Below are 57,671 nucleotides of genomic sequence, written 5' to 3' on the forward strand. Positions count from 1 at the left end.
TTCATCGCCGCCGCACTGCTCGTGACGGGGCTGGCGCTGCTGATGGCCGCGATGCTCCTGGCACTGGCCGACTACGAGGGCGCCGGAGGCGCCCTGCTGATCCTCATGGGATTCCTGCTCACGATCCTGGGCCTGCTCGCCGCCGCGTTCCTGTGGGTGCGCCTGTCGCTCGCCAGCGCAGCACTGATTCTTGAGAATGTCGGAGTCTGGGAGGGCATCCGCCGTTCCTGGCAGCTGACCCGCACCGGCTTCTGGCGGATCCTGGGCACTTTGCTGCTGGTCGAGCTGCTGGTCACTGCGGTAACCATGGTCATAGCAGTACCGCTCGGCTTCATCTCCGGCGCCGGCTCCGTCCTGGTCACCAGCGCGGCCACCTCCGCGCTGCTGTCGGCTTTCGCCACTTTCGCCTCATCGCTGCTCAGCGCCGTGATCCTGCCGTTCTCCGCGGCCTCCCGCGCCCTGATCTACATCGACCTGCGCATGCGCCAGGAGGGCCTGGACGTTGAGCTGCGCCGCTCGGCGGGAGTCTGAGAGCACCCGCGCCGCCACACCGTCATGATCTCGATGCCACCCGTCACCGCAGCCGCTCGCGCCCTCGGCGCCGGCGGACTGCACGTGCTCGTCCCCCGGGACGTGCCGGCCACCCCCGACGCCGACGCCGCCCGCCGCGCCGCCGAGGAGGAGCTCGCCAAACCCGTATACCGCGAGACCGAGAGCCTGCGGATGCGCATCTGGCAGTGGCTGGCCGAGCACCTGGACCCCCGCGGGGCCGTGCCCGGGGTGCCGGCGTGGCTGTCGGTCCTGATCGTGGTGCTGCTGGTGACCGCACTGGTAGTCGTGCTGGTGGTGCTGTTCACCCGTATCACCTGGGCGCGCCGCGTCACCCGCCCCGGCGACCCGCTGTTCGACGACGATCGCGACGCCGCCGCACTGGCCCGTGCCGCCGACACCGCCGCCGGGCGGGGCGACTGGACCACCGCCGTCGTCGAGCGGTTCCGTGCGATCGTCCGCACGCTCGATGAACGCGGCGCCCTTGAGGACTATCCGGGAATGACCGCGCATGAGGCGGCGGTGCTGGCGTCCCGGCCGCTGGGCGGGATGGCCCCCCAGATGCACGAGGCCGCCCGCCTGTTCGACGCCGTCCGCTACGGCCGGGTCGTGTCCACCTCAGAGCAGGACGCATGGATGCGGGCCTTCGCCGAGCAGGTTGCCCGCACTCCCCTAGTCCCGGCAATGCCGGCCGGGCAGGTGACGCCATGAGCGCATCCGCTACCACGTCCCCCAAAGGCGACGGCACAGCACCCGCGGGCTCCGCCGACCAGGTGGTCGGAGCCCGCCCGGGCGAGCGCCTGCAGCGGTGGCGTCCCTTCCTGGCCGCCGGGGCGCTGCTGCTGCTTGTCGCCCTGGCGACCTTCTGGACGAGCCCGCAGTCCTCCAAGGTCCCCTACGCGATCAACAACCCCCACCCAGAAGGCACCCAGGCGCTGGCGGAGCTGCTGCGCGACCAGGGCGTGGACGTCTCCGCCGTCACCTCGGCCGACGCCGCCGTCACCTCGGCCGCGGACGGCGCCACCGTGGTCGTGCTCAACGTCGGGGACCTCAGCAGCTTCGACCGCCACCAGCTCGCCCAAACGGGCCAGGAAGTCGTGGTCCTCGGCTCCCTGTACGAGGACCTTGCGCAACTCACCGACATGACTCCGACCGGGGTCTCCGCGAGCACCAACACCACGCTGGAGCCCGAGTGCACCGACCCCGACGCGGTGGCCGCCGCCGCACTCGCAGGCTCGACCGGCTCCGTCGACCTGGGGGACGTGGAGGGCGCCGTCGGCTGCTTCCCCGTGGGCGACGGCACCTACGCCTACGCCACCGCTCCCCTTGCGGGCGGCGGGACCCTGCGAGTGATCGCCGACCCGCGCATCGCCACCAATGAGAACCTCACCACCCAAGGCAACGCGGCGCTGGCGATCCGTGCCATGGGCCGCAGTGACCGCCTGGTCTGGTTCGACGCCTCCCAGACGCTCGCGCTCAACGTGTGGGACACGCCCCTGCTGCCGCCGTGGCTGCCGGCGCTGATGCTCCTGGGCGGGGTCGCCGTCACTGCGCTGGCGCTGGTGCGCGGGCGCCGCTTCGGACGGCTCGTTTCGGAGGACCTGCCGGTGGTTGTGCACGCCACCGAGACCGCCGTCGGCAGGGGCAGGCTGTACCGCCGGGCCGGGGACCGCGATCGCGCCGCCCAGGCACTGCGCGCCGGAACGGCCCTGCGGCTCGGCCGCTCACTAGGCCTGCCGGCGTCGGCCGGCCGCGGCGAGCTGCTCCAGGCCGCCGCCCGCGCCAGCGGCTGGCCCGCTGCCGCCATCGACCATGCCCTGTACGGGCCCACCCCCGCGGACGACCATGCCCTGGCGGACCTGGCCGTACGCCTGGAACAACTCGAGAGCGAGGTCCATCCAAGATGACCACACCCCCCGCCCCCCGCAACGAACCGCCGCACCGCACCGGATGGGCAGACGGCCAGGCCGTCGACCAGGCCGACGTGCCGACCACGGCGCTGCCCACCAACGCAGCACGGCCGGCCACGCCGGGCGGTGATGATCCGCGCGCCCGGCTGCGGGCGGTGCGCGCAGAGGTGGCCAAGGCGGTCGTCGGCCAGGACCCGGCCGTCACGGGACTGGTGATCGCCATGCTCGCCGGCGGCCACGTACTGCTGGAGGGGGTGCCCGGGGTGGCCAAGACGCTGCTGGTGCGCTCTCTGGCCACATCCCTTGACGTGCGCACCAAGCGGCTGCAGTTCACCCCCGACCTGATGCCCGGAGACGTGACCGGCTCCCTGATCTACGACGCGCGCACAGCGGAGTTCTCCTTCCGCGAGGGCCCGGTGTTCACCAACCTGCTGCTGGCCGACGAGATCAACCGCACCCCGCCCAAGACGCAGGCCGCCCTGCTGGAGGCCATGGAGGAGCACCAGGTCACGGTCGACGGCTCCCCCCGGCCCCTGCCGGATCCGTTCATGGTGGTGGCGACCCAGAACCCGGTTGAGTACGAGGGCACGTACCCGCTGCCCGAGGCCCAGTTGGACCGCTTCCTGCTCAAGCTCATACTGCCGCTGCCCGAGCGCGGCGAGGAGATCGAGGTCCTGTCCCGCCACGCCACCGGCTTCAACCCCCGTGACCTGCCGGCGGCGGGCCTGCACGCCGTCGCCTCCCCGGACGATCTGCGGGCCGCCCGCGAGCAGGTGCGCACGGTGGACGCCTCACCCGAGGTGCTCGCCTACGTGGTCGACCTGGTGCGGGCCACCCGCACCTCCCCGTCGGTGTCACTGGGCGTGTCCCCGCGTGGTGCCACGGCGCTGCTGACGACGGCGAAGGCGTGGGCGTGGCTGTCCGGCCGCGGCTTCGTAACCCCCGACGACGTCAAGGCGCTCGCGCTGCCGACGCTGCGCCATCGCATCCAGCTGCGGGCCGAGGCCGAGCTGGAGGGCGTGTCCACCGAGTCCGTGATCAGCGGCGCCCTGCGCTCGGTGCCGGTGCCGCGGTAGTCGGCTGCTGAGAGGAGGCGCCCGTGTACCTGACCATGCGTACCGTCTGGCTGCTCGTCGTCGGGGCGGTGCCCGTGTTCCTCGTGCCCCGTCCGGCCACGGTCCTGGCCTGGACGGCGCTGGTGACCGCGCTGGTGGTGGTCGACGTGGCAGCGGCGCCCTCGCCCCGGGGCCTGCGCGCAACCAGGTCGGTGCCCCGGTCGGTGCGCCTGGGCGAGACGGTCACGGAGACGCTGACCCTGTTCAACACCACTGGGCGCAGCATGTCCGCGGTGGTACGCGATGCCTGGCCGCCCTCGGCCGGCGCCCCGCAACAGCGGCGGGCGCTTGTGGTCCCGGCCGGGCGGCAGCGGCGGATGCGCACCACGCTGACCCCCACGCGCCGCGGTGACCGAGTGGCCGACCTGGTCACGGTGCGGTTGCGCGGCCCGCTCGGCCTGGCCGGACGCCAGGCGTCGCTGGCCGTGCCCGCGCGACTGCGCGTACTCCCGCGGTTCGCCTCGCGCCGCCACCTGCCGAGCCGGCTGGCCCGCCTGCGGGAGATGGACGGGCGCAGCGCCGTGATGGTGCACGGAGCGGGCACCGAGTTCGACTCCCTGCGCGAGTACGTCGTCGGCGATGACGTGCGTTCAATCGACTGGCGCTCCACGGCACGGCGCGGAGAGGTCGTGGTCCGTACCTGGCGGCCGGAGCGGGACCGGCGCGTACTCATTGTGGTGGACACCGGCCGGATGGCGGCGGCACGGCTCGACGACGCGCCTCGGCTCGACGCCCAGATCGAGGCGATGCTGCTGCTGGCGGCGCTGGCCTCCCGTGCGGGCGATCGGGTGGATGCGGTCGCCATGGATGTGGAGACGCGTGCGCAGGTGCGGGGCGTGTCCGGCTCCGCGCTGCTGGGGGCGCTGGCGGACGCCTTCGCACCGCTCAGACCCGCTCTCGCGGCCACGGACTGGGCGCTGGTGGCGGCCACGGTGGAGGCCGCCCTCTCCCAGCACGCGCTGGTGGTCGTGCTCACCGGCCTGGACGGTTCGGGGGCGGATGCCGCCATGCTGCGCGCCCTGGCAACCATTGCCCGCAAGCACACGGTGGTCGTGGGCTCAGCGACCGACCCGGGCCTGGAGCGGCTGCGCTCTCGGCGCGACGACGCCGAGAGCGCCTACACGGCCGCGGCGGCCGAACGCGACCTGGTGGAGCTTGACGCCGTGCGCACCCGGCTGCGGCGCGCCGGCGTGGAAGTGGTGGAGGCCCAGCCGGGGGCGCTGGCACCGGAACTGGCCGACACCTACCTGGCGCTCAAGGCCGCGGGGAGGCTGTGATGCGGAGGCTCGCCGTCGTGCCCGCGCAGGAGTCAGCCGACCTCGGCCTGGACGGCGCCGGCCTCGTCGGCCTCAAGGTCGCCGGTGTGCCCGGCCAGCACGGCCCGGCGGCCCGGCAGCAGCGTGTAGACCCAGAACACCACCAGTGCCAGCAGGCCGATCAGCCCCTTGACCGGCCACGGCAGCGGCGCCGGGGTCACGAATGCCTCAATGAATCCGCTGACTGCCAGTGCCGCCGTCAGCCCGGCCGCCACGGTGACCAGGGAGCGCCCCTCGGCAGCGAGCGCCACGCCTCGCGACCGGCCGCCGGGGGCGAGCATGGTCCAGAACAGCTTCAGACCAGCGGCGCCGGCTACGAACACGCAGGTGAGCTCCAGCAGCCCGTGCGGGGTGATGAGCGCGAAGAACTGCCCGAGCAGGCCGTGATCGGCCATGATTGCTCCCGCCTGCCCGACGTTGACGGCGTTGGCGTACAGCATGTAGGCGGGCAGCAGCCCGGTGATGCCGCCGGCCACGCACAGCGCGGCGATGCGCGCGTTGTTCGTCCACACCAGGCCGGCGAACTCGGGGGCGGCGTAAGCGGAGTAGTAGGCCTCGAAGGACTCCTGGGCGTAGGTGTCGAGTGTGCTGGGAGAGCCGAGCGCCGCCATGGCATCGGGACTGCGCAGTGTCCACACGCCCACGACCACGGCGATCACCACCTCCACCGCGGTCACCACCACCGTCCACCAGCGCAGGCGATACAGTGCCGCCGGCACGCTGGCGAGCCAGAAGCGCCTCACATCGCTCATGCGCGCCTCCCGCGTGCCGGTGATGCGGCCGCGTGCCGCAGCCACACGAGTGGACAGCTGGGCCAGCAGCGTCGGGTCCGGGGCTCCGGTGCGGATGCGCGAGAGGTGGCCGGCCGCAGCCCGGTAGAGGGTTACCAGCTCGTCCGCCTCGGCGCCGGTGAGTCGGCGCCGGGACGTGAGCTCATCCAGCCGGTCCCACTGGTCGCGGTGGGCGGCGGCGTAGGCGTCAATATCCACGAGGGGAGTCTGTCATGGTGAATGAGGTTGCCGCCTCGTCCGAGCGGATGATGACGCCGGAGTTGATGGTCACCGGGGAGGCCGTGGCCCTGGAGGTGCTGCCCGCATCCCCCGGGGCCCGCATCCTGTCGGGGCTGATCGACTACGCGCTGTACGGCGCGGGCCTGGTGGTCACGGTGCTGACGGGTGTCCCCATAGGCGGCCGCATCTTCCCGAACGCCTCCGACGCCCTGGTGGTGGCAATGCTGTCCCTGGTGTTCCTGGGGTGGCTGGTGGGGATGCCACTGGCGGTGGAGGTGCTGTCCCGCGGACGCTCCGCCGGCCGCCTGGTGACCGGTTCCCGCATTGTTCGCGACGACGGCGGCGCGGTGCGACTGCGCCACAGCCTGGTTCGGGCCCTGGTGGGGGTTGTCGAGGTCTGGCTGCTCGGCGGGATCCCGGCGATCGCCACCAGTGTGGTGACCCGCCGCGGTAAGCGCCTGGGAGACCTCTTGGCGGGAACCTACGCGGTGCGGATCCGCAACGGGGGTGTTGATGCTCCGCCGATCCTCATGCCGCCGGAGCTGTCCGCATGGGCCCGGGACGCCGACCTGCGCTCCCTGCCAGGCCACTTGGCGCTCGTCGTGCGGACCTTCTTGCAGCGGGCCTCCTCCATGCAGCCGCAGGCGCGCATGCGGCTGGCTACGCAGCTGGCCGCGCAGGCGGAGCCCTACGTGGCGCCGCCGCCACCGCCGCACACTCACCCCGAGCGCTTCCTGGCGGCGCTGCTGGCGGCCCGCCGCGACCGCGAGTTCATGCTGGAGCTGCGGGATCGGCGCCTGGAGGACAACGCGCTCACCACCATGCAGAACCCGCCGCATGAGGTGGCCGCGCCCGCCGCACAGGCGTAACCGGGCGGCACCGGGCAGCCCGGAGACTACGGGCGCCGCGCCGGGGTGTAGAGCCCCGGGGTTTGTGGGGGTGCACCCCGGGGGCGAGCAAAAAAACCCGGGGGCGTGCAGCAACACCGCCCCCGCACGCCGCCGGGCAAAAGTGCACTGAGCACCGAGGACCCCGGAGCGGTGGCACCGCCCCCGCACGCCGCCGGGCAAATGCGGCTGTTCCGGTTGGGGTGTGCTCATGGGCGGTTCGGCTGCGTGCTCGGTGAGGATTGTTTGGTGCAGTCAGGCGCCCACGACGTTCCCGTGGTGTTGGGCGCCTGGTTGCCGACAGTCGAGGGGCGGGTGGGTCCTACGCCGCCCTGGTTGGACCGCTCACGCCCCGATGGACCGCTCACGCCCCGATGGACCGCTGTAACCAGCGGCTACGGCGGTCCAACGGGGGCACAGCGGTCCAACGGGGGAACAGGGGTCCAACGGGCAGGCTCAACGGCCACGCGCATCGCCCCCAACCGCGCACCGCCACCCAAGCACTCTCGCAACCGGGCCAAGTGGCGCTTTAGTGGGTGACCTGTAGGTCGATCAGTCCTCGGTCTTCTCCCCGCGCAGCACGCGCAAGTGACCGCGGCGGGTGATCTCGCCGTCGCCCAGACCGGTCAGGTGGTCCGGCAGCGGGGCGGTCAGCGATGCGGGCAGCAGGCCGGTGGGCCGCCCCGCGTGCTCGGCCGGCTGGGGCTTGGGGCGCGGGGCCCTGGAGGCCTCCCGGACGGCGTCGGCCAGGGCGGTCAGGTCGTCCTCCGACGGCGGGGCGGGCTGAAAGTCGGTGGCGAGTCGGATCACTTGCCAGCCGCGCGGCGCGGTGAATGACTCCACGTGCTTGGCGCACAGGTCGTAGGCCTCGGGCTGCGCCTGCGTGGCCAGCGGGCCGAGCACGATCGTGGAGTCGGCGTACACGCTCGTCAAAGTGGCTACGGCCGGGTTCTCGCATCCGGGCCTGCGGCAGTGTCGGACTCTTCTCACACCCGCAGGCTACCGCGGGCCGGCCGACAGGTGCGGGAGCCACGGGCCCGCGGCGCCGTGATAAGAGCGAAGCGCGTGGGGCTCACAGTCCCGGGTCGATCTCCTCAGGCCGACGGCCCAGCATGAGGGCCACCTGCTCCAGCACGACGCGCCGCACCAGCTCCGCCAGTTCGGCGTCATCGGCGGCACGGGAGGTGATGGGGCGCCGGTACAGGACGATCCGGGCGGGGAGCCCGGCCCGCGGCTCGGCGGCGAATCCGCGGCCGAGCACGACGCCGTGCTCCCACGGGGCCGGATCCGACGGCGGCACCTCCTCCACGGCGAACTGCATCACGGAGACCTGCGGGTTCCGTCGGGTCAGCGCCGCGGCGGCCTCAATGACCATCGCGTCGAAGCGCTCGGCGCGGGTGCGCCAGGCGGGCAGTCCGGGCGGCAGCAGCGGTCCACGCAGCCCGCGCCCGTGACGGTCACGGCGGCGCGGGGATGCGGGAATACGCACCGGATACCGACGAGATGACCTGGGCACGTGTCCCACCCTAGAGGATTGCCGACGCCGCGTCCCATCCATCAGTACAGCAGGAGGCTGCGGGACCCCTGGGCGGCGGCGTCGGGCACCGTGGGCACCACCGCGATGAGGGTTCCCGGCACGTCCCCCTCGACCTCGGTGGTGACCACCGCCGCGGCGAGGACCGTCCCCCCGCCCGTCCCCGCGATCACCAGGGCGGACACGTCCTGCGGAACCTCGGGGGTGAGCGTGGTGGCGGCGGGGACCTCGACATCCTGAGTCCACTGCCCGTCGGCGGAGGCCAAGGTGAGGGACGCCGCGGTCTGCGCGGTGTTGGTCAGCACCAGGGACGTCTCCAGCCCCGCGCCCCGGGGCAGGGCCAGGGCGGCGCCCTCCGCTGCGTCGACGGCGGCCTGCACCCAGGCGATGTCATGGGCCAGGGCGCCGGAGCGGTCGGGATACTCCCCCGCGCTGCGCACAAGCCTGACGGCGGCACCGACGGGTGCGTCGGCGGACACGCGCACGGCGTAGGCGCCCGGACTCACCCCCGCCAGGGAGAAGTCGAAGACCGCTCCCGGGTCGACGGTCGCAGCGGTGGCGCCCGGCAGCTCCTCCTCGTCGTCGGCGCCGATCAGTGAGATGGACACGGTAGCGGGCGCCGCCCCGGGGTTGACCACGCGCACGGCGGGCCCCTCCGAGGAGACCGCCCCGGACTCGGCCTCGGTCTCCCCCTGTGCGGCGGCGTCGACGAGCACCACGCCCGGGATCGCCTGCTCGGTGGCGGGGGCGGCGCCGGCGGTGAGCGTGTCGACCCCGGCGGGCGTCTCACCGTCCAAGGACTCGGTGACCAGCACCGGAATCAGTGAGCCGCCTTCCGCCTCCACGCTGAGCGCCAGCCGGTCGTCGAGGGCGCTCGCGGTCTCGAGCAGCACGCCGACCGTCTCACCGGCACCCACCGACACCTGCCCGGAGGCGGGCAGGGTGAGTTCGCCGGTGGAGCCGTACAGGTGGATCGTTGCGGTGACCGTGGTGATTCCGGGGTTCGTCAGCCGCAGCTCGGAGGAGGAGCCGATGGCTGCGGAGCCGCCTACGATCCAGGCGACCGAGGTGGGGGCGGCACAGGGTGCCACAGTCAGGCCCCGCAGGTCGCCGCCCGCCGTCACGGTGGTAACCACGCCGACGGCGCCGGTCGGCGTGCCGCCGGACGCCTGGACGGTGAGGATGCCGCCTGTGGCCGAGTCCATTGTGGTGGAGCCGCCAAGTTCAGCGGACACGGCCGTCGGACCCGCTGCGGCCCCGGCAGAAGCCTCAGCCGTTGCGCCCGCCGTGGCCCCTGCAGACGCCCCAGCAGACGCACCCGCCGTGGCCTCAGCCGTTGCGCCCGCCGTAGCCCCCGGCGTCGCCTCCGCCGTGGCCCCTGCAGACGCACCCGCCGTGGCCTCAGCGGTGGCCTCCGGCGTCGCCTCCGCCGTGGTCCCGGTTGCTGCGGCGTAGCTGAGCGTGGAGTCTGGATCGAGCGCGGTTATGACGGTGCTCCCACTGGTCTCATCGATGTCGACGCCCCCGATGGTGTTGTTCGGCGCGGCGGGGCAGGCATAGACGATTCCGGCGGCGGGCGCGGGCACGGCGGTCGGGGCGACGTCCCGGCTCACGGCGCGGGGCGTGCCGGTCCCCCACCAGGTCAGCGCAAGCACCGCCGCCAGGATCAGGAGTGCGGCGGCAACGCGGCCGACCAGGGCTACTGCTCTGCTGCGGGACGGGCTCATGTCAGGCTCCTCCGGCGACGCAGGGGCAGGGCGAACAGGGCCGTCACCACCCAGGTGACCTGGATCGCCAGAGCGGCGGCGGTACCCGCAGCGGTTCCGTGGGTGACGACGAGCTCACCGCCGTCGGCGGGCACGATGAAGGCGGTGCGCCAGCGGCCGGCGGTTCCGGCGACGGCGGTGGTCTGGAGGGCCTCACCGTTCAAAGTGGCCCTCCAGGTGCCGTCATCACGCTCGGAGAGCATCAGGACGCGGGGGCCGGATGCTGCTGCCAGGGTGGTGCGGATGACGGTTCGACCGTTGGCTGCGGCCGCGACCGTGGTGCCGGTTCCGGCGGCGTCCACCAGCACCGCGCGGGCGGACTCGGAGGCGGCGTCCGGCGATACCCGCCAGGAGGTGCCCGAGTCGGTGCGGGCGAGCTGCTCTAGTCCCGGGGTCGCGTCCAGTCCGGCTCGTGTGGATGCGGTCAGGTCATCGCCGGCGGCGTCGGTCAGCAGGACGACGGCGATGCCGTGGGCGGCCAGGCCGTCGGCGACGTCCTCGTCCTGGCCGGCGGCCGCACGTACCACCAGGTCGGCGAGTTCGGCGTCGGCCGCGTCATTGAGGGAGGTGGCGAGCGTGGCGGCCGGGTCGGGGGCACCCGGCAGGCTCTGGGCGGTGGCGCCGGGTACACGCGCGGCCAGCTGCGCACCCAGGACGTCGGGGGTGACGTCGGTCAGCTGGGTGCCGTCTCCGCGCCAGAGGCGCACGCGCAGCCCGGAGTCCGTGGCCGACAGGACCAGCACGCGTCCGGCGGCGTCGGAGGACTGCAGCTCGGCGGCGATCACGGGGATCTGCCCCCCGGCGGGCCGCAGCGCCATGACGGCGGCGTCGGGGCCGGTGGCCGTGGAGCTGCGGGCTGTCAGCACCCAGGCTCCACCGATTCCCAGTGGGGCGGCGACGGCGATCACGTTGAGGCCGATCACGCAGCCGCGTGCCCAGCGCCTCCAGCCGGTGCCGCCGACGGGCAGGGCCGCATAGGCGGCGTCGCCGGCGGCGATGGCCGCGGCCAGCAGTCCCGCCAGCGCCAGGCAGACGCCGGTGCCGGCCCAGGCGGTCACGGTCAGGGAGCCGGTGCCGTCGGCCTGGGTGCCGACGGCGGTGATGGTGCGCGTGCCTGCGGCGGCGAGTGCGAGCCCACCCAGGGCCATGAGCACGCCTGCACGGGCCCGGCTGCCGCGGCGCCCGCCGACGAGCAGGCCGCAGGCCGCCGCCGCGGGGATGACGGCGAGCACGGCCTTCGTCGCCAGCGCGAGCCGCGGGTCGGTGATCAGGGACTCCACATCCACGGGCATGCCCAGGACGGTCTCGATGGCGGAGGGCGGCGCGACGGCAACAGGCAGGCCGGTGTCGGTGAGCAGGTAGCGCCAGGCGTCCGCCGTGCCACCCGCCTGCGCCAGCCGCAGGGCACGCCACCAGGCGGGCGTGGCGGTGACCGCCACCGGCAGGAGCGTGAGCAGCAGGCGCAGGGCGCTGCGGCGCACGCAGGCGCCCAGCACGATCAGTCCGACGACGATGAGCACGGCCGTGGCGGGGGCGGCGGCAACGATGAGGCTGAGCAGCAGTCCGGCCACTGCGGCGGCGGTGGGCGATCCGGGACCATAGCGCTCCGGCGGGGGCGGCGGCGCGTCCTCGCTATCGTCCGCATCCGCCGCGTCCCCACCATCCGCGTCGGCACCGTCCGCATCCGCGTCCGGCGCAGCGGCCTCGTCCGCACAGGCACCATCCTCGCCTGCGCCGGTGCGGGTGGCGGCGTGCGCCGTCGACCGCGGCTCGTCGGCGGCGGCGTGCGCAGGCGCGGCCGCCGCACCACCGTCTGCAGCATCCTCGGCTACGCCGTCTGCCAGGTCCTCTGGGGCATCCTCTGTCACCTCGTCCGCCAGCTCTGCCAGGTCCTCCATGCGGGCCTGGGCGAGGCGGTCGATCTCGGCACGCTCCTGCGCGGTGGTGTGGTGCACGCCGACCATCCCGGACACGACCACGTCGCGCCTGTCCGCCCCCACTGCCCGGGCGAGCGCGGTCAGCGCCCACGGCAGGGCCAGGTGCACGATTACGGCAGTCAGCCGCCCCTGGCCCACAGCGAGCAGGAGTGACGGGGCGAGCCCCCAGGCGCAGGCCGCCCAGGCGCGCAGGGGATTGCGGCGCGTGACCGTGCCGGCCGCATACCAGGCGCCGAGGGCGCCCAGCGGGATCGCCAGGATCAGCAGCAGGTGGGCGAGCGCGCCGCCGTCCAGCCCGAACCAGGACCCGACCGCGACGGGCAGGGCCAGCGCGGCCAGCAGCGGGCTCAGCGCGGCGGGATACCCGTCCCCGGAGGGTGCCCAGGTGGACCAGGCGGTCTGCCACAGCTCCCGCCAGCTCGCCCCCAGCCCCGGCAGGGCCCCGCCGGTCACGGCACGGGCGACCAGCACCTGCGACAGCCCCACCACGCCGACGGCGGCCACAACCATCAGCGTGCAGGCCAGGGTGATGCGGCGCCGCCGGGTCAGCGCGGCGAGCTCGCGCAGCTCCAGCTCGCTGCGGGCCGCCTCCCGGGCGGCGCGCTCGCGCTCCTGCCGGCGCCGGTCGCGCCGGGCGGCACGGATATCCGCGGCGCTCACGTACAGCTCCGCCAGCACGGAGCGGCGCACGCCCTGGTGCGCGGCCAGACGCCGACGCCCCTGACGGATGACGGCGCCGCTATGGGCGACGACGGAGGCGGCGGCCAGCTCATCCCGGGCCAGGCCGGGCGCCTTGGTCAGCAGCCGCCAGGCGCCACGGGCCGCGCCCAGCACAACGATCCAGGCCAGCAGCAACGGCACCGGCCGCGCCGAGAACGTGGCCCATGCGGTCAGCTGGGCGATGCGCCGCGCACGGAAGGAGCGGTCCGGGTCCGGATCCGCAAGCGCTGCCGCGGGGGCGTCTACCACCCCTTCGGCGCCCCGCCCGGCGGCGTCCTTGCGCGCAACCCGGTCCTGCTGGGCGGGCCGCAGGCCGAGGAGGCTTGCGCGACGGTGCCGCACCACGGCGTCGGGGACGACAACCACCCGGTGCCCCGCCAGGCGCACCGCCCGGGAGAGCTCGAGGCCGTCGTCGAAGACCGGGAACGCCGGCGACATGCCGCCGACCTCGTCCCAGACGGAACGATCGATCAGCGCGCCGGCGGTCCCGACGGCCAGCACGTCGGAGCGATCGTCATGCTGGCCCTGGTCCACCTCGCCCTCGACGACGTCATTGGCGCGCCGGGCGGACGCGGTGGTGCGCAGGCCCACCTCCAGCAATTCGTGGGCGTGGTCCCAGTCGACCTGCTTGGGACCGGCCAGGGCGACGGAGCGGGCCGACCGAACCGCCACCAGCAGCGTCTCCAGGCAGTCAGGCTCGGGCGCGGAGTCGTCGTGCAGCAGCCACAGCCAGGCCCCCGCCGCGGCCTGCGCACCGGCATCCGCGGGCGGAACTGCGCGGCGGGTCTCGGACTCGGAGATGGGCGACATCGCCCCGGTGGGGCCGGTGAGCTGTCCGTCGGCCGACGACGTGGACACGTGCCCGGCCGGGCCGGAGCCGGTGCAGCCCTCCGAGCCGCGGCGGCGCCTCCGGTTGCCCCGGGCCACCAGCTCGGCGTACTTCTCCAGGCCGCGGCCCACGGCGTCACCGAAGCCGGTCGCGTCGGGAACGTGCACCACGCGCACAGCGGTGACCGCATCGGCGCCGGAGTCGACCACCGCCTCCTCGATCGGGGTTCCGTCACCCAGACCGTTGCTGCGGGAGGCGACGTCGACGATCAGCAGGACATCGGGGGCGACGGTCTGGCCGGCAACCGCGCGCAGGGTTGTCGGCAGGTAGGGGGTGACCCCGGCAGAGACCAGGACCGCTAGGGCCCCGCCGAGGGGTGAGGACTGCGTTCCGGCTTCTCCGGCCCGGCTCATACCGCGCGCCGTTTGAGCTTGCGGCGCTCGCGCTCTGACAGTCCTCCCCAAATCCCGAAGCGCTCGTCGTTGGCCAGGGCGTACTCCAGGCATTCCTCACGAACTTCACAGGAGGCGCACACGCGCTTGGCTTCGCGGGTGGAGCCTCCCTTCTCAGGGAAGAAGGCCTCGGGGTCGGTCTGAGCGCACAGCGCGCGCTCCTGCCAGGCCAGGGGGCCCTCATCGGGATCGTCGTCGCCGAGCAGAAGGAGGAGCGCCTCGTCGTCGGCGTCGTCGGTCCGCTCAAGCGGACCGTCGCCGAGGATGTTCCACACGATGGCTTCCCTTCAGGATACGGACGATGTTCATGAGAATTACACGGGTGTGAGCCGCCGTGAGTCAAGCCGGGACAGTGAAGTTCACTCAATTGCGACGGCGCTGAGCCCACCTCGAGCACACTCCCACCCGGAGCCGCTTTCGCGCGGCGTGACACCACTGACCGCGAATGCGCACAGAGCCGCGCGCGACCCCTCCAAGCCCTTCATGACAATCGGCTGTGAGACGGCTGTGCGCTCGCGCTCACGGGCGTTCCTCTGCTTGGATCGACTCGTGAGCAACTCCCTTGCAAACTCCGTTGCAGACTCCCTTGCCGCCCTGCTGCCGTCCGCCGCGGACGCGGACCGCCCGTGGCTGGTGTGGTACGCGCCCGGTGAGCGCGTGGAGCTGACCGGCCGCGTCCTGCACATGTGGCAGTGCAAGATCGCCGGCCTGCTGATGACCGAGGCCTCCAGTGCGGCCCCCGCAGGGCCCCTCGTGCACCTGGACCTGGGGGTGCACTGGCGGACGCTGACCTGGTGCGGCGGCGTCTGGCTGGTCGGCGGGGCCGCGGTCTTCGCCGCCCCGGACTCGGTCGTCGACCAGGTTGACATCTCGGTCGCATTCGCGCCGGAGGGGCTTCATGCCGACGCCGAGGTGCAGGTGCTGGTACCGCGCGAGCCGTTGGCCCGCCGCTGGCCCGGCGCTCTGCCGCCGCTCGTGCTGGACGGCGTCGCCGACGTCATGCCCCACCCCGATTCCTTCACTGCGGGCCCATTCAACGGGGCCGCGGCCGCGATTGTGCAATACCCGGGGCAGGCGCCGGACGTCCCCGTCCAGGTGTCGCGCGATGCGCTCGCCGCCGACCCGGCCGGCCCCCGCACCGGCCCGGCCCGTGGGAGAGGCGCAGGCGCACGCAACGTGGGCTCACGGGGCCCTGGTGCACGCCGAAACCGCCCCGGAGGCGGTCCGCGGGGTGCTTGCGGCGTGGCGCGCCGGCCTGACCGCAGCACTCGTCTCCCCCGCTGCCGACGACGAGCTCATGCGGGCGGCCGCCCGGCAGGAGGGCGCCGATCCGCTGGCGCCGCAGTGACGCCACAGTGACGCCGCGGCGGGCTCAGGGCACGTCGGCCTGCACCACCGTCCCCTCCCCCTCGACGGCGAGGGTGCGCTCGTCGGCGCCGACGAACAGGGCCTGCCCGCGGGTGAGCCGTGCCTGCCCCGCAGGCGTCGTGATCGTCGTCTCGCCCTCCGTGGCCAGCACGATCCGCGGCCCCCGGCCGGGCACCTGCACGCGCCCGTCGGCAGGCACGACCGAGGTGACCAGCAGCTCGAAGTCTTCCACGGGCGCGTAGTAGGCGCGAGTGGCCCGGGAGAGGTACTCAGGGGCGGGACGCACCGGCGGCGCCGCCACATAGTCCACACAGGCCAGCATCTCCGGCACATCCACGTGCTTGGTGGTCAGTCCGGCGCGCAGCACGTTGTCCGAGGAGGCCATGATCTCGATCCCCATGCCGGTGACATAGGCGTGTACGGCGCCTGCGGGCACGAACACGGCCTCACCCGGCCGCAGCGTGACGGGATTGAGCAGCAGGGCCGCGGCCACACCGGGATCGCCGGGGAAGGCGCGCCACATGCTGATGACATTGGAGTCAACGCGCCGCGAGGGGGAGTCGCCGGCGGTCAGCCGCGCATCGATCTCAGCCACCAGCTCCGCGATCTCCCCGGCCTGCGGGCGGGTTCCCGCGGAGATCAGCTCGGTGAACACCTGCCGGATCCCGAAGCGTGTCGGATTCAGCCGCAGGGTGCGGCGCATGCGCCTGGCCAGCGGGGAATGCAGGTCTGCGAGCACCTCCGCGGCCCGCCGCGGCGCACGGAAGCCGGCAACCGCCTCGAAATGGGTCAGCGCCAGCACCATCTCCGGCTTGTGGTTGGTGTCCTTGTAGTTGCGCACAGGGCTGTCCAGGGGAACACCGGCCTCGTTCTCAAGGTCATAGCCCTCGACGGCCTGCTCCAGGGACGGGTGCACCTGGAGGGAGAGCACTCGGGCCGGGGCGATCAGCTTGAGCAGGAAGGGCAGCTTGGGGCCGAAGCGCCGCACCACGTCCTGACCCAGCAGACGCTCCGGAGCGGAGTCGATCAACGCGGCGAGGGTGCGCTCACCGGCCCGCGTGACCCCGGCGGGGTGGGCGCCGAACCACTGCTCGGCCCACGGCTCCCCATCGGCCCGGACGCCGAGGAACTCGGGAATGGCCTCGGCCGAGCCCCAGTCGTAGCGCTGCCGCGCACCATCAAGACGTTCCATGGGGGCCAACGGTAGCCGACGGAGCGTCGGCGCAGCTGCGGGCGGGACGGAATGATCAAAACCGCTCCGGCGCATTTGCAGCGAAGAGGGCCACGGATGGGCCAGACTGTGTCCATGCGAGGCATCATCCTGGCCGGCGGCTCCGGCACCCGACTCAACCCCATCACCCTGGGCACCTCCAAGCAGCTGGTGCCGGTGTACGACAAGCCGATGATCTACTACCCGCTGAGCACCCTCATGCTCGCAGGCATCCAGGACGTGCTGGTGATCACCACCCCGCATGACGCGGCCAGCTTCCACCGGCTGCTGGGCGACGGCTCGCAGCTGGGCGTGAACCTGTCCTACACGGTGCAGGAGGTCCCCAACGGACTGGCGCAGGCATTCGTCCTCGGCGCGGACTTCATCGGCGACCAGCCTGCCGCCCTGGTGCTGGGCGACAACATCTTCTACGGTCCCGGCATGGGGACGCGGCTGCGCCGCCACACCAGCCCCGACGGCGGCGTCGTCTACGCCTACCAGGTCGCCGATCCGACCGCCTACGGCGTGGTGGAGTTCGACGCCGACTTCAAGGCCGTCTCCATTGAGGAGAAGCCCTCCCGCCCCAAGTCCGACTACGCCGTGCCCGGCCTGTACTTCTACGACAACGACGTGGTGGAGATCGCCAAGAACCTCACTCCCTCCGCCCGCGGCGAGTACGAGATCACCGACATCAACCGCACCTACCTGGAGGCGGGCAGGCTCGCCGTGGAGGTGCTCCCCCGCGGCACCGCCTGGCTGGACACCGGCACCTTCGACTCCCTGGCCGACGCCACCAGCTTCGTGCGCACCGTCCAGCACCGCCAGGGACTGAACATCGGCTGCCCGGAGGAGGTCGCCTGGCGCATGGGCTTCATCGACGACGACGGCCTGCGCGAGCGCGCCGAGCCGCTGGTGAAGTCGGGCTACGGCCAGTACCTGCTCGGCCTGCTCGAGCGCGAGCGCCGCTGAGCCCGTAATGGGGCCGGGCGAGCCCCGGCCTGACCACCCCGCCACACCCGAGACCCGCATCCGCACGATCATTGGAGACTCATGACTGACACCCCCGACACGCCCGGCACCGACGGCAACGGCATCGAGCTGGCCAAGCCGCTCGGCGTCGAGACCACCCCCATCCCCGGATTCCTGCGCATCGACCTGACCGTGCACGGGGACAACCGCGGCTGGTTCAAGGAGAACTGGCAGCGGGAGAAGATGACGGCACTGGGACTGCCGGACTTCGGGCCGGTGCAGAACAACATCTCCTTCAACGACGAGGTCGGGGTGACCCGCGGCATCCACGCCGAACCGTGGGACAAGTTCGTCTCCGTCGCCACCGGGCGCGTCTTCGGCGCCTGGGTGGACCTGCGTGAGGGCCCGTCCTTCGGCACCGTGTACACCACCGTGATCGACCCGTCGGTGGCGGTGTTCGTACCCAAGGGCGTGGGCAACGCCTACCAGACGCTGGAGCCCAACACCGCCTACACCTACCTGGTCAACGACCACTGGTCGCCCGACGCCCAGTACACCTTCCTGAACCTGGCCGATGAGACCGTCGCCGTGCCCTGGCCGATCCCGTTGGAGCAGGCCATCCAGTCGGACAAGGACCGCGGGCACCCGCGCCTGGCCGACGTCGTCCCCTTCCCCGCCGCTGACACCGCACGGCCCGTGGCGGGCCGGCGCGTGCTGGTCACCGGCTGCAAGGGACAGCTCGGCCGGGAGCTGATGAAGCAGCTGCCCGAGGCCGGCTACGCCCCCACCGGCGTCGACCTGCCGGAGGTGGACATCTCCGACGCCGAGGCCATGGCCGCATGGGACTGGTCGGCCTACGACATCATCATCAACGCCGCCGCCTGGACGAACGTGGACGGCGCCGAGACCACCGAGGGACGGCGCCTGTCCTGGCGGGCGAACGCCACCGGCCCGGCCAACCTGGCCCGGCAGGCGGCCCGGCACGGGCTCACGCTCGTGCACATCTCCAGCGAGTACACCTTCGACGGTGAGCTCGAGCCCCACACGGAGGCCGAGCCCCCCAGCCCGCTGGGCGTGTACGGCCAGTCGAAGGCGGGCGGCGACGCCGCCGTCGAGGCCACTCCCAACCACTACCTGGTGCGCACCTCCTGGGTGGTGGGCGACGGCAAGAACTTCGCCAAGACCATGGCCTCGCTGGCCGCCCGCGGCATCACGCCCAAGGTGGTGGACGACCAGACCGGCCGCCTCACCTTCACCACCGACCTGGCCGCCGGGATCATCCACCTGCTGCGCACCGGCGCCGAGTACGGCACCTACAACCTCTCCGGTGAGGGCCCCGTGGTCTCCTGGTGCGACGTCGCCAAGCGGGTCTTTGCGCTGGTGGGGCACAGCGCCGACGAGGTCACTGCCGTGTCCACCGCCGAGTACTACGCCGGGCAGGAGGGCATCGCCCCCCGCCCCCTTCGCAGCGCCCTGGACCTGAGCAAGATCGAGGCCACCGGCTTCACCCCGGGCAACTCCATGGAGCGCCTGGACGCCTACGTACCCACCATCGAGCTGTGAGCGCATAAGCGCTATGTGCGCGTGGCCGTCGAGCCCGCCCGTTGGACCGCTGTCCCCCGGTTGGACCCCTGTGCCCCCGTTGGACCGCCGTAGCCGCCGTTTACAGCGGTCCAACGGCGCGTAAGCGGTCCAACGGCGCGTAAGCGGTCCAACGGCGCGTAAGCGGTCCAACGGCGCGTAAGCGGTCCAACGGCGCGTGAGCGGTCCAACGGGCGCACGCAGCCCGCTCAAGCTGAGGCCCCGCAGCCGCGTCGTCGGGACTACTCGGCACGGCTGAGCGCCGACGCCCCTCCCAGCCTGCCGATCCGGATCACGACGAACGCCCACACCATGAGCGCCGCACCGAGCAACAGCGTCGCGAGCACGGGCCAGGTCGGGAATCCTCCGCCTGGGCCGGCCAAGCCCCGCTGCGCCTGCTGCCCCCACCAGCGCACGAAGAACACCGCCCACGCGGCGAACCAGGCACCGGTGAGCAGACCGGCCAGACGACGCGAACAGGTCAGCCCCGCGGCCATCACCACCGCCAGCGCGAGCAGCGCCGGCAGCAGGTAGCGCGGATGCAGTCCGCCTCCACCGGCGGAGTACTTCAGCTGCATCACCACGACCAGAAGAAGCTCGGCGCCCAGCAGTCCGGCGACGAGCAGATCCTCCCAGGTAACACGTTTACGCGCCACGGCCCCTGCGGCGGCACCGAGTCCGCAGACGGTGGGCGCCACGATCAGCACCAGCCCGACGCCACCCAGGGCGGGAACCGGCACGAATAGCGACAGCAGCCGCTGCCAGGTCTCCGGGCGCGCGGCAAGCTCACCCACCGACACCTGGACGGTATTGAAGTGCTCGGCCGCCCACTGCGGATGCCCGCCGGTGATCGTCCCGGTGAGCCGCAGGTTGCGCAGATAGAACCAGCCCGACGACAGGACGACCAGTCCCCCCACGCCGACGGCGTTGAGCAGCGAGGTCCACCGGCCCCAGCGGTCCCGTCCCTGGCCCCGCACGATCCCCTCGGCGACGATCGCGAGCATGCACACCGCAACCACCACCATCAGGGACAGGCGGGTGAGCAGCGCGGCGCAGCACACCACGGCGAGCAGGATCCAGCGCCGACGCGATGGGCCCAGCCGGATGAACCGGCAGGCGAGCGCGGTGCAGGCGGCCATCATGAAGGTGGCCAGGGTGTCGTTGTACACGGCCCCGGCCACCCCCAGCATCGAGCAGCACAGTGCGGCGACCAGCGTCGCGGCGGGAGCCAGCAGCCGGTGGTTCGGGAAGGCCGCCCGCGCGGCGTAGCCGATCATTGCCACGGCGGCCGCGCCGAGCAGTACGTTGACCGCCCGGGCGGCGAGTCCCGCGATCAGCACGCCGAAGGAGTCCGTCAGCCCTCCCGCAAACGGCGCCATGATCAGGTAGAACAGCGGCGGATGCTGGGAGACCGCCTGCACCGACAGCGGCGACCTGGGGCCCGCCCCCGGGATGACCGGTCCGGCGAAGAAGTCGGGCCACTGCCCGTGGAAGAGCTGGAAGGCGTAGTCGAGGTGGTTCACCTCGTCCGCACTGCCGAACAGCGGTATCAGCAGTGCACGGCCGGCGGCGCACAGGATGAATCCGACGACCACCGGCCGCTGGACTCCCACAGTTGCCGCGGGGGCCTCCCCCCGCCGGGGAGCCGCGGCGGCCCGGGCGCTCGGTCCGCCGTTCCGAGTTCTCGCATCTTGCACCGGTTCACAATAGAGGGACTACACGACGTCGCCACAGGCACACGAACGTGATCCGCACCCCGCGGCTGTGCGCAACTGGCCGAAAATGGCGGGGCGCTACAGCCCGCGACACGCAGCGAATCTAATCCGCGTCCGTTAGCCTGCCTGCATGCGTATTTCCGTGATTGGTTGTGGATACCTGGGCGCCGTGCACGCCGCCTCGATGGCCGAGCTGGGTCACACCGTGGTGGGTGTCGACGTCGACGCTCGCAAGGTCGAGCTGCTCTCCCAGGGCAAGGCCCCCTTCTTCGAGCCCGGCTTCGAGGAGATCCTGCAGCGCAACGTGCAGTCGGGCCGGCTGAGCTTCACCACCGACTATGCGGCTATCGCCGGCGCGCAGGTGCACTTCATCGGCGTGGGCACGCCCCAGTCGGAGACCGGCGCCGCCAACCTCACCTATGTGGACGCCGCGGTGGACGGCATGCTGCCGCACCTGGGCAAGTGCACCGACGGGCCGGAGATCGTCGCCGGCAAGTCCACCGTCCCGGTGGGGACGGCGGCCCGCCTCGCGGAGCGGATCGCCCCCACCGGGGTCACCCTGGTGTGGAATCCCGAGTTCCTGCGGGAGGGCTTCGCGGTCCAGGACACGCTCGCCCCCGACCGTATGGTCTACGGGCTGCCGGCCGACGCGCAGGCTGCGGCGGCGGCGCAGGCGGTGCTCGATGAGCTGTACCGGCCGATCATCGACGCCGGCAAGCCGCGTCTGGTCATGGACTACCAGACCGCGGAGCTGGTGAAGATCTCCGCCAACGCGTTCCTGGCCACCAAGATCTCCTTCATCAACGCCATGGCGCAGATCTGCGACGCCGCCGACGCCGACGTGACCGCCTTGGCCGGTGCCATCGGCCTGGATGACCGGATCGGCAAGCGCTTCCTGCGCGCCGGAATCGGCTTCGGCGGCGGCTGCCTGCCCAAGGACATTCGTGCCTTCCAGGCGCGCGCCCATGAGCTGGGCGTCGGCGAGTCGCTCGGCTTCCTGGCGGAGGTGGACAAGGTAAACGACGCCGTTCGCCATTCCGTGGTGGACACCGCCCGCCGCCTCCTGGGCGAGGACCTGGCCGGCAAGCGGGTGGCCGTGCTCGGGGCCGCCTTCAAGCCCGACAGCGACGACATGCGCAACTCCCCCGCCCTGGACCTGGCTCAGGAGCTGGTGGACCTGTCCGCCTCGGTGGTGGTGGTGGACCCGGCCGCCGGCCCGATCCTGGCCGACCGGGAGGATCTGCCCTACGAGGTCGCCGACTCCATTGAGGCGGCACTGACCGGTGCCGACCTGGTGGTCCTGGGCACCGAGTGGAAGCAGTTCACCACCTTCGATCCCGCCAGGGCCGCCGAGCTGGTGGCCCGCCGCATCGTCATCGACGGCCGCAACGCGCTTCCGCGCGAGGACTGGAAGGCCGCGGGCTTCACCTACGCGGGCATCGGTCGGCGCTGAGACGTCGGCTCAGAACGACGCGACCGTCCAGCTGACCGCGTTCATCCCGTCGCTCGACGGCACCAGGACGGTGGTGCCGTCGGGCGACAGCGCCGGGCGCGAGTACCCCGTGGCGTCACCGAGCCGGACCAGGTCCGTCCCGTCCCAGGCGACGGCGTACATGCCTATCTGCTCGCCGTCCGAGCCGGAGCCCCAGGCGAAGCGGGCGGCGCCCGCCGAGCCGATGACGATGGTGGACGGCGCGTGCAACCAGGTGTCCGGGGCCGGCTGCCCCGCCTCCCACAGGCCGATGTAGGTGCCCGCCCCCTCCGCCGTCGAGGACACGGCCACGGCCCGGTGGCTCCCACTGGCCCACAGGCCCGTGAGCTGCCATGAGGCATCCGCCGAGGTGATGGACAGTACCGTGTCACTGCTGTCGGCCGACTGGTCCCAGTGGGCGACTGTGGTGAGCATGCCCTCGGCGTTGGGCACGGCGTAGAGCACACCGCCGTCGACGGCGGCCGGCAGGTCACCGGGGCCGACGACGGTTGGGCCTCCCCCGCCGTCCAGCGGGTAGCACAGGACCTGACGCTCCCACTGGTCGCCCACCGTGACGGCGGAGGCCCAGTACACGTTGCCGCCGTCCGTGGTCGGCACGACCTCCAGCGGCCCTGCGGGGGTCTGCGCGGTTCCGTTCAGCTCCTGTGCGGAGCCGACGACGGCGGCCGCTCCGCCCCCGGTGCGCGGGTAGGCCCACAGCTGCCAGTTGTCGGTCACCGCCGCCGTCTCCGAGTCCAGGTCGACGGTGGCGGCCTTCCAGACTATCCACTCCTCGGTGGCGGTCCCGTCCTGCGGCTCGAAGTACTCCGCCGGATCGACGACGGCGGGAGGCGCGGGCGTGAGCCGCTCGGGCCCGTCCGCGGTCAGTACGGCGGCCGCGTACGACATGAGCGCATTCGGGTTGGCGCTGGCGGATCCGAACACCTCCTCGCTCGACAGCGGGAGCACGCCGATCTCGGCGAAGTCCCCGCCGAGCGTCCACAGCGGGGACAACTCGGCCGGGGAGGCCGCCTGCTCCACCTGCGTCGGTGCGGAGGTGACCGACACACCTGTCAGTGAGAACGGCAGGGTGGAGGCCGCTTCCGTGGCGGTTGTGCTCGCGCCCCCGGAGGCGTCCGGCGACGCGGCGCTCTCCGGCGGGTGGGGCGGCGTCTGATTCCGGCTGCAGCCGACGATGAGCATCCCGGTGGACGCGCACGCGGCGGTGAGGAGCCGGCGCCTGCTGAATACCCGTGTCATTGCCATAACCTGCCCTCAGGCTCAGGGGGTGAAGATGCCGATGTGCTGGCGCCCGTCATTGACGTACTCGTACTGGAGGAAGTTGCGGGTGAACGTCGACAGTGATGGGTACCAGAACTTCTGCGAGGCACCGCCCCACAGCGTGGCGCCGGGGTCGGCGAACTGCACCGCATCGGTCTTGGTGTTGTAGCCCGTGACTACCATGATGTGCGAGAACGTGGAGTTGCTGTGGCCGTTGAAGTGGGGCCCTCCGCGGCGCTCCTGCTCGTCAACGGCGACTGGGTATCCCTTCGAGAACGACTGCTTCACCTTCGTCTGCACCACTGCGGGCGTGGGCGTGTGGATCGTGGAGTACACGTTCCTGCCGAGCCAGGCATTCATGCCCTGCTGGAACTTGCGGTCGTGGAAGGAGGTGTAGCCGTAGCGCCGCGTCGCCATGGCGGATGCGACATTCTCAATGGTCAGCGAGGCACCGGTCGCCTTGGAGCTGCCGGCCTTCTTGTACCGCAGGATCATGTATCCCGAGGTGGGCCCGCAGAAGAAGTTGTTCGGCTGCCCGGCCCAGGCGACGTCGAAGGTGAAGACGGTCTGGGCCGGCTTGGCGGCCGGCGGACGGCGCAGCCCGAAGGTGTCCCTGCCGTCACCGTTCCAGTCGCCCACCAGTACCAGGTCGGTCGCCCTGCCGTAGGAGACCTGCTGGTCCGCATTCCCACCGGACAGTGAGTTCTTCACGTGGAACACGTTGCCGCGACGCACCGCGAAGGTGTCCTTCCCGTCGCCGTTCCAGTCGCCGGCGTATACCTCGTCTCCCGATCGCCCGTAGCCGAAGACCCTATCCGCCACCCCGCTCTTAAGCGTGTTGGACACGTGGTACTCCTTGCCGCGGCGAATGGCCAGGGTGTCCTTACCGTCACCGTTCCAGTCGCCCACGAGCACCTGATCCCCTGCACGCCCGTAGGTGATCTGCATATCGGCTACGCCCCCGCGCAGGCAGTTGAGGATGAAGTACTGGTTGCCGCGGCGGACGGCCAGGGTGTCCCTGCCGTCGCCGTTCCAGTCGCCCACGAGCACCTGATCCGTCGCGCGCCCGAAGATGATGACCACGTCCGCTGCGCCGCCGACGAGCCGGTTTGAGAAGAAGTAGTAGTTGCCGCGGCGGACGGCCAGGGTGTCCTTACCGTCACCGTTCCAGTCACCGACCAGCGCCGTGTCATTGTTGCGGCCATAGGTGATGACCGTGGTGGCCTTGGACGTGAAGGTGTTGGCGAAGTAGTAGGTGCTGCCGAGGTTCTTCTCGGTGCCGCGGGCGTTGGCGGCCCCGGCGGCCACCCCACTGGGCAGGGCGCAGGCGGCCCCGGCGTCCGTCTGCCCCTGCTTCGCTGCTCCCGCCTGCGAGTCCGTACCCGTCACCGCGGCGGGACCGATGGGCGATGCGCCGTCGTCCGCGGTGGCGGTGGGCTCCGCCGGGGCGGGCGCCGTCGGCGTGGACCGCACGGTCGGCTCCGCGGTGGCCTGCGGGAGTGCAGTGCCCTCGCTCGGCGGTGCCGACTCGGACGTCGCGGTAGCGGTCGCGGAGGGCGTCGGCGTCGGCTGCGCGACCGGGTCGGCGACCGCGACCGGCGATACGAGGGCGAGCGAGAGCATGAAGGACACGGCGACGGTGCGCGGGGTCCATGAAGCGTGACGCTGCATGGGGACCAGCCTGTCTGGGGTGGAGCGGGCGATTACCTGCGTCAGGCTACCGCACAGCATTCTTCCAGCGAGCTTCAATTGTGCGTCAGAGGTGACGGCCTGGTTACGGCCGGGCGCTCAGCACCAGACGGCGTCCCTGAGGGCGAGCAGGAAGGTGCGTCCGAAGCGCGTGGTCGGCTCCAGCACGGCGCTCTCGGCCCACTCGTTCCAGGCGTTGATGAACACCACCCGCTGCTCGGGGTCCCTGGACATCACGGAGTCGATCAGGCCCGCGACCCAGCGCCGGAAGGTGTATGGGTTGGAGCCGTACCAGGTGTCCGCCGTCCACTGCCGGCGCGCCGTGTTGTCGAAGGCCACCATGGCTCCCGGGTACTCGCTGTCGTCCAGCGTGCCGGCCATGGCCAGTGACGCCTTGACGGTCTCCTGGTAGCTCATGAAGTTCCCGCGCCAGCGCGAGTCGAGCCCGACCTCGGTCGCGGGACCGGCCACCCACGGCAGGTTGTGCGGCGGGAACTGGAGCGTGCCGTCGATGCCGGTCTGGCCGCCGAGGGACTGGATGCCGTCGAACTCCTCCGCAACCGCCACCGCGAGCACGTACAGCTCGCCGACGCCGGCGTCCCGGGCCTTCTGCCGCCAGGTCGCGACCACCTCCGGGAAGTTCGTCATCTGCGCCGGCCGGTAGACCGCCAGCACCGCCTTCCCGCCGATCCGCATGTAGCGCGGGTCGAGGAGGAACTCCATGACGTCGTCGATGAAGGTCTGCGCCGGAACCCTCGTGTAGTCCTGGCCGATGAGGATGTCCGCCGCCCGGCCGTCCCAGCGCCGCGTCCAGTTCTCGTTCGCCCACATGATGCAGTAGGGCTGATCGAGGTCGGATGCGTGCAGGCGCTCAATGGGGACATTCAGCAGCCTCTCGCCGGAGAACCAGTAGTAGTAGTACATGAAGCCGGCGATGCCGTGTGCGCGGGCCAGGTCCGCCTGCTTGCGCCGCACCTCGTCGTCGGCGAGGTCGTAGAAACCGAGCTCGGTCGGCAGCTTCGGCTGATAGTGCCCCCGGTACCCCGGGATCGCAGCCGTGACATTCGACCACTCGGTGAATCCCTGCCCCCACCAGCGGTTGTTCTGGGGGGAGTCGTGGAACTGCGGCAGGTAGAAGGGAATCACCTGGGCGCGCGCGTACCGCTCCGCCCCACGCTCGAAGCGGGTGTAGGCGCCGGCGGCCTCGGCCTCCCGCCCGCCGAGCTCGGCGACCTCGGCCATGCGCAGGCCCGCCTCCTCGGTAAGGATGCCCAGCAGGCGCTCGACGGCGTGAGCGGTGGTCCCGTCGACCTGCCCCTTCTCCTCATCGAAGTCAGCGTGCTGCAGGTTCAGCGCGCGCAGCCCCTGCAGCACGAAGCCGCGAATCCAGTACATGGAGCCGGAGGCGAAGCGCAGCGCGTCCGGATCGTCGAGGGACAGCTCGAGCCTGCGCAGCAGCTGCTCAACGATGTGCTGGTCCCCGCCCCAGAACTCGGCGCCGACCACGCAGTCGTCGGCGGTGACCAGGCCCAGGGACGAGTCCGAGGCGAAGGCGTTAAGAATCTCCTGCACCCGCTGCTGTGAGCCGAGCAGATCGCTCAGCAGCTGGTCCTTCCACCCGGCGCCGTCGCCGGCGAGCTCCGCATGCTCCTCCCGCCAGGGGCTCCGCTTGGTGTGCACCTTCAGCACGATGTCGTACGGGTCGAGCAGGCCGGCGTTGACCAGCTGGACAGTCGGGAAGATGTCCCGCCCGTGGTTGGCCACCTCCACGACCGACACGTGCCCCAGGTGCGGCAGCCGCTCCTGGGGAACCGTGAGCTCCTGTTCGGAGGCGTTGGTGATGAACAGGTCGAAGTCGACGGGGATGGCCCGCAGGTGCTCGAACAGCTCCTCCATCAGCTCCGGGTAGAAGCAGTGGATCACCACCGCGATCCGGGCCGGGTCGTCATTGACCAGCGAGTCGTCCACCCGCCAGTGGTCCGGGAAGCCGGAGTTCTGCCGTCCCCCCAGGCGCGAGACGTACTCGTTGAAGTCCGCGCAGTGCTTGCTCTGATAGCCGTGGATGCTGCCGCTGGCGACCAGGTTGGCGACGGCGTTGCGTCCCCTGGCGGCGAAGTAGCTGGCTCGGCGTACGAGCCCGGTCTTGGTGACTTTGGTCATCACAGGTCCTTACCACTCGTTGACGTCGGTTCCGAACCGTCGCCGGATGTACTGCGCCGCCTCGGCCGCCTCGGCCTCGGTAGACGGGTGCGTCATGATCGTGCGCTTGAGGAACGGCACCCCCGACTCGATCAGGTTCTTCCAGCCGTCGACGGTGGGGTTGCCGTACGGCACCCCCAGCTCCGGGCCGGTGACCCAGACCTCGGTCGAGTAGCACTCGGCGAAGGCCAGGCGGGAGACCCCGATCTCATAGGAGAGGACGACGTCCTCCTTCCCGGGCTCCACGCGAACGGAGTTGAAGAAGTCCCTCCAGGGCCGCTCGGCGAGAACTCCCCCCCGGTAGGACAGGAAGAAGCTCTGAATGTGGTGGGCGAACTGGAATGACGCGGTCAGGCCGCGGATATCGGGGCCCGGTGCCGCCGCCCACTCCAGGAGCTCGTCGACAGGCGCGAAGGGGCCCAGCAGCGAGTCGTTCGTGAGCAGTACCGTCCCCGCCTCGCGCACCTCGGGGAAGCATCCGAGCGCGGTGGCCCACGAGCCGAAGTCGTAGCCGAGGTTCGGCCGCCGAATAACCATGGTGTCCTGCGGGATCCCGGCGGGGAACTCCAGCTCCTCCGGGGACTCGCAGGTGGAGATGACCACGGTGGCGTAGCCGGCCGCGTCCAGCCGCAGCAGGTACTCCGACAGCGACCTGGGCTGGCGCGGGCCGACGGAGAACTGCGCCACCAGCGCCACCCGATCCGCGCCGACCACGGTGGCGGGAGTGCCGCGTTCGATGTGCACGCGTCCACGCGACACCTCCGACACCAGCGGGCCGCGAGCCCGCAGGCGCAGGGGCCTCACCGCAGGACTCCCCGCAGGCGGGTCTTGAAGGCGCGCACGGGTGCGGTGACCCGCCACGAGGAGGAGTGGCGCAGCACGCCCAGCTGCTCCCACGCGCCGGCGATGACCCGGTTCGCGCGGCGCAGCTCCTTCTCGAGCTCCTCGTTGCGCACGGACAGCTCCGCCATCTCATGCTTCATCTTGCGCAGGGTGGCGCGCAGCTGGCGGATCTCCTCGTCGCGGTCGCGCAGCATCGAGTCCACAGCAGCGTCGATCGGCTCCTGCGGCACGTTGGCGGGTGTCTTCATTGCTGTCCTTCCCCGGGGGCGGGAAGCCCCGGACGCTTGCTCCAGTGCCCCGGCACGAGTGTGACCAGGCCGGGTTCGTCCATGGTCCTGTCGGCGCGCACGATGAGTTCGGTACGCCGGTCGGACAGGTCGAATATCTGCCCGTCCCGGACGAAGCAGGTGGTCAGCCACAGCCTTCCGGGCTGGAAGACCACCTGATCGATCTTGTAGTCGATGAAGGAGTCACCCGCGTGCAGGGAGTACAGCGTCCCCGCGGCGCGGGAGTTCGGGCCGGCGACCGTGACGCCACCATCGGTTGAGAAGCCGAGTCCGAGCTCGACGTCGTGCAGGTCCTTCTTGGCCTTGACGTGCACACGCAGGGTCAGCGGCCGACCGTAGGTCGCGAAGGCCACCTCCCTGAGATCGCCGTCGAGCAGTTCCACGCCGGTCATGCGGCAGTCCCCGTTGCCCTGATTCAGCTTGTACTGGTCGTCCTCGGGGAACTCGGCCTCGGGCTGCTCCTGCGCCCGCTGCCGGGCCTCCTTCTCATTGACCGAGCTGAGGTAGGCGGACACGACCTCGTCGGCGTCCCCGACCATCTGCACCTTGCCGTGGTCCAGCCAGACGACCTCGTCGCACATCTCGGTGGCGAGGGACAGCGAGTGGGTCACCAGCACGATGGTGGTGCCGCGGTCGCGCAGCTGCCGCATCAGGTCGAAGCACTTGCGCTGGAACTCCTCGTCGCCGACGGCGATGATCTCGTCGACCACCAGGATCTCCGGCTGGATGGCCACCGCCGCGGCGAAGCCCAGCCGGACCGTCATACCGGAGGAGTAGACCTTGACGGGCTCGTCAATGAAGTCGCCGATGTCCGCGAAGTTGATGATCCAGTCGATGGACTCGTCGATCTGCTTCCTGGTGCGTCCGAGGATGGCTCCGTTGAGGTAGATGTTCTCGCGTCCCGTGAGCTCTCCGTGGAAGCCGGCCCCGACCTCCAGCAGGGCGTCGACCTTGCTGGCGACCATCACCTCACCCTCATTGGGCCGGTACACCCCGGCGAGGATCTTGAGCATCGTGGACTTGCCGGAGCCGTTGTGCCCGACGAGCCCGAAGGTGATGCCCTTCTTCACGGCGAAGCTGACATCGTCCAGTGCGTGGAAGACGTGGGTGTCGCGGGACCGCCCGCGCACGAAGCGCTCCTTGAGGGAGTCGCGCCTGTCGGCGTGCAGGGTGAAGCGCTTCGACACGCCACGCACCTCGATTGCGACATCATCCGCGACGTCGGCGTTAGCGCCGGCCCCGACCGAGACTGCTGCGGTGTCCATGTTCAGATCCTCTCCCCCAGGTCCGCGCCCCAGCGCCGGAACACCAGCACCGCTCCGATGAGTGCGACTCCCGCCCACACGCAGCAGGCCAGCCAGTCCCCGATGGACCCGGGCTGCAGCGAATAGACCAGTGAGCGGAACAGGCTGATGAACTGCGCCATCGGCATTGCCTGGACCAGGTCGTGGGCGGGCAGGCCCCAGACGGACTCGGGAACGATATCGGGATTGTAGATAATGGGGGTCGCGTAGAACATCAGCTGCAGGAATACGCCCACCAGGTGGGCGAGGTCGCGGACGTAGATGTTCCAAATGGACAGGATCACGCTGACGGCACCGGTGAATACGACCAGCAGCAGCATGAAGGGCACGAGCAGCAGCCAGGTCCATGACACGTTCGTCAGGCAGGCGAGCACCACCAGCAGCAGGCCGACCTCGATGCCCGACTGCACCCCGATCGCGAGGCAGGAGCCGAGCACCGCCGAGTATGCCGGGAAATAGACCTTCTGCAGCAGGCCCCCGGAGCCCAGCAGCCCGTTGATGCCCGCATTGATCGAGTTCTGGAAGAATCCCCAGATCGTCAGCCCCGCGAACAGCCAGACGGCGAAGATCCCGATGCCCTCATGGCGGGAGGCGATCGTCGCCGGGACCATTTTGAACAGTCCGCCGAAGATCAGTGTGTAGATTCCCAGGGACGCCAGCGGCACCACGAGTGACCACAGCCAGCCCAGCGCGGTCCCCTTGAACTTCGACTTGAGGTCGCGCTGCCCGAAGGCCTGGATGAGGTCCCGCTCCTGCCGGAAGGACCTCCTCGACCTCACGTTCGTCTTGTTCATGCAGTCCTCACTTGCCTTGGGGTGCACGCCGGAACACGAACGCACCCGCGGATGAGCTCTTGGAGGGGCTCGCTGCTGGGCTCCCGGACGAGCTCTGAAGGACCCGCGTGCACGCGTCCGCGCCGGACGGACCAGGCCACCATACCTGCTGCGCGGTGACCACATACCGGACCTGCGGGTGATGTCTCCCGCAGCGTCTCGGGCTGTGTCGCCTCCCGCCGCCGGGTTACCCTGTGGACGCCCATCTGCGCGAGCAATGCAAGGGAGGACGCGCATGCCGGTGGTGGTGGCCGTCGTCGTGACCTTCAACCCGGATCACGACGTCACCGAGCTGCTGCGGGTACTGGACCAGCAGTGCGATCGCGTACTCGTCGTCGACAACGGCAGTTCCGCCGCCGTACTGTCCCGCATCGAGGATGCGGCCGCAAGCACCGGCGCCGAGTTGCTGGCGCTGGGAGGCAACCGGGGCATTGCCGCCGCGCAGAACGTGGGTATTGCGCGCGCCCGCGAGCTGGGCGCATCGCACGTACTGCTGTCTGACCACGACTCCCTGCCCGCCCCGGGGATGGTGAAGCGCCTCCTGCGGGGCTTCGACTCCACCGGGCGGGTGGCTGCCGTGGGCCCCCTGCCTCAGGAGGAGCGTGCGGGCGCGGACCAGCTGGTTTACGTGCGCCGCCGCTGGAAGCCGGGCCGCGCCACCCCCGCGGAGCTGGACACCGATCTGCTGGATGTCGCCTTCCTCATCGCCTCCGGCTGCCTGGTGAGCATGGCCGCGCTGGACGCCGTCGGGGCCATGGACGAGTCACTGTTCATCGACCACGTCGACCTGGAATGGGGACTGCGCGCCCACCGCGCCGGGTACCGGCTGCTGGTCGCGCCCGCGGCCGGCCTGCACCACTCGCTGGGCGACGACGTCGTCATGCTGCCGGGCCGGTCGCAGCCGGTGCACGTCCATGGGCCGGCACGCAATTACTACCTGGCGCGCAACACCATCGCCCTGGTCCGCAGGCGGGCCCTGATGCCGTGGCGCTGGCGGGTGCGCTACGTGTACTGGCTGGCGAAGTACACGGCCTTCAACGGGCTGCTTCCGGATCGCGCCAAGGAGCGCAGGCGCATGCTGCGTCAGGGCATCCGGGACGGCCTGCGCGGCCGTTCGGGACCGCTCATCCCGCGGGCCTGAGCGCACCGGCGGCGACGCCGCGCGCATCCTGCCCGGCGGCGCTAGGCGAGCGCGCCCGCTCCGAGCGCGTCGGCGACGACCAGCACCAGCACCAGCGCGCACAGGCACCACAGCACCACCCGCCCACGCCGCTCCAGGGGCTTGAGCAGCAGGGCCAGTACCAGCACCGTCAGCGGGATCAGCGTGACCCCGTAGCGGGAGGAGACGATGGGGAAGTAGACCTCCTCACGCACCCACGACTGGATCTGGACCAGCAGGACCACCAGCACCGGCCCCACTGCCGCGGTGCCCGCCAGTACCCGCTCCCGGCCGCGCAGCGCCAGCAGCCCGCAGAAGGGCGCCACGGTGAGCGCCAGGCCGGCCAGGCCCGCCAGGAGCTGCCCGTAGTAGGTGGTGACGGGGCCACCCTCCCAGGATCCCGTGGTGTACCCGAACACATGAGTCAGCGTCGGCAGCCACTCGTCGACGGGACTGCCCACGTACTCGGTGTTGTTCTGCCCGAGCACCCGGTTCGTCCAGCCGCTTGGCGTGTGCGCGAGGACGTACCGCCCCCACAGCAGGGTCACCAGTCCTCCACCGCTCACGCCGGCGACCACCGTGAGCAGAGGCGACCACCAGCGGCCTTGCCTGCCCACCAGCCGCACCACCGCGACGATCACCAGCACCCCGAACACGATCACCAGGGATGCCAGGGTGATCGTCTTGACCAGCCCGGCGCCGGCGCCGGCGAGCAGGGCCAGCAGGGCCGCCGACCTGCCCGACAGCTCACGCGTGAGCACGATGGCGGAGAGCACTCCGAAGATGAGGAAGGGCGCGTCGGTGGACACGGTTGTGGCCACCATGAGGGTGAAGGGGTTGGCCAGCACCAGCAGTGTCACCGGCGCGGCGAGGCTGCGCGGCAGGGACCACATGCGCAGCAGGGCGTAGACCATGGCCATCCCGATCGCGACGATGACGGCGCAGGACAACCGCATCAGCGTCACCGGATCCAAGGATGTGGCGACCATGCCGAGGCGGGTCAGCAGCGCCACCACGGCGAACAGGCCCGGCGGCTGCCAGGCGTTGTAGTTCTCGGTGATCACGTCGCTGAATTCCGACCTGTCGGTCACGCCGCACTCGGGCAGCTCGCTGTACACGCTCGCCTGCTTGCGGCAGGACCACTCCTCAAGCGTGAAGGAGGTGTAGGTGTCGCCCCGGTGGGGAAGCTCCCCGTGCATGATGCGCCACACGTAGTCGATGTGACTCGCCTCGTCGATGGGGCTGATCTCGGTGACGCGGTGGATCTGCACCGCCGCGACGGCGAGGGTGAACAGTCCTATCGCCAGGGCGATCCCCGCGTCGGCTCGACGACGACGCCACAGCGACCCCCACCCGGCGCGCCCGCCGTCACCCGGCCGGCTACGGCGCGACGGCGCAACGGAGTCCGTACCACCCGCCACCATGTTCGTCCTCCTCATGAGTCTGCTCACCAGGTCCTGCTCCGACGCCGTCCGTCGGCTCACTCGGTCCGCGCCCGCCCGCGGCGCACGGAGAGGACTCCGGCCCCGCCCATCACCAGGTCGGCGACGGTCAGTACCACCCGGGACAGCAGCACCACGGCGACGGCGCCGCCGGCGGTCAGCGATCCCGCCAGGACCAGCCCCAGCACGCCTTCGCGCACGCCTGCGCCGGCAGGCACGAACACGATCAGGAAGCCGACGGTCCAGGCCATGGCGTACCCGCCGATGCACAGCGCCAGCGTGGTCGCCGAGCCGGTCATCCCGATGCCGACCGCCAGCAGCCACACCTGTACTCCGGCGACCGCCCAGGCGACGAGCGTCCATGCCGTGCAGGCGCCGATACCGGACCAGCTGACCGGGTGCTCCAGCGGCGGCCGCCCCGCGAGCCGGAGCACGAGCGCCAGCAGCCGGTTGAGAACCGGCGGCAGCAGCATGATGATGAACACCGGCAGCGTCCAGCTCACCCAGCCGTAGCTGTCACGCAGCCGCTCCGAGGCGAATGGCATGGTCACCACTGCCAGGGCGGCACCGGTGACGATGGAGACGATCACGGTCACGGCCATGACGGAGACGGAGCGGCGGCGCGGGATGTCGTGGTCCGCGCCGAGCTCCGCCGCGGCGAGGATGTTCCACACCCCGCCGGGCATGTACTTGCCCAGCTGGGAGACGAAGAAGACCCGGAAGGCCGCGCTGGGAGGAAGCGTCGTGCCCATATCCGCCAGCAGCACCCGCCACGCCAGCATGGTCAGCAGCACGTAGACGACGGCGGCGAGCAGCGAGCCCAGCAGCAGCAGCGGGCTCATGCCGGCCAGTGCGTCAACAATGTCATCCCACTGGGAGACGACTGCGTACACGGCCAGCGCAACCACGATCACCAGGAAGCCGACCCGGACCGGTGTGGAGTGCAGCGCCCCCATGGTCTTGCCGATCAGCGAGCTCACCGGGCGGCCTCCGCGTCGTGTGCGCGCTCCAGGGCGTCCACCAGTGGTGCCACGGCCCGCTCGGGCACGAAGTCCGCGGCCGCCTCCGCGGCGCGGGTGCGTGCGCCCCGCAGCGCCTCCGGCTCGGATGCCAGGTGCTCCAGGGCGTCTGCCAGGGCGCGGGGATCACCCGGCGGCACGAATACTGCGCCGTCTCCGAGCAGGCGCCGCTGCGGAGCGGTGTCGGAGGTGATCACGGCGCATCCTGCCGCCAGTCCCTGGTAGACCTTGTTCGGGACGACGTCGAGCGCCTTGTCCGTGGTCCCGACGATCCCGAGGCAGACGTCGTGCGCGGCCACCACCCGGGCGAGCTCACCGGAGTCCACCCAGTCGCGCCACTCGACCATGCGCTCGGCCGCGGAGCCCGCCAGAATCTGTTCGCACTCGGCTCGATCCTGCCCCGAGCCGATCAGCAGCGCCCGCAACGGGGTGCCGCGCTCGCCGAGCAGCCGCAGGGCGCGGGCGATGTGCGGCGCGCCCTGCAGCGGAGTGAAAAGCCCGAAGAAGACCACCGTCAGGGGATGGGCCGCATCACGCACACCGTCGTCGTCGGCGCGGGCCGCGGCCGCCTCGCGTCCGGCCTGATACCAGGAGGCGGGGGCGCCGACGGGGACGATCACTCCCCGATCGGCGATGGACTCATCCAGCTTGGCCGCGTGCTCGACCGTGTCCAGCACCACCACGTCGGCGGTGTGCGTGGCCAGCCGGTCCAGGACCGACAGCAGCCCCGCCTTCAGGCCTCCCTCACCCCGGTCGCGGGCGGTGCCGGAGGCGAAGATCAGGTGGTCCAGGATGATCGGCGTGCGCGGGTAGAGCATGCGGGCCAGCAGCACGTCGAAATGCCCCATGTAGCCCACGAGCAGGGCGTCGGGCCGGCTGGAGCCGCGGAAGCGCCGGCTGCCGGCAGCCAGACGGGACCAGCGCGAGGCCAGCCTCCCGGCCAGAACCGGTAGCCGCCACGGCTGCTTGAGGATCGCCACCCGGTCGGCCGTGCTCAGCCCCAGGGGCTCGTCGAGCTCGCGGACCTCGTTTCCGGGAGTGCGCCGCAGACCCTCCAGGAGCACCTCCACCCGCGGGTGTGAGGCGGCGTCATAGGTGCCGAAGCCCAGAACCTTGCGCATTCGTCAGTCTTCCCAGCTGAGCGGACCGTCCGCACCCGGCCGCGGTCGGGGGATCAGCGCGGCACGGATGCCGGGAATCTGCGTGTCATCCACACGCCCGTACTCGATGTTCTTCACCCGCTCCAGAGTCTCCTCTATCAGCACCCGGTTGGTGCGCTGCAGGTCCGCGATAACCAGCAGGGCCACGCACAGCAGGGCCGCCACCAGCATGGTGGTGCCGAAGACCAGGGACTGAATGTGGCCGCCGGCGGTGCCCATGCACCACAGGATGAAGAAGCGGATGAACGGGACCGCCCCGACGATCGCGAAGAACGCCGCCAGCCAGCCCAGCACCACGTGCGGCTTGAACATCAAGTAGGAGCGGGTGATCGCCCCACCGGACTTGGCCATGTGCTGGAAGATGTTGTTGAACAGCCGCGACTCACGCGTCTTGGGGTTGGTGGTGATGGGCACCGACGCGATACGCAGCCGCTTGTTGCCCGCCTGGATGATCGTCTCCATGCAGTAGGAGAACTGGGTGATCACGTTGAGCTTGAGCAGGGCGTTCTTGGAGTAGGCGCGGAACCCGGAGGCGGCGTCGGGCAGGCGGGTGCCGGCCGCGTAGTTGACCACCTGGCTGCCCACGTGCTGCATGCGCTTCTTGAACCAGGAGAAGTGGGCGATCTTGGCGGTCTGCCGGTCCGCGATGGCGATGTCGGCCTCACCGCGCACCACCGGCGCCACCAGGTCACCGATGTACTCCTGCTTGTACTGGTTGTCGCCGTCGGTGTTGACCACGATGTCGGCCCCGTGGGCGAGCGCGTAGTCGACACCGTCGCGGAAGGAGCGCGCCAGGCCCATGTTGCGGGCATGGCGCACGAAGTGCTTCACCCCGTGCTCGCGGGCCACCTCCACGGTGCGGTCCTTGGAGCCGTCGTCGATCACGAGGATCTCGATCTCGTCGATGCCCTCGATCTGGCGGGGGATCGTGTCCAGGACCATGCCTAGTGTCCCCTCCTCATTAAGGCAGGGGATCTGCACGAACAGTTTCATGAACTTCCTTCTCGGACGGGTGGGCCATCCCTGGGGGCGAGAGGCGGCAGCAGCCGAGGGACAGCCTACAAGTCGCATGCCTGCCGCGCCCGTCGAAGGACCCGGCCCCCACTGTTCAGCGCACCACTCCCAGCGTGTCCCGGCCGTCCCCGTTCCAGTCACCCACCAGGGTGGCGTCGCCGCTGCGACCGTAGGTCTGGACGATGTCCGCCACTCCGCTCGACAGCGTATTGCGTACGTAGTAGGTGGCGTTGCGGCGCACGGCGAGGGTGTCCCTGCCGTCCCCGTTCCAGTCGCCCACCAGCACTGCGTCAGTAGGCCTGCCGTAGATGACGACCCGATCCGCCTTGCCGCCGGTCAGCGAGTTCTTGATGTGGTACTGGCCACCGCGGCGCACGGCGAGGGTGTCCCTGCCGTCGCCGTTCCAGTCGCCGACGACGACCTCATCCGCGGCGGTGCCGTAAGTCACCACCAGGTCCGCTCCCCCGCCGTACATGGAGTTCTTGAAGTAGTAGGTGTTGCCGCGCCGCACCGCCAGGGTGTCGGTGCCATTGCCGTCCCAGTCCCCGACGAGCACCTGGTCGGTGCTCCGGCCGTAGGTGAAGGTGCGCAGACTGGCGCCGGAGGTGTTGGTGTTGCGGAAGCCGTAGGAGGCGCCGTTGCGCACGCCCGTGGTGTCCACGCCGTCGCCGTTCCAGTCACCCGCCAGGACGCTCAGGGCCGCAGTGGTGTAGGTGAACACCGTGTTCGCGCTCGCGGACCAGGAGTCGTTGAGATAGATCTGGTGGCTGCGCGCGCCGCCGGTACTCGCCGTCGTCGACGTCGAGCCGCTGCTCGAGCCGCTGATCTGGCTCTGCGCGGTGGTACGGACCTGCCCGAGCTTGGAGTAGCCGACGTCGCCGGGGCAGGTGGTGTAGCCGACGTCGCGATGCCCGGAGATGACGGGCAGGGAGATGGTCTGGCCCGCCGCATACTTCTCGGTGGACTTGAAGGTGAAGGAGGCGGCCCCGGTCGCGCTGGTGATCCCGGCCCGCTTCAGGAACCAGCCGGCCATCTTGCCTACGTTGGTCAGCTGGGCGGCGCCGGGAGCCACGCTGGTGTAGGTGCCCATCATGGAGATGCCCATGGTGCCGGTGTTCGCGCCGTAGGCGTGCCCGCCGATCACCATCTTGCCGGCGGCGGCACCGGTGGAGCCGTAGCGGCCCTCAAAGACCTGACCGTACTTGTCGACCAGGAAGTTGTAGCCGATGTCGCCCCAGCCCAGGGTTACCGCGTGGTAGTAGTAGATGCCGTTCACGATCGACGCGGACTGGCTCGAGGTGTAGTTGTTCGTCCCGGCCGTGTGGTGGACGATCACGTGCCTGGCCGCGGCGTATTCGGGCGACCAGGTCATGTAGGAGGAGCTGGCACCCCATTCGGAGCGGGTGACTACTGGCACGGGCAGGCCGTTCGCCGTGGTTGTCGACGCCAGTGCTGCAGGCAGGTTCGGACTCACGGAGGTACCGCCGCTCGTGCCGGAGGACGCCGCTGCCGGGTCGGAGTCGGCCGACTCCGATTCCGGGTCCTCCGGCGCGGGCGCGGACTCGTCCGCCTCCGGCGAGACCGCCTCGGGCGCGGGCGTGCGCAGGCCGGCCGCGGGGTCATCCACCGGCTCATCGGGGGTGGCCACGGCTGTGGGCTCGGCGTCGGTGGAGCCGAGGTCGGCGGGGTCGAGCACCTCCTCGCCGGCCGGGCGGGCGGGGATGAGCGCGAGCTGGAGGCCGGCGGGTAGCGCCGCCGCGTCGCCGACGACGCTCGCCTGGACCGCGTCAGCGCCCCCGGTGACGAACTCCTCGGTTCCGGCCACGCCCGCACCGTCGTCGCGGCCGGCGCCCGAGGCCTCGTTCAGGTACCAGTCGGACCAGGAGCCGTTCTCGCGCACGCGCAGGTAGATGTCCAGCCCCTCGGGCAGCTCGGCGGCACCCGTCCAGGTGAAGCCTGCGACCAGGAAGCCATCCACCTCCAAGGGCTCGGTGAGCAGCAGCGCGTCGGCCTCGGGGTCTACGCCGTTCGCGGCGGCCGCTGCAACCGCGGCCAGCCGGGAGACGATCGCGGGGGCGACCCCGGTTCCGGAGCTGGTGCCCACACCCGTGCCGGAGCTGGTGCCCGTCGAGGCGGTTTCCACCAGTCCGGCCTCGGCCACCTCGGTGGCCTCCCCCGCCGACGTGGTCAGTTCCAGCAACTGCACGGGCGCAGTCGCTTCCTCCACATCCGCGTCCGCCGCGGCTGCGGGCATGAGACCGGCCGCAAGCAGCGGGACCAAAGCGGTCAGTCCAAGAAATCGTCGGGCTCTCATGGGGCTCCTCTCGACGTCGCTGACAAAACCTGTGAATCGCATGTGCACAATGAGACACATGTGACTCATGTGAACTAGGCAGGAGGTTACCGCCCATTCCCCTCCCCCGGGGATCTACATGTCCCATGTCACTTAACTACAGGCGCGTAGTTACTCCCGATGTAATTCCCAAAAAGGACCACACCTGCACTTCCGGAATCGCCCCGGCGTGCGCGCGGCGGATCATCCACCCCTATGTAATTCCTAAAGGGACTACACCTGCACCTCCGCTTTGCGGGCACGGCGGTGAGTGCTGGCGCGCCCACTGGTGCGTGCACCACTGGCACACCCGATATAAGGGGCTCTTCCGGTTTGGGGGTGTGGTGGTTGTCTTGGGCTGCGGCAGGAGTGCTGCCGATTCCCTGGGACATGGCATGGGGTGGGGTGGGGTGGGGTGTCTGGTGCGTCGGCTGGGCGTTAACAACGCTACTTAACGTTCTGCTGTATACCTCTGGAGCCTTCAGCAGACGGTTAACTGGCGTTGTTAACCCCGAAGTGGCGTAGCAGACGACGAAGCGGCGCAGTAGACCGGGGGTGGCGCAGCAGACGGTCCCGCTTCCGGGCGCCGGAGCTGTCGGCAGCCAAGTGCAGCCAGGCCTGGCGTTCTGGCGTGGTGAGCCGGCGCCGTGGAGGTTCAACCCGCGTCCTCGAGCACTCCGCCCGGCCGCGACGAAGACGCCCCTACCGGCCTGATGACGTCCTCGCCAGCCCGAACACGACCCCGCTTGGCCCGAAAACGCCCTCGTAAGCCTGATGACGTCCCCGCCAACCCGAGGACGTCCTCGGCGGCGCGAAAACGTCCTTGTGCGCCCGACAACGACCTGCGCCGGTCGAGCACGTCCTCGTAAGCCCGAAACCCTCCCGAACGTGGAGGGTTTGGGGATGAAGAGGACGTTCTCGACAAACCAGCACCCACCGAGCACGACCACGCCGGCCCGAGTACGACCCCGCCAGCCCGACATCGACCTCCTCCGCCCCCGAGAACGTCCCCACCAGCCCCACACCGACCTCACCACCCCAACCACGACCACCGCGAACACCGCAACCCGGACCGAAGCCACCACGCCCCAACCACCACACCCCCAAACCGGCAGAGCCGTATAAGGGTGCGGCGGCCGTTGTCGGAAGCCTCCGACGCGGATGAGGCCCGCGTCCCGGGGCTGTTCCGGTTTGAGGGTGTGGCGGTGGGGTGGTCGCGTGTGCGCGTGCCGGTGCCGCACATTCCCCGAGCGCGCTCGGCTGGACAAGGGGTGGTCGCGGGTGCGCGTGCCGGTGGGATGGCGTCCCGCGCGCTTGCTGGTGCGGCTGCGCCGGTGGCGCTGCCAGGGCTGAAAACGCGTACGGGTGGTGTGACGCCTCTCGTGCCGCCTCCACACGGGCCGTCATTACCCCGGCGGCCGTGGACCGGGGCGTGCAGGGCCGGTCCGTAGCGGCGCTTACTGAGGTTAATCGCCGAGCCTTGCCCGGTAGCGTGCGGAGGGGCGGTGTTACTGCACGACCCTGGGCGACACTGCACGACCCTGGGCGACACTGCACGACCCTGGTGCGTACTCCACGACCCCCGGGGGGTCGTGCAACACACACCAAGGTCGTGCAACGCGGCCCCAGGTCGTGCAGAACATAGAGACGGGGCGAGCGTCACCGCCACCGACACGATCGCCGATTCCGATTCCGAGTCCGACACCATCGCCGAGTCCGAGTCCGACACGATCGCCGATTCCGATTCCGGCTCCGAGTCTGAGTCCGATTCCGAGTCCGAGGTCATGGACGCCGATGAGCAGACCACCACCAACCAGCCCCAGCCGACAACCACCGGCGCCAGACGCAACACCTCCACAAGCCCCGGGGCTCGACACCCGGGGCGGCGCGTCAGTAAGCACCAACTACACACGGCCCACCCCGCGCACCATCACAACGAGCAACCAAGCACCAACCAATACGCGCCGTCGGCCGCGCCCCCCAGACGCGATGAGCCGGGTTAACCGTGTCGGAACGGACGCCAGGGCGGGCGGGCAGGACGCAGTGCGTGCGAGCACCGGCGACGGCCTGGCGTCCCGGTCGGTGCCCCCGGCCGCCGGAGCTCACCCGCGTCGCCGCCACAAGCCTCGGCGCAGCCTGCCACTGCGGGATCCCGGTCGCGCAAGTGCTCCTATGGCATGATTGCGATCGTTCGAACGCCCTCTATCAGCGCAGTGGGAGTACTCCATGCACGTCCTCATCACCGGCGGCGCCGGCTTCATCGGCGCCAACTTCGTCCACCAGACCCTCGTGCGTCACCCCGACGCGAAGGTGACGGTGCTCGACAAGCTCACCTACGCCGGCAACCGGGGCTCCCTGGCGGATCTTGGCGACCGCATCAGCCTGGTGGTCGGCGACATCGCCGACGCGGACACGGTGGACCCGCTGGTGGCGGATGCCGACGTGGTGGTGCACTTCGCGGCCGAGTCCCACAACGACAACTCCCTGCGCGACCCCTCCCCCTTCATCCGCACCAACCTGGTGGGCACCTTCACGCTGCTGGAGGCCGTGCGTCGCCACGGGGTCCGCTTCCACCACGTCTCCACCGATGAGGTCTACGGCGACCTGGAGCTGGACGACCCCGCCAAGTTCACCCCTGACACCCCCTACAACCCCTCCTCCCCGTACTCCTCCTCAAAGGCGGGTAGCGACCTGCTGGTCCGCGCCTGGGTGCGCTCCTTCGGCGTGGAGGCCACGATCTCCAACTGCTCAAACAACTACGGGCCCTACCAGCACATTGAGAAGTTCATCCCCCGTCAGATCACCAACCTGATCGACGGCGTGCGCCCGAAGCTCTACGGCGCGGGCGAGAACGTGCGCGACTGGATCCACGTGCTGGACCACAACGATGCCGTGTGGGACATCATCGAGAAGGGCCGCATCGGCGAGACCTACCTGATCGGCGCCAACGGGGAGAAGAACAACAAGGAGGTCGTCGAGCTCATCCTCGAGCTGATGGGCCACGACCCCAGCGACTACGAGCACGTGGCGGACCGCCCCGGTCACGACATGCGTTACGCCATCGACAACTCCAAGCTCGTGCAGGAGCTCGGCTGGGCGCCGCGGTACACGGACTTCCGGTCGGGCCTGCAGGCCACCATCGACTGGTACCGGGACAACGAGTCCTGGTGGCGTCCGCTGAAGGCCGAGGTCGAGGCGAAGTACGCCGCCCAGGGGCAGTAACCGGCTCCCGGACCAGGGCGGTAAGCGGCCCCGCGCCCGCCCCGCCGCGAGGGCGGGCGCGCATACGGGCCCGGCACGCTGCTAACGCTCGCCATCGCAGGCGGTAATGCGCCACAGCGTCGCAGTGTCCTGCGAGTCCACCTCCTCCAAGGCACTTCGCGGCACCCGCGCCAGCGCCTCACCCCACAGGGGCTCACGCACGCCCCCGGTGAGCCCATCGGGCTCGGCATCGTCGCTGTAGTAGTAGTCGACGCCGTGCCGGTTCAGGATCTCGCATACGCGCGGGTCAGCCTCAATCTGGTCGGCGTGCTCACCGAGCCATCTCAGCTCCGAGCTCGACGGCCTGGGGCGGGACGGGTAGAGCACTTGCGTCCCGGTCACGCTCCACAGGTACGCACTGCCATTCGAGGGGTCCCCCATGACGACGGCGTCGTCCGGCAGCTCCTGGCCGATGCGGCGGATGAAGTCGAGCTCACCGTTAGACAGCATGGCGCCGTAGGAGACGCGCTCCGGATCGTGAATCGCGTCAAGCATTTCTACGCGCAGGCCCCAACGCCATCCGGGCGCCACCAGCAGAGAGGCGACCAGCACCGCCGTCGGCAAGTTGAGTCCCAGCGCCCGCAGCACGCGTCCACGCGCGCCGGGCGAGCCGCTGCCGGGCGTCCCGAATCGGCGCTGCAGCTGCTCCAGCCCAATGGCTGCGAGCACCAGCATCCCCAGCGTGAGCAGGGGCATGATGCGTGCCCGTTGCGTGTACCAGGGGCCGGCGAGTGCCCGCAACGGCCAGGACGGCCCGGATGCGAGCAACAGCAGCACCAGGGAGGCTCCGGCTCCAGCCGCCCAGGCGCGTACGGTCCTGTCCCGCCGCCAGGCGGTGGCGCCCCACACGGCCAGGGCGAATACCACCGCGTTGCCCGGGATCCAGGGAGTGAAGGTGGCCAGCAGCGGGTGGTCGGTGACCACGGCGAACAGCGTCTCCCAGGTATTGCCCGCGGCACGCGGATAGTTGAACACCGCGCTGAGGGAACGACGCATGATCCACGCCCCGCCGGCCAGGCCGGCGGTGAGCGCCGCGGCGGAGGCGATGATGCCTGCGCGCGCGGCCGCTCCCCTGTCCCAGGCGCGCCGCAGTGCCGGCAGTCCGGCGGCCAGCACCACGGGAACACCCAGGACCGCCAGGTTGAACACGGCGGCGCCGTGCGCGATCAGCACGCCGAAGGAACCGACCAGTGCCGGCGTCCAGGCGGCCGTCCGCGCTCTCACGCCCACACGGCCCGGACGCACAGCGCGCACGAGCAGGGCCAGAGCTCCGGGTAGCACCACCACCGACATGCCGTAGGGCCACACACTGGTGAGCAGCAGCAGCGGTGACACCACGGATCCCGACAATGCGGTGCCGACCGCGAGCACGGGGCCGCCGCCGGGAAGAACCTCGCGCAGCAGCGCCGCCACCCCCAGTGGCCAGACCAGCGCGGCGAGAACCAAGACCATCAGATTCGCACCTGTGACGACGTCGCCCGGCAGTAGCGCGGCGACCGCGTGCCAGCCCGTGGGGTAGTAAACGCCGGCGCCGTCATACATCGGTGCCAGGCCGCCGAGGAATGACGCCGTCCCGGTTTGCCGCACGAAGGCCGTGGCCGAAAGGTGGAATACCGCGTCGGAGGCCTGCGCGGGGTTGTCCCAGCCACCCGTTCCAAGCGCTATCGGGATGGCAGTGATGCCGCCCGCCAGGGCGACGGCGAACGTCAGAGCCGGCCGCTCCCGCCAAGGCAGCGGCCTCCTGTTCAGACCCGCCACGCCCTTGGCCGCCGGCGTCGTCGCGGACGCGGGAGACCAAGGCCGGCTCAGCGCGATGCCCGTGACACAGCCGACGGCGAGCAGCAGCGCCGGCCAGCCGGTCACCAGGACGGCCGGCTCCCAGCGCTGCCCGGTGCGCTGGGCCGCGACGGTAGCGATCCCCAGCACGGCGAGAGTCAGTGCCGGTGCTGCCCCCACGGCGGTTACGCCCCTGGCGCCCCAGCTGCGCGCCAAGACCCACCCCGGCACGAGCAGCAGCGTCACCGCCGCCGCCCCGATCAGTGCCGTGGGCGTCCCGCAGGCCACGGTTGTGGCCGATGCCGGCTCCGCCGCAGTGAGGGCGATTGGAAGCAGGGTCATGTTCATGACAGTCGCCGGTCTGCCTCAGTCACAGGCGGTGACGCGATACAGGCGCGCGGAGTCCAGCGTCGCCACCAGCTCGAAGCCGGCGTCAAGGTCGACTTGGTCGTACCCGGGGAAGTACATCCACCGCTCCAGGTCGGCGATGTCCGAGTCGTCGTAGTAGTACGGGGTACCGCCGATCCGGCGAACGGCCTCGCACACCCGCGGGTCGGTACCGAACTCGTCGAAGTGCTCGGCGATGAACCGCTCGTCCCATGTGCCGGTCGGGCTCCACGAGCGATGCACGCTGTTCGCGGGGGTCAGGACCGGGATGAGCCCCGCCCCTGTCTGCGGGAACCCGTAGACGACGGCGTCCTCGGGGAGCCCCGCACCGACCGCCTCCATGCGCCGGGCCTCCTGCTCGGTGACCCACGGCGGATGCACCAGCACGACGTAACCGCGCGCGGTCAGCTGTCGAAAGGTGCCCAGATTGGGTACGCACACGGCGGCGACCAGCACCACGGCAACCAGCCAGATGGCGGCGGCCCGGGCTCGCCGCGCGGGCGGCCCCGGCTGCGCCCGTACCAGCCGCCGCTGCGCCCACGCGATCGCCACGTCGAGGGCGATTGCGCCGGTAGCCGCCAGGCAGATGACCTCAACCGCCAGGTATCGCGGATAGTCACGCCACCAGCCGCCGACCAGGGCCCACCAGCGTCCTTCCGGCAGGATGGTGATCCAGACGCATGCGACCGTCACCGCCAGCGCGCCGGTCAGCACCCTGTCCCCCCGGCGCCGGGTCAGCACTGCACCGGCGATGCCCAGCAGAGACAGTGGAAGATAGGACAGTACCGGGGTGGCGACCGGCCAGGTGGAGACCGTCGGATCGTTCAGGAGAAGCGGAGTCAGCAGGCGCGGCCAGAGGGGACCCTCCCCCCGCGGAAACGAGCCCATGGCCATGAGGCGGGGTACGGCCGGCATCATCAGTACGGGCAGCGCCGCCAGCACGGCCAGCCCCAGCGTCATGGAGGCCCTCCGGAGCCCCGCCCCGCCCGCAGCGCGAACGCGCGGCAGCAGCCTGACGAACAGGAGGACGCAGGCCACCAGGACCGCCCACTGTCCCGCACCTGGGCTGGCAATCGCCAGCCCGAGCACAATCACGGCACCGAGCAGCAGTGAGTGCCAGTTGAATGCTTCCCTCCACAGGAGGACGACCGCTGCGAGCGCGGCGGGAATCAGTGCGATTGCGAAGCTCCCGGAGGCCTGCGCGTTGAAGGTCAGCATGGAGCCGGGGAACCAGCAGGCGGCCAGGCCGAGCCAGGGGGCCGACAGCCGGGCCGCCGGGCCGCCGCCGGCAGCAGCCGCGAGCATCGCCATCCCAGCCGGATACAACACCGCGAACAGCGACACCACCATGGCGTTGAATACGAAGGGGGTGCCGGCGAAAGGCGTCAGGAAGACCGAGAACGAGTGCCAGACGGTGGGGTAGCTGCCGCCCGTGATCGGAATCGCCGCCGTGAGTGTGGAGGCGTCCGCGGAGCGGCGAATCTCCTCGATCAGGTTCAGCTGCACCATTGCGTCGTTGTTCTGCAGCAGCGCCCGTGGGGTTCCGGTCACCTTGGCGAACAGTCCGGCCTGAACACCGCCCGCCGTGACCGCGCCGACAATCGACGCCGCAACCGCGCGACGCCCATGCGCCGTACCGCCCGCGGCCCCGGCGCCGTGCCGCCCTGCGGCAGTGGTACGGCGCCATCGCCTGCGGAGGACACCGGCGATGGCGCCGGCACCGCCCATGGCCACGAGCAGGGCGCCGGCCGTTCGCGCATCCCAGGGGATTCCGAGTCGGGACAGGGCGACCGCGGCCGCCCCGGCGCAGGCGACCGTCACCGTCGCCCCGGCGGCGAGCGCCACCGCCCTATCGGCGCCGGCACCCACCAGGGCAAGCGCGCCGGGCACCAGTATCAGCAGGCTGATCCCGACAGCTGCGAGGACCAAGGCGGCCCATGCGGTCATGAAGGCTCCTTCTTCATTCGCAGGCATCTACCTTCGCCAAATTAACACGCCGGGACTCTCCCCCTGGAACCGCTGCGGTGCACGATCCCGGCACGCCTGCATGCGCACGCCGTCCCTGCACCCGGGGGCCCTCACCGCGGACGCAGGCGGGAGCCTCATCCACAGGCCGTGATGAGCCACAGCGTGTGCGCCCCATCGCTCGCCACCGGCGTCAGCGCCTCACGGGGCAGTTCATCCAGACGATTCCCCCAGCGCGGTGTCTCCGCCCCGCCGGGAGCGCCGCCCTCGGTCGGGTCGTCATCGGTGTAGTAGTAGCGGACACCCAGCCGGTCCAGCGCGGCGCACACGCCCGGATCCACGAGTATCTGATCCGCATGGGACGCCACGAAGCGCCGGTCCGTATCGGTATAGCGGCGCAGCGTCGGGTAGACCACATCCGTTCCGGTCAGCGACAGGTAGTACGCCGAACCGTTGGTGGGCTGGCCGAGGACCACCGCATCCTCCGGGAGGAGCCGTGCGGAGGACCGGATGAAGTCCGCCTCGCCGTCGGCGAGCATCATCGGCCAACGGCTGGCGAGCGGCTGATAGGAGAAGGCGATCACGGTGTGGTGGAAGGCCGTACGGGCTACAGCGGCCGCGCCCAAGGCCGTCACGCTCACTGCGACCACCACCACGGCCCCACGCACCCATGCGCCGCGGCGGCGCAACCGGCCCGGTTCCGTGGGCATACGCCAACGGGCACGGGCCGTGTCGACCATCGCCTCAACCGCCGTCGTCGCCAGGACCAGCACGGCGATCTCAAGCAGGGGAACTATCCGGGCTCGTTGCAGGTACCAGGGTGAGGCCAGCAGCCGCAGTGGGCTGTCGGTGGACACCGACGCGATCATGAGCAGCACGGCGAGCACCGCTGTGAGTATCGCCCACCGGTGTCGGCGACGCGCCACCGAGACGATCACCCCGACAGCGGCGACCACCGTCAGGCTCGCCCCGCCCCAGCCGCGGTTGGGGACTGCCCTTATCATCGCCGAGTCGTGGAAGGACTCCCGCAGCACTGCCAGCGCGCTCGCGCTCGGCCGGTGGTAGGTGAACAGCATGCGCAACTGGTCCCAGAAGCCGATGATGCCCACCACGACCGCCAGCAGCGCGAAGGCGACGACGGCGAGAATGATGACCCGCTGCCGGTTTCCGGCGCTCCAGTGCTGTGCCGCCGCCGACAACCCGACCACCAGCAGCGCCGGCACGCCGATAACCGCCAGGTTGAACACGGAGGTGCCGTGCACGGCCACCAAGCCCAGGCATGCGGTGATGGCCGCCAGCCAGCCGCCCGCCGTCGAGGCGCCCGCCCGGCGCGCGCCATGCCTGGGTCTGGCGACCATCACCAGGGACACCGCCCCGGGCAGCAGGCACACCGCCCAACCATAGGGCCACAGGGTCGTCATCAGCACGAAGGGACCAGTGGCAATGGCGGAGGCGAGCACACCGGTCAGCAGTGGCAGTGCGTCCACCAACCTGCGGGACGGCGCGCTGAACAGGGCGGACAGCAGGGAGGCGCAGCCCAGTGGCCAGACCACTGCAAGTCCGACCAGTGCGGTGAGGTTAGCCGCCACCGTCACCGGGGCGGGCACGATCGCCGCCAGCGCGTGCCAGCCCGTCGGGTAGTAGTGGACCTCCCCCCAGTACATGGGCGCGAGCGAACCGATGGGGTAAGCGTCGGCCAGCGCGCGCATATAGGCGACGGCGTTCAGGTGCCAGACCCCGTCGGAGGCCTGCATGGGCTGATCGGCCTCGCCGATGCCGGTGATCACGGCCCCCGCGGAGAATGCGGCGGCCAGGGCGATCACCGCCCCGAGCGGCCACCATGGCCCTGGCCCCACCGCGGGAGGACGCAGCCACGCCCGCAGCCGCCCCCAACCGGTCATCGGCACGGGCGCGTGGCCGTGCCGACGCCGCGTCCAAGCGCGGGCCGCCGCAGCGCCGACCAGGCACACCGCCAGCAGCACCGCGGTGCCAACGACGACGGTGACCGTGTTCCAACCGACGTGCCTCCAGTGGTACAGCACGGTCAAGGCGCCGATGGCGGCGGCGGTCATGGCCGGGGCGCCGCCCAGGGCCTGTAACCGTGCCAGCCCGAAGGCCCGCCCCACCAGGTATCCGGGGGCGAGCAGGAATAACAGTAGAAAGGCGGCCGCAGGCAGTGCCTGAAGCCAGGTCACTTGCCCCCGCCGATGGTCAGGCGGGGGGTGCCGGACCACAGGGCGGGGTCGGTGGCGCGGCGCCCGTCCAGCAGCAGCCGCACACCGGGAAGGTCCGCCGGGGTCAGGGCGGCGTACTCGGGGTGGTCGGCCTGCACGATGGCGACGTCGACGGCGTCGCCGAGGTGGTATGCGTCCCAGCCGAAGCCGGCCAGCTCGGCGTCGGTGTACATGGGGTCGTGCACCAGCACCTGCGCGCCCTTGGCACGCAGCGCCTCGACCGTGGGGAACACGCCGGAGAAGGCGGTCTCCTTCACCTTGCCGCGGTAGGAGGCGCCCAGCACCACCACGCGCAGGCCCTCCAGGTCACCCAGCAGCTCCTCGGCGCGGTCGACCACGTACTGCGGCATGGTGGCGTTGAAGGCGCGGGCGGTGCGCACGATCGAGGCGTCCGGGTCGGTGGACAGGTACAGGCGCGGGTAGACGGGGATGCAGTGGCCGCCCACGGCGATACCCGGCCGGTGGATGTGGGAGTAGGGCTGGGAGTTGCACGCGTCGATGACGCGCTGGATGTCGAATCCGGCCTTGTCGGCGTAGACGGCGAACTGGTTGGCCAGGCCGATGTTGACGTCCCGGTAGGTGGTCTCAGCCAGCTTGGCCATCTCCGCGGCCTCGGCGGTGCCCATGTCCCACACGCCGTTGGGCTGGGGCAGGTCGGTGCGCTCGTCGAAGTCGAGTACCTGCTCGTAGAAGCGGACGCCCGCCTCGGTGCCGGCCGCGTCAAGGCCGCCGACCAGCTTGGGGTAGCGGCGCAGATCGGCGAAGACTCGTCCGGTGAGCACGCGCTCGGGACTGAAGACCAGGTGGAAGTCCTCCCCCTCCTTCAGGCCGCTGATCTCCTCGATCAGCGGCTTCCAGCGGCCCCGGGTGGTGCCTACCGGCAGGGTGGTCTCGTAGGAGATCAGCGTGCCGGGGGTCAGGTGCGCGGCGAGGGAACGCGTGGCGGCGTCCATCCACTCGAAGTCCGGCTCCCAGGTCTCGTCATTGACGAACAGCGGCACCACCAGCACGACGGCATCCGCACCGGGAATGGCCTCGGCATAGTCGGTGGTGGCGCGCAGCGCCCCGGCGGGAACCAGCTGCGCCAGCCGCTCTGCGAGCTCGGCCTCACCGGGGAAGGGCTCACGGGCGGCGTTGACGGCCTCGACGGTGGCGGGGTTGACGTCCACGCCGATGACCTCGTGGCCCTTTCCGGCGTACTGGACGGCCAGGGGCAGACCGATCTTTCCCAGGGCGACGACGGCGATGCGCATGCAGGTTCCTTCCTCAGCAGCTGCGACAAACAGTAGTGAGGATACCCGCTCACCGCGTCGAGTCGACCTCGAGCAGCAGGGCATCGTAGTGAGCCCTGACATGCGTCCAGTCATTGCCGCGCAGGATGTGCTCCTGCTGGCGGCGCCGGTAGTCGGTGTCATCGGCCAGGGCCAGGATGCGGGCGGCGGCCTCCTGCGGGGTGTTCACCACCCAGTCCTCCGGGAACAGCGCCGCCGGGCCTCCCCAGCGGGCGACGTCGGGCCAGTTGCGGCATACGGGTAGTGCGCCGGAGGCAACCCCCTCGATGAAGCCCTCATGCGTGCCCTCCCGGCGCGAGGCGGAAATGATCACGCCGGCGCTCCGCAGGTACTGCTCCACCACCTCGGTGCGGCCGGTGATGGTGACTGCCTTGCCGAGGGCAGCCAGGCGGGCGGTCACGGCGTCGGCGTAGATGCGCTCCTCCGGAGACAGGTGACTCGGAAATCCGGGGCCGATGAGCAGCAGATGCCAGGCCTGGTCGGTCTGGCGCAGCAGGTCGAGGGTGTCCAGGGCCCAGGCGGGGTCCTTGCGCAAGGCGGCCCAGCCCACGAGCGCCAGGGTGCGTGCCGCGCTCGGCTCCTTGGGCAGGGCGAAACGTTGCAGCTGTGCCCGGTTGGGGACGGTAATGACCTCCAGGGTTTCGGGCAGGTGCAGGCTGGCGCGCAGAATCTCCCGGATTGCAGGGGCAACGGTGACCAACTGGTCCACGGCGGCCCAGTCCACCAGCTGCGGCATGACGGTGGAGGCCTCGTAGGAATGGATACGGATCAGGAGTCGGGCCTGGGGGGCAAGTACGGGGGCGAGCAGACTCGCCCATACAGCGGCGGCGCTCCCCCACTCCACGAAGATGGTATCCGCCCAGGCCAAGGCGGCGGCGATGTCGTCGGATATGCCGGTCAGCAGGCCGGCACCGGCGAGATCCGCCCCGCGGGCCAGCCGCAGGCGGGCGTGCAAGAGGCTGCGGCGCGATGGCCTGAGGGACAGGTCGAGCAGATCCAGGGTGCGTACCTCGCAGCGCGGGTCGGCGCGGTAGTCCTCGACGATGCCGCGGACGAAGGTCCAGTTCTTCAGGGAGATGAACAGCACCCGCTCCGGCCCCTCCTTCCGGGCGGAGGCGTGCCGGCGGGAGGCCAGCGGTGCGGTGACGGCGGCCCATGCGGCCGAGGCGCGCAGCGGAGCCAGGAATACGGCGGGGTCCGCGGTCAGGGCGGAGGTGGCGGCCGCGAAGTGCAGGCTCGGGTGGAACATCATCCGCACGGCCATGTCCAGCAGTTCCTCCGCGACCGCGTCGGCGCCGGCCTCCCATGCGGCGTCGGCCTGCGCGAGCAGGTCGGTCAGGGCGTTCGGAGGCAGAGCACCAGCGGCGGCTTGCGCGCCCGTGTTCATGGCCAGGATGGCCTCCTCGACGGCGACGACGGCCGCCGCTCGTCGACCGACCAGCAGCCCGCGCGCCCGCCCCAGCAGGCGCTGGGCGCGGGCGTGCTCGCCCCGGTCGGCCAGGAAACGGGCGCGACGGGCCGTCTCGATGGCGCCGCTGACGGCGTCGTCGCGGCGGATGGCCAGGTGCAGACGCGCCAGGGTTATGGAGGCCAGCGCGGCTCGTCCGGGCGGGGTGACGGCGGCGCGGGAGACGATCCCGGTGATCCCGGTGGCGGTGCGTGGCATCGGTGCTCAGTCCTGGTCTGGGGCCGGCGGGTTGTCGGCCGGTGCGGGTGCGGGCGCTGCGGGAAGCAGTTTGGTAAGCATGGAGGCCGCCATGAACCGCAGGGGGGGCCTCCCGGTCCAGCAGCCAGGCAGGGTCTCGCGTGAGCAGGGTGGCGGGGCGGCCGTGGCGGCGGCGCGCCTGGGCACGGTGGATGAGCACTGCGGCCGGCACCCCCGGATCCAGGCAGGCGTCAAGCAAGTCCCGGTCCGCCCGCGACAGGACGCGGTCGAAGCCGGGCGCAGCACCGTGCAGGCGCCGACACATGCCCGCCAGTGCGGCCCGCTCGGAGGGCGTCCAGATGTCCTCCCGGTCGCGGTAGTAGACGGCGCCGAACACGTGGATGCGCACCAGCTTGACCACTACGGCGCGGCGCCGCGTCGCCGTGAGCGAGGTGAACCAGGGCGCTCGCAGCACGCCGGGCAGGAAGCCGAGCTGCTCGTCCATGGGACGCACGTCATAGGTGACGCGGTCCGTGGCGTCCTCACCTATCAGGTAGACGGGGCCAGCGGAGTCGTACGCGGTGGGGACAGCGGCGAACAGGCCGGTCACCATGGACACGTCACCGCCGACGGTGGCGCCCTCCACCAGGTGGGCGCCGGTGCGCCGGAGCATCGCTACGCTGAGCAGTCCCAGCGGGGCGGAGCGGTAGGCGAGGCGGTCGGCGGCCAGGTCGGTGCGGGCGAGACGACGGACGACCCGGGTCTTAAGGGCGTCCAGGCCGTTTGAGCCGCGGCTGGTCCCGCAGGTGCTCAGGTACGGGGCGAGCAGCCTGGTGGGGCGCGGCGCGGGTGTCGGCACGATTGTCGTCGGGAGTCCCAGGGCCAGGCGGGGGATGACGAATTCGGCACCGGTCGCCTCGGCCAGCGCCAGCCAGGAGGCGACCGCGCCGGCTGCGAGGCGGTCGTCGGAGCCCATGATGGACACCCACGGGGTACGGGCGGCACGCATACCCGCGTTGAAGGGGCCGGAGGCGGAGGGGCGGGGGTCGGTGTGCTCCAGGTAGCGGACCAGATGGCGGTGCTCCGGCCGGATCGCGGCGGCGATCTCCTCGGCGGGGCGGTTGTGGCAGGAGACGGTGATGGCGGCCTCGGGGTTGCCTTCCAGCAGGGAGGCGACGGCGCGGCCTATCGGCCTAGTGGGGGTGTGGCAGGCGACTACGACGTCCACCTGCGTACCGGGCGGTGCCTCGGTGCTCCCCAGGTCGGTGCGCTCAACGGTGTTGGGGCCGAGCCGACGGCGTCCGGCGGCGGGCAGGGCGAGTGTTTCGTGCACGTGCGTTACCCCCGAGGCTCGTCACCGGGCCAAGTCCCACCCCGGGGGGCGAGCAGGTCGCGGTAGGCGGTGTTGTAGCCGCGGGCGGCGGCGGCGGTGGAGAAGCGGTCGCCGATGGTTGCGGCGATGGCCTGGGCGGGCACGTCCGCGGTGGCGGCGTCGAGCTCGGCCACCGCATCGGCCCACCTGGCCACGTCGCGGGTGTCCACCAGGCGCGAGTAGGCGGGGTCCAGGTATTCGCTCTGACCGCCCTTCGCACCGGTCACCACGGGGCGGCCGGCAATGACCGCCTCGGCCACGGCGATGAAGAAGTTGTCTGACCGGGTGGGCGCCAAGAGCAGGTCGGCCTCCGCGAGCGCGGCGCGCACGCCCACGGCATCCAGGGTTCCGGTGAGGGTAATGCGTCCGGCCAGGTCGGGCGCGGCGGCGCGCTCGGTGACGGCGCCGCGCAGGGGCCCCTCCCCCACCCAGGTCAGGCGGGCGTCCAGGCCACGACGCACGAGCTCAGCCACAACCTCGAGGGCCAGCAGCGGGTCCTTACGGTCGATGAGTCCGCCCACACTCACCAGGGACAACGCACCATCGGTCCGCTCCCGCCGGGCGGCAGCCGGGTAGGGCTCGACGATGCACGGGACCACTCGGGTGTCGCGGCTGCCGCGGCCCCGGCGCACGCCGTCGGCCAGGAACTGGGAGTCGGTGGTGACGATGCCGGGCAGGCGCAGCAGTCGGCGCACCGCCGGCAGGGCCGCCCTGCCGGCGGTGCCGAGCGTCTCCGGGGCGGTCAGCGCCGACCAGTGCTCGGTGTGGATCCAGGGCAGCTGCGGGCGGAGCAGGGCGGCAGGCTCCAACGCGGAGGCGGCCATGGTGTGCAGAATCTGCGGGGTGAAGGAGTCACTGCGCAGGGCCGCGGAGACGGCGCGCGCGGCGCGAGCGACTTCAGCCGGTGACTGGGGGTTCATGGGCACGCGCCGCACCCGGATGCCCTCGTGCACCTGTTGACGGGTGCCGTCGTCGTCCCCGGGTGAGACCAGGTGGATGACGCGCAGCTCGTGCGCCCGGCCGATGGCGTGCAGGTTGTTCACCACGAAGCTGCCGCGGGAGGGGGCGACCGCGGTGGGGAACCAGGTGGTTACTGCGAGGACCCTCATGCGTTCTCCCCGGTGTCGGTGCTGTGGTCGGCAGGAACGGCGAGCGTCGGATCGACGGCTGCGGCACGCGCGTCCGCAGCGATGACGGCATTCCACCAGCCGGCCATCTGCTCCTGCGCGGACAGCTCGTGAGCGGCGGCATGGGCGGCCGCCTTGCCGGCAGCGACCTGCGCGTCGGTGAGTGCGTCTAGGCAGGCGGCCAGGGAGCCGGCGGTGAAGTCAGCGGTTACCGCTCCCAGTTGGTATTGCTCGACCACGCGCGCCATCTCCGGGCTCGGTGAGACGACCACGGCCAGGCGGGCCTGGATGAAGTCGAACAGCTTGTTGGGCAGAGTGTGCTTGTAGTTGAAGGAGACCGGCGGTATGGAGAAGACCCCGACGTCGTAGCGGGCGAGGGTGTCGATGAGCTCGGCGTAGGGCACGGGGTCCATCACGCGCACTCGGCCTGCACGATCGGCGGGCAGTGCGGCCGCCCGGGCGCGCAGGGCGTCGATGACGGCGGGGTCATTGCGGGTCAGGTACAGGTCCAGGGTGACGTTGCGGTCGGTCAGGCCGATTGCGTCGACCATGATCTCCAGGTGCCGGTCGGGCAGGGCAGCACCGGAGTGCACCAGCCGCAGGGGACGACCGACGGGAGTGGGGTCCGCCTGCCGGTAGGGGGTGGCGTTGGTGACCACCTCGGCGCGGATGCCGTACTCCCGCGCATACGCGTCTGCCAGTCCCTGGGCCACGGTGGTGACCGAGTCGACCCTGGTCACGTAGGTGCGGCACAGCCAGCGCACGTAGGGGGCGACGAACACACGCCAGCGCAGCACGCCCTCCTTCTGCCTGGGCGCGTATTCGTGCAGGTCGGCGTGGACGCCCCCGGGCGGGCGCAGCCACAGGGCCAGCGGCACGGTTTCCGCGTCGTCTGCCAGCACCGCGTCGAATGCGCCGGGCTCCAGCTGTCCGCGCACCCAGGCAACCACCTCCTGCTGGGCCTGGGCGCGGGCGAAGCGGCGGGCAATCAGGTCGGAGCGGTCCAGCCGCCAGGAGACCAGCTCATCCGGGATGCGCACGTGCCGAGCCACGCCGTCCGGGGCCTCGCCGTAGCCGCAGGTGGTGACCTCGTGCGTGGGGGCGAACAGCCGCACCTGCTTCAGGACGCGGGCGTCGGAGGCGATCGGGGAGAAGGACAGGATCAGCAGTCGGGGGCGGCGGAGTGTCGCCACAGCGGTCGCGGCGGCGTTCATGCGCGCTCCCCCATCAGGGCGCGGCGGTAGGCGCCGATCAGCGCCGCGGTCTCATGCTCCCAGGTCAGCTGCGGGCAGGCCGCCAGCGCGGCGGCCCGGTACTTCTCGGAGCCGTCAAGGATGCGGCTGATGGTGGCCGCCAGGTCCGCCGGATCCTCCCCGGAGAAGACCTCCCCCACCCCGTAGTGCTCGACGACGCCGCGGATATCCGGCAGGTCGGCGGCCGCCACGGGCAGCCCGCCGCGAATGGACTCGAAGAGCTTGTTGGGCAGGGCGAAGCGGTAGGACAGGCAGGTGGGTCGAACATGCACCACAGCCACGTCAGCGTCGGACAGGGCGTCGGCCACCTCGTGCGGCGCGACCGGCCCCACGCGGTGCACGCGATCACTCACGCCGTGACGGGCCGCTTCCTGGGCGATGACGTCCAGGTAGTCGGGCTCACCGTAGCCGAGCATGACCAGGTGGACGTCGGCGGGCAGGTGCGGCAGAGCGGCGACGGTCTCCTCAATGCCCCGGGAGGTGGTGATGCGACCGCCGTAAGCGATGACCCGGTCGGTGGGAACCAGGCCCGCCAGTTCGTGCAGGCGCCCGCGCGCAGGATCGGGCAGGGGGCCTGCTGCGGGGATGTTGCGCACCAGGGTCGGTGGGCGCTCCAACCGGTAGTGCTCCGTCAGCCACTCGACGATGGAGGGCGATACGGTGATGACAGCGTCGGCGCGGCGGATGCCCCGCCTCTCGATGGCGGCCTCCACCCGCCGGGCGAGCGGCCGGTCGGAGCGGACGTTGCGGTGCAGCCACAGCTCGTGCGAGTCGTAGACGAGGCGGGCGTTGCAGCGGTCCACGATCCACATGGCTGGGGCGAGTGTGTTCCCGTCGTTGGCGTGGACCACGTCCGGCATCCAGGCCAGGGCGGCGCGGGCGGCGCGCAGCCAGTAGTCGCCCAGTGAGACGGTCTTGTACGCGCGCATAGCGGCGTCGGCGGCCAGCGCACCGGCACGGTCGGCCGCCGCGTGGGCCGAGGCGGCCACCGTCGTGCCGGATACGAGCGCCGGGGCGACGTCTGCCTCGGGCGCTTCAGCCCCGAGCGCCAGGGTGTCCTGGATGGCGGCACCGCCCGTAGCCGGGGTCGCCGGTGCCTCGACACCTGCGGGAGCGCCGGCCTTGCCGGTGACGCGGTCGCGCAGGGACGCCAGGCGGGGGGACACATTGGCGAGGGAGAACTCGCGGGCACGCACAATGTCCACCCCGTCGTCGACCGGAACCGTGCCCTCGGGGTAGCCGGAGTTGGCGCGGGCTACCGCGAAGATGCGCACGGTGGCGCCGGCGGCACGCAGGGTCGCCGCCTCCTTCAGGACGCGGGCGTCGTTGTGGGCGTCGTTGTACACCAGCATGGCCACGCGCGGTCCGCGCCCATTGAAAGTGGGTAGATGGTGTGCGGCCGCCGTATTACCACCAGCTGCGGCGGTGCCACTGTGCGGGGCGGTCATGCGCTCTCCTTCTGGTCGGTACGGGAGGCTGCTGCCAGAACGCCGCGCGCGGTCGACTCGTCGTCGTCATCGAGCAGGCCCGCCAGGGCGGCCTGCTGGGCGAAGTCGGGTGCGGCCGCAACCACTTGATCGAAGGTGCCGGATGCGACCAGGTGGGCGTCACGCATGAAGCACACCTGATCGCTGTGGCGGATGGTGGCCAGGCGGTGCGCGACCACGATCACGGTCACCTCACCGGACAGCTCCGCTACCGCCTCGGTCACGGCCGCCTCGGTGGCGGTGTCCAGCGCGGAGGTCGCCTCGTCCATGATCAGGACCAGCGGTTCGGAGTACAGGGCCCGGGCGATGCCCAGGCGCTGCCGCTGCCCGCCGGACAACTTCATGCCGCCCTCTCCGACCGAGGCCCAGATCCCGCCCTCGCGATCCTCGATGACATCGAGCAGCTGTGCGCGGCGCAGCGCACGGCGCACGCGTTCGACGTCAATGGAGTCGGTATCCCAGGACAGAGCGACATTGTGGGCGACGGTGGAGTCGAACAGGGAGACTTCCTGGGGCACGTAGCCGACGCGGGAGCGCCAGGAGTGCAGCACCTCGGTCAGGGGCACGTCGTCGACGCGCAGCTGACCGGCGGAGGGGGTGAGCAGGCCGAGGATCATGTCCACCAGGGTGGACTTGCCCGAGCCGGACGCGCCGACCAGGGCGAGGGAGGAGCCGAACGGCAGGGTGAGGGACACGTGCTCCACCGCCGGATTGTCGGAGCCGACGTAGGTGAAGGAGACGTCGTCCAGCACGAGGGCGCGGGCGTCGTCGGGCAGCTCGGTACCGGCGACCATTTCGGCGTGCTGGGCGCGGTTGACGCGGCCGGCCTCGATCTCCGCGAGCACCCGCTCGGCGTAGGGGATGTTCGAGCCGGTCTGGCCCATGATCGTCTGGAAGCGCGTAATGGAGGGCACGATGCGGAAGCCACACACGCCGAACAGGGCGAGGGAGGACAGCGCCTCGCCCTGCCC

At 71.2% G+C, this 57,671-nt stretch carries 42 protein-coding genes and 1 pseudogene (2 of these 43 running past the window's edge); 13 read left to right on the forward strand and 30 right to left on the reverse strand.

The window, feature by feature from the left end; genetic code table 11:
* The 5 genes in view from E4J16_RS10080 to E4J16_RS10100 are tightly spaced (at most 33 nt apart) and all read left to right on the forward strand, a layout consistent with a single transcriptional unit that may run on beyond the window.
* A protein-coding gene (locus E4J16_RS10080) for a DUF7847 domain-containing protein (RefSeq protein WP_136193425.1) crosses the window boundary here: on the forward strand, window positions 1–531 show its end. 696 nt of this gene lie to the left of the window's left edge; the window shows 531 of its 1,227 coding nt (coding positions 697–1,227); the start codon falls outside the window, past its left edge; it ends in the stop codon at window positions 529–531.
* A 33-nt stretch (window positions 532–564) separates the two neighbouring features.
* The gene (locus tag E4J16_RS10085; RefSeq protein WP_136313919.1) at window positions 565–1,260 is read left to right on the forward strand and encodes a DUF4129 domain-containing protein; all 696 of its coding nucleotides are present in this window, start codon (window positions 565–567) and stop codon (window positions 1,258–1,260) included.
* Window positions 1,257–2,456 carry a DUF4350 domain-containing protein gene (locus E4J16_RS10090; protein WP_136313920.1) on the forward strand — a complete coding sequence of 400 codons (1,200 nt, stop codon included), beginning with the start codon at window positions 1,257–1,259 and terminating at the stop codon, window positions 2,454–2,456. Before E4J16_RS10085 ends, E4J16_RS10090 begins: the two co-directional genes overlap by 4 nt.
* A complete protein-coding gene (locus tag E4J16_RS10095) occupies window positions 2,453–3,535 on the forward strand; it encodes an AAA family ATPase (RefSeq protein WP_136193423.1) in 1,083 nt (360 codons plus the stop codon). Before E4J16_RS10090 ends, E4J16_RS10095 begins: the two co-directional genes overlap by 4 nt.
* Window positions 3,536–3,558: 23 nt before the next feature.
* The gene (locus E4J16_RS10100) at window positions 3,559–4,851 is read left to right on the forward strand and encodes a DUF58 domain-containing protein (RefSeq protein ID WP_136313921.1); all 1,293 of its coding nucleotides are present in this window, start codon (window positions 3,559–3,561) and stop codon (window positions 4,849–4,851) included.
* Window positions 4,852–4,883: 32 nt separating this feature from the next.
* Here the strand turns inward: E4J16_RS10100 and E4J16_RS10105 are convergent, their stop codons facing one another.
* The gene (locus tag E4J16_RS10105; RefSeq protein WP_136193421.1) at window positions 4,884–5,879 is read right to left on the reverse strand and encodes a stage II sporulation protein M; all 996 of its coding nucleotides are present in this window, start codon (window positions 5,877–5,879) and stop codon (window positions 4,884–4,886) included.
* Window positions 5,880–5,893: 14 nt separating this feature from the next.
* Here E4J16_RS10105 and E4J16_RS10110 point away from each other — a divergent pair, with 14 nt between their 5' ends.
* A complete protein-coding gene (locus E4J16_RS10110; RefSeq protein WP_136193420.1) occupies window positions 5,894–6,769 on the forward strand; it encodes an RDD family protein in 876 nt (291 codons plus the stop codon).
* A gap of 570 nt (window positions 6,770–7,339) precedes the next feature.
* Here E4J16_RS10110 and E4J16_RS10115 read toward each other — a convergent pair.
* From E4J16_RS10115 to E4J16_RS10135, 5 genes are all read right to left on the reverse strand, one after another.
* A complete protein-coding gene (locus tag E4J16_RS10115) occupies window positions 7,340–7,777 on the reverse strand; it encodes a DUF3499 domain-containing protein (RefSeq protein WP_136193419.1) in 438 nt (145 codons plus the stop codon).
* Window positions 7,778–7,859: 82 nt separating this feature from the next.
* Entirely contained in the window at window positions 7,860–8,303 is a 444-nt protein-coding gene (locus E4J16_RS10120; RefSeq protein WP_240038107.1) for a metallopeptidase family protein, read from the reverse strand.
* A 41-nt stretch (window positions 8,304–8,344) separates the two neighbouring features.
* Window positions 8,345–10,048 carry a DUF5719 family protein gene (locus E4J16_RS10125; protein WP_136313923.1) on the reverse strand — a complete coding sequence of 568 codons (1,704 nt, stop codon included), beginning with the start codon at window positions 10,046–10,048 and terminating at the stop codon, window positions 8,345–8,347.
* A complete protein-coding gene (locus E4J16_RS10130) occupies window positions 10,045–13,986 on the reverse strand; it encodes a glycosyltransferase (protein ID WP_136313924.1) in 3,942 nt (1,313 codons plus the stop codon). Before E4J16_RS10130 ends, E4J16_RS10125 begins: the two co-directional genes overlap by 4 nt.
* Window positions 13,983–14,231, reverse strand: coding sequence for a WhiB family transcriptional regulator (locus E4J16_RS10135; RefSeq protein ID WP_275405338.1), 249 nt, complete (start codon window positions 14,229–14,231; stop codon window positions 13,983–13,985). Before E4J16_RS10135 ends, E4J16_RS10130 begins: the two co-directional genes overlap by 4 nt.
* 343 nt (window positions 14,232–14,574) lie before the next feature.
* Here E4J16_RS10135 and E4J16_RS10140 point away from each other — a divergent pair, with 343 nt between their 5' ends.
* Complete coding sequence (locus E4J16_RS10140; RefSeq protein ID WP_136313925.1) at window positions 14,575–15,384, forward strand: TIGR03089 family protein; 810 nt, start codon at window positions 14,575–14,577, stop codon at window positions 15,382–15,384.
* Window positions 15,385–15,397: 13 nt separating this feature from the next.
* Here E4J16_RS10140 and manA read toward each other — a convergent pair whose 3' ends face one another.
* Entirely contained in the window at window positions 15,398–16,585 is a 1,188-nt protein-coding gene (gene manA / locus E4J16_RS10145; RefSeq protein WP_136313926.1) for a mannose-6-phosphate isomerase, class I, read from the reverse strand.
* A gap of 114 nt (window positions 16,586–16,699) precedes the next feature.
* On the opposite strand from manA, the gene rfbA reads away from it, so the two are divergent.
* Entirely contained in the window at window positions 16,700–17,572 is an 873-nt protein-coding gene (gene rfbA / locus E4J16_RS10150) for a glucose-1-phosphate thymidylyltransferase RfbA (RefSeq protein WP_136313927.1), read from the forward strand.
* A gap of 81 nt (window positions 17,573–17,653) precedes the next feature.
* Complete coding sequence (locus E4J16_RS10155; protein ID WP_136313928.1) at window positions 17,654–19,135, forward strand: sugar nucleotide-binding protein; 1,482 nt, start codon at window positions 17,654–17,656, stop codon at window positions 19,133–19,135.
* 260 nt (window positions 19,136–19,395) lie between these two features.
* Here E4J16_RS10155 and E4J16_RS10160 read toward each other — a convergent pair whose 3' ends face one another.
* The gene (locus E4J16_RS10160) at window positions 19,396–20,748 is read right to left on the reverse strand and encodes a DUF2142 domain-containing protein (protein WP_136313929.1); all 1,353 of its coding nucleotides are present in this window, start codon (window positions 20,746–20,748) and stop codon (window positions 19,396–19,398) included.
* A gap of 250 nt (window positions 20,749–20,998) precedes the next feature.
* On the opposite strand from E4J16_RS10160, the gene E4J16_RS10165 reads away from it, so the two are divergent.
* Entirely contained in the window at window positions 20,999–22,321 is a 1,323-nt protein-coding gene (locus E4J16_RS10165; RefSeq protein ID WP_136313930.1) for a UDP-glucose dehydrogenase family protein, read from the forward strand.
* Between the two features lie 9 nt (window positions 22,322–22,330).
* On the opposite strand, the gene E4J16_RS15135 is transcribed toward E4J16_RS10165, so the two are convergent.
* The 7 genes from E4J16_RS15135 to E4J16_RS10200 form a co-directional block, all read right to left on the reverse strand.
* Window positions 22,331–23,599, reverse strand: a complete 1,269-nt coding sequence (locus E4J16_RS15135) for a hypothetical protein (protein WP_168709488.1) — start codon at window positions 23,597–23,599, stop codon at window positions 22,331–22,333.
* A 21-nt stretch (window positions 23,600–23,620) separates the two neighbouring features.
* A complete protein-coding gene (locus E4J16_RS15355) occupies window positions 23,621–25,291 on the reverse strand; it encodes a C39 family peptidase (RefSeq protein ID WP_204519793.1) in 1,671 nt (556 codons plus the stop codon).
* A 117-nt stretch (window positions 25,292–25,408) separates the two neighbouring features.
* A complete protein-coding gene (locus E4J16_RS10180) occupies window positions 25,409–27,469 on the reverse strand; it encodes a glycoside hydrolase family 99-like domain-containing protein (protein WP_136193408.1) in 2,061 nt (686 codons plus the stop codon).
* 9 nt (window positions 27,470–27,478) lie between these two features.
* Complete coding sequence (locus E4J16_RS10185; RefSeq protein WP_240038108.1) at window positions 27,479–28,312, reverse strand: rhamnan synthesis F family protein; 834 nt, start codon at window positions 28,310–28,312, stop codon at window positions 27,479–27,481.
* On the reverse strand, window positions 28,309–28,599 hold the full coding sequence (locus E4J16_RS10190) for a methyltransferase (RefSeq protein WP_240038109.1): 291 nt from the start codon (window positions 28,597–28,599) through the stop codon (window positions 28,309–28,311). The genes E4J16_RS10185 and E4J16_RS10190 overlap by 4 nt, the downstream gene beginning before the upstream one ends.
* On the reverse strand, window positions 28,596–29,903 hold the full coding sequence (locus tag E4J16_RS10195) for an ABC transporter ATP-binding protein (RefSeq protein WP_136193407.1): 1,308 nt from the start codon (window positions 29,901–29,903) through the stop codon (window positions 28,596–28,598). The genes E4J16_RS10190 and E4J16_RS10195 overlap by 4 nt, the downstream gene beginning before the upstream one ends.
* 2 nt (window positions 29,904–29,905) lie before the next feature.
* Window positions 29,906–30,736 carry an ABC transporter permease gene (locus E4J16_RS10200; RefSeq protein WP_136193406.1) on the reverse strand — a complete coding sequence of 277 codons (831 nt, stop codon included), beginning with the start codon at window positions 30,734–30,736 and terminating at the stop codon, window positions 29,906–29,908.
* Window positions 30,737–31,010: 274 nt separating this feature from the next.
* Here E4J16_RS10200 and E4J16_RS10205 point away from each other — a divergent pair, with 274 nt between their 5' ends.
* Window positions 31,011–31,916, forward strand: coding sequence for a glycosyltransferase family 2 protein (locus E4J16_RS10205; RefSeq protein WP_136313931.1), 906 nt, complete (start codon window positions 31,011–31,013; stop codon window positions 31,914–31,916).
* 41 nt (window positions 31,917–31,957) lie between these two features.
* Here E4J16_RS10205 and E4J16_RS10210 read toward each other — a convergent pair whose 3' ends face one another.
* From E4J16_RS10210 to E4J16_RS10230, 5 genes are all read right to left on the reverse strand, one after another.
* Window positions 31,958–33,373 carry a phospholipid carrier-dependent glycosyltransferase gene (locus E4J16_RS10210; RefSeq protein WP_136313932.1) on the reverse strand — a complete coding sequence of 472 codons (1,416 nt, stop codon included), beginning with the start codon at window positions 33,371–33,373 and terminating at the stop codon, window positions 31,958–31,960.
* 41 nt (window positions 33,374–33,414) lie between these two features.
* On the reverse strand, window positions 33,415–34,356 hold the full coding sequence (locus E4J16_RS10215) for a lysylphosphatidylglycerol synthase domain-containing protein (protein ID WP_204519795.1): 942 nt from the start codon (window positions 34,354–34,356) through the stop codon (window positions 33,415–33,417).
* Window positions 34,353–35,516, reverse strand: coding sequence for a glycosyltransferase (locus tag E4J16_RS10220; RefSeq protein ID WP_136193403.1), 1,164 nt, complete (start codon window positions 35,514–35,516; stop codon window positions 34,353–34,355). Before E4J16_RS10220 ends, E4J16_RS10215 begins: the two co-directional genes overlap by 4 nt.
* A 3-nt stretch (window positions 35,517–35,519) precedes the next feature.
* Entirely contained in the window at window positions 35,520–36,548 is a 1,029-nt protein-coding gene (locus E4J16_RS10225) for a glycosyltransferase family 2 protein (protein WP_136193402.1), read from the reverse strand.
* A 115-nt stretch (window positions 36,549–36,663) separates the two neighbouring features.
* Window positions 36,664–38,883: a peptidoglycan recognition protein family protein gene (locus E4J16_RS10230; RefSeq protein WP_136313933.1), complete on the reverse strand. Its 2,220-nt coding sequence runs from the start codon at window positions 38,881–38,883 to the stop codon at window positions 36,664–36,666.
* Window positions 38,884–41,127: 2,244 nt separating this feature from the next.
* On the opposite strand from E4J16_RS10230, the gene rfbB reads away from it, so the two are divergent.
* The gene (rfbB, locus tag E4J16_RS10240; RefSeq protein ID WP_136313935.1) at window positions 41,128–42,123 is read left to right on the forward strand and encodes a dTDP-glucose 4,6-dehydratase; all 996 of its coding nucleotides are present in this window, start codon (window positions 41,128–41,130) and stop codon (window positions 42,121–42,123) included.
* An 81-nt stretch (window positions 42,124–42,204) separates the two neighbouring features.
* Here the strand turns inward: rfbB and E4J16_RS10245 are convergent, their stop codons facing one another.
* The 5 genes from E4J16_RS10245 to E4J16_RS10265 all read right to left on the reverse strand — a co-directional run bounded on the left by E4J16_RS10245 (window position 42,205) and on the right by E4J16_RS10265 (window position 51,482).
* The gene (locus E4J16_RS10245; protein WP_240038110.1) at window positions 42,205–44,280 is read right to left on the reverse strand and encodes a DUF6541 family protein; all 2,076 of its coding nucleotides are present in this window, start codon (window positions 44,278–44,280) and stop codon (window positions 42,205–42,207) included.
* 24 nt (window positions 44,281–44,304) lie between these two features.
* On the reverse strand, window positions 44,305–46,272 hold the full coding sequence (locus tag E4J16_RS10250; RefSeq protein WP_136313936.1) for a DUF6541 family protein: 1,968 nt from the start codon (window positions 46,270–46,272) through the stop codon (window positions 44,305–44,307).
* Between the two features lie 155 nt (window positions 46,273–46,427).
* Window positions 46,428–48,485: a DUF6541 family protein gene (locus tag E4J16_RS10255; protein ID WP_136313937.1), complete on the reverse strand. Its 2,058-nt coding sequence runs from the start codon at window positions 48,483–48,485 to the stop codon at window positions 46,428–46,430.
* Window positions 48,482–49,777 carry a nucleotide sugar dehydrogenase gene (locus E4J16_RS10260; RefSeq protein WP_136313938.1) on the reverse strand — a complete coding sequence of 432 codons (1,296 nt, stop codon included), beginning with the start codon at window positions 49,775–49,777 and terminating at the stop codon, window positions 48,482–48,484. Before E4J16_RS10260 ends, E4J16_RS10255 begins: the two co-directional genes overlap by 4 nt.
* A gap of 49 nt (window positions 49,778–49,826) precedes the next feature.
* The gene (locus tag E4J16_RS10265; protein WP_136313939.1) at window positions 49,827–51,482 is read right to left on the reverse strand and encodes a glycosyltransferase; all 1,656 of its coding nucleotides are present in this window, start codon (window positions 51,480–51,482) and stop codon (window positions 49,827–49,829) included.
* A 91-nt stretch (window positions 51,483–51,573) separates the two neighbouring features.
* Between E4J16_RS10265 and E4J16_RS10270 the strand changes: the two genes are divergently transcribed.
* Window positions 51,574–52,248, forward strand: coding sequence for a hypothetical protein (locus E4J16_RS10270; protein WP_136313940.1), 675 nt, complete (start codon window positions 51,574–51,576; stop codon window positions 52,246–52,248).
* A gap of 108 nt (window positions 52,249–52,356) precedes the next feature.
* Here the strand turns inward: E4J16_RS10270 and E4J16_RS16070 are convergent.
* The 5 genes and pseudogenes from E4J16_RS16070 to E4J16_RS10295 form a co-directional block, all read right to left on the reverse strand.
* A pseudogene (locus tag E4J16_RS16070) lies at window positions 52,357–52,794 on the reverse strand (glycosyltransferase); the annotation flags it as partial.
* Between the two features lie 5 nt (window positions 52,795–52,799).
* On the reverse strand, window positions 52,800–53,942 hold the full coding sequence (locus E4J16_RS10280; RefSeq protein WP_136313941.1) for a glycosyltransferase: 1,143 nt from the start codon (window positions 53,940–53,942) through the stop codon (window positions 52,800–52,802).
* A complete protein-coding gene (locus E4J16_RS10285) occupies window positions 53,939–55,174 on the reverse strand; it encodes a glycosyltransferase family protein (RefSeq protein ID WP_240038111.1) in 1,236 nt (411 codons plus the stop codon). The genes E4J16_RS10280 and E4J16_RS10285 overlap by 4 nt, the downstream gene beginning before the upstream one ends.
* Window positions 55,171–56,661 (reverse strand): glycosyltransferase, encoded by a 1,491-nt coding sequence (locus E4J16_RS10290; protein ID WP_136313942.1) that lies wholly within the window; start codon window positions 56,659–56,661, stop codon window positions 55,171–55,173. Before E4J16_RS10290 ends, E4J16_RS10285 begins: the two co-directional genes overlap by 4 nt.
* On the reverse strand, window positions 56,658–57,671 hold the 3' portion of the coding sequence (locus E4J16_RS10295; RefSeq protein WP_168709489.1) for an ABC transporter ATP-binding protein. It continues 846 nt past the right edge of the window; 1,014 of the gene's 1,860 nt are visible here — the last part of the coding sequence; its start codon lies beyond the right edge, outside the window — the gene reads right to left on this strand; its stop codon occupies window positions 56,658–56,660. The genes E4J16_RS10290 and E4J16_RS10295 overlap by 4 nt, the downstream gene beginning before the upstream one ends.

Source organism: Actinomyces procaprae (assembly GCF_004798665.1).
Classification (GTDB): Bacteria; Actinomycetota; Actinomycetes; order Actinomycetales; family Actinomycetaceae; genus Actinomyces; species Actinomyces procaprae.

Bases quoted from the DNA above. Each gene is read 5' to 3' on its own strand.
- E4J16_RS10125 (WP_136313923.1), bottom strand. From the start codon at position 10,048: ATGAGCCCGTCCCGCAGCAGAGCAGTAGCCCTGGTCGGCCGCGTTGCC.
- E4J16_RS10230 (WP_136313933.1), bottom strand. From the start codon at position 38,883: ATGAGAGCCCGACGATTTCTTGGACTGACCGCTTTGGTCCCGCTGCTT.
- E4J16_RS10195 (WP_136193407.1), bottom strand. From the start codon at position 29,903: ATGGACACCGCAGCAGTCTCGGTCGGGGCCGGCGCTAACGCCGACGTC.
- E4J16_RS10290 (WP_136313942.1), bottom strand. From the start codon at position 56,661: ATGACCGCCCCGCACAGTGGCACCGCCGCAGCTGGTGGTAATACGGCG.
- E4J16_RS10260 (WP_136313938.1), bottom strand. From the start codon at position 49,777: ATGCGCATCGCCGTCGTCGCCCTGGGAAAGATCGGTCTGCCCCTGGCC.
- E4J16_RS10095 (WP_136193423.1), top strand. From the start codon at position 2,453: ATGACCACACCCCCCGCCCCCCGCAACGAACCGCCGCACCGCACCGGA.
- E4J16_RS10225 (WP_136193402.1), bottom strand. From the start codon at position 36,548: ATGAAACTGTTCGTGCAGATCCCCTGCCTTAATGAGGAGGGGACACTA.
- E4J16_RS10130 (WP_136313924.1), bottom strand. From the start codon at position 13,986: ATGAGCCGGGCCGGAGAAGCCGGAACGCAGTCCTCACCCCTCGGCGGG.
- E4J16_RS10180 (WP_136193408.1), bottom strand. From the start codon at position 27,469: ATGACCAAAGTCACCAAGACCGGGCTCGTACGCCGAGCCAGCTACTTC.
- E4J16_RS10220 (WP_136193403.1), bottom strand. From the start codon at position 35,516: ATGCGCAAGGTTCTGGGCTTCGGCACCTATGACGCCGCCTCACACCCG.
- E4J16_RS10190 (WP_240038109.1), bottom strand. From the start codon at position 28,599: ATGAAGACACCCGCCAACGTGCCGCAGGAGCCGATCGACGCTGCTGTG.
- E4J16_RS15355 (WP_204519793.1), bottom strand. From the start codon at position 25,291: ATGCAGCGTCACGCTTCATGGACCCCGCGCACCGTCGCCGTGTCCTTC.
- rfbA (WP_136313927.1), top strand. From the start codon at position 16,700: ATGCGAGGCATCATCCTGGCCGGCGGCTCCGGCACCCGACTCAACCCC.
- E4J16_RS10110 (WP_136193420.1), top strand. From the start codon at position 5,894: ATGGTGAATGAGGTTGCCGCCTCGTCCGAGCGGATGATGACGCCGGAG.
- E4J16_RS10250 (WP_136313936.1), bottom strand. From the start codon at position 46,272: ATGACCGCATGGGCCGCCTTGGTCCTCGCAGCTGTCGGGATCAGCCTG.
- E4J16_RS10270 (WP_136313940.1), top strand. From the start codon at position 51,574: ATGAACCGCAGGGGGGGCCTCCCGGTCCAGCAGCCAGGCAGGGTCTCG.
- E4J16_RS15135 (WP_168709488.1), bottom strand. From the start codon at position 23,599: ATGACACGGGTATTCAGCAGGCGCCGGCTCCTCACCGCCGCGTGCGCG.
- E4J16_RS10205 (WP_136313931.1), top strand. From the start codon at position 31,011: ATGCCGGTGGTGGTGGCCGTCGTCGTGACCTTCAACCCGGATCACGAC.
- E4J16_RS10280 (WP_136313941.1), bottom strand. From the start codon at position 53,942: ATGAGGGTCCTCGCAGTAACCACCTGGTTCCCCACCGCGGTCGCCCCC.
- E4J16_RS10210 (WP_136313932.1), bottom strand. From the start codon at position 33,373: ATGAGGAGGACGAACATGGTGGCGGGTGGTACGGACTCCGTTGCGCCG.
- rfbB (WP_136313935.1), top strand. From the start codon at position 41,128: ATGCACGTCCTCATCACCGGCGGCGCCGGCTTCATCGGCGCCAACTTC.
- E4J16_RS10285 (WP_240038111.1), bottom strand. From the start codon at position 55,174: ATGAACGCCGCCGCGACCGCTGTGGCGACACTCCGCCGCCCCCGACTG.
- E4J16_RS10265 (WP_136313939.1), bottom strand. From the start codon at position 51,482: ATGCCACGCACCGCCACCGGGATCACCGGGATCGTCTCCCGCGCCGCC.
- E4J16_RS10200 (WP_136193406.1), bottom strand. From the start codon at position 30,736: ATGAACAAGACGAACGTGAGGTCGAGGAGGTCCTTCCGGCAGGAGCGG.
- E4J16_RS10085 (WP_136313919.1), top strand. From the start codon at position 565: ATGCCACCCGTCACCGCAGCCGCTCGCGCCCTCGGCGCCGGCGGACTG.
- E4J16_RS10090 (WP_136313920.1), top strand. From the start codon at position 1,257: ATGAGCGCATCCGCTACCACGTCCCCCAAAGGCGACGGCACAGCACCC.
- manA (WP_136313926.1), bottom strand. From the start codon at position 16,585: ATGGAACGTCTTGATGGTGCGCGGCAGCGCTACGACTGGGGCTCGGCC.
- E4J16_RS10155 (WP_136313928.1), top strand. From the start codon at position 17,654: ATGACTGACACCCCCGACACGCCCGGCACCGACGGCAACGGCATCGAG.
- E4J16_RS10165 (WP_136313930.1), top strand. From the start codon at position 20,999: ATGCGTATTTCCGTGATTGGTTGTGGATACCTGGGCGCCGTGCACGCC.
- E4J16_RS10245 (WP_240038110.1), bottom strand. From the start codon at position 44,280: ATGACCCTGCTTCCAATCGCCCTCACTGCGGCGGAGCCGGCATCGGCC.